Origin of the sequence: Gilliamella sp. B2717, assembly GCF_026536675.1 — a bacterium.
Taxonomy (GTDB): Bacteria; Pseudomonadota; Gammaproteobacteria; order Enterobacterales; family Orbaceae; genus Gilliamella; species Gilliamella apicola_I.
This window is the reverse complement of record NZ_JAFNNQ010000030.1, coordinates 1-48,088: the sequence shown is the minus strand read 5'-3', so window position 1 is coordinate 48,088 and position 48,088 is coordinate 1. Positions and strand designations below refer to the sequence as shown.

39 protein-coding genes and 1 tRNA gene are annotated in these 48,088 nt (G+C 35.2%); 23 read left to right on the top strand and 17 right to left on the bottom strand.

From position 1 onward, the window contains the following. Positions 1–25 precede the first annotated feature (25 nt). On the bottom strand, positions 26–961 hold the full coding sequence (locus J3U35_RS05430) for a tyrosine-type recombinase/integrase (protein ID WP_267360067.1): 936 nt from the start codon (positions 959–961) through the stop codon (positions 26–28). A gap of 241 nt (positions 962–1,202) precedes the next feature. Continuing rightward, positions 1,203–1,279, bottom strand: a tRNA-Val gene (locus tag J3U35_RS05425). A gap of 234 nt (positions 1,280–1,513) precedes the next feature. On the opposite strand from J3U35_RS05425, the gene recQ reads away from it, so the two are divergent. The 7 genes from recQ (at position 1,514) to ruvB (ending at position 10,729) form a co-directional block, all read left to right on the top strand. Further along, positions 1,514–3,343: a DNA helicase RecQ gene (gene recQ, locus J3U35_RS05420; RefSeq protein WP_267360065.1), complete on the top strand. Its 1,830-nt coding sequence runs from the start codon at positions 1,514–1,516 to the stop codon at positions 3,341–3,343. Positions 3,344–3,458: 115 nt separating this feature from the next. Next, positions 3,459–4,685 (top strand): hypothetical protein, encoded by a 1,227-nt coding sequence (locus J3U35_RS05415; RefSeq protein ID WP_416380683.1) that lies wholly within the window; start codon positions 3,459–3,461, stop codon positions 4,683–4,685. Positions 4,686–4,826: 141 nt separating this feature from the next. Continuing rightward, on the top strand, positions 4,827–6,002 hold the full coding sequence (locus J3U35_RS05410) for a M20 family metallopeptidase (RefSeq protein WP_267360061.1): 1,176 nt from the start codon (positions 4,827–4,829) through the stop codon (positions 6,000–6,002). Between the two features lie 334 nt (positions 6,003–6,336). Continuing rightward, positions 6,337–8,469: a DNA polymerase III subunit gamma/tau gene (gene dnaX / locus J3U35_RS05405; protein ID WP_267360059.1), complete on the top strand. Its 2,133-nt coding sequence runs from the start codon at positions 6,337–6,339 to the stop codon at positions 8,467–8,469. 33 nt (positions 8,470–8,502) lie between these two features. Beyond that, positions 8,503–8,841, top strand: a complete 339-nt coding sequence (locus J3U35_RS05400; protein WP_267351877.1) for a YbaB/EbfC family nucleoid-associated protein — start codon at positions 8,503–8,505, stop codon at positions 8,839–8,841. 264 nt (positions 8,842–9,105) lie between these two features. Continuing rightward, entirely contained in the window at positions 9,106–9,714 is a 609-nt protein-coding gene (gene ruvA / locus J3U35_RS05395) for a Holliday junction branch migration protein RuvA (protein ID WP_065558172.1), read from the top strand. 13 nt (positions 9,715–9,727) lie between these two features. Further along, positions 9,728–10,729 (top strand): Holliday junction branch migration DNA helicase RuvB, encoded by a 1,002-nt coding sequence (gene ruvB / locus J3U35_RS05390; protein ID WP_267351879.1) that lies wholly within the window; start codon positions 9,728–9,730, stop codon positions 10,727–10,729. Between the two features lie 84 nt (positions 10,730–10,813). Here the strand turns inward: ruvB and cysK are convergent, their stop codons facing one another. The 3 genes from cysK to yfbV all read right to left on the bottom strand — a co-directional run bounded on the left by cysK (position 10,814) and on the right by yfbV (position 12,994). Further along, complete coding sequence (cysK, locus tag J3U35_RS05385; protein WP_267351881.1) at positions 10,814–11,779, bottom strand: cysteine synthase A; 966 nt, start codon at positions 11,777–11,779, stop codon at positions 10,814–10,816. Positions 11,780–12,014: 235 nt separating this feature from the next. Continuing rightward, on the bottom strand, positions 12,015–12,527 hold the full coding sequence (gene priC / locus J3U35_RS05380; protein WP_267360057.1) for a primosomal replication protein PriC: 513 nt from the start codon (positions 12,525–12,527) through the stop codon (positions 12,015–12,017). 11 nt (positions 12,528–12,538) lie between these two features. After that, positions 12,539–12,994 (bottom strand): terminus macrodomain insulation protein YfbV, encoded by a 456-nt coding sequence (yfbV, locus tag J3U35_RS05375; RefSeq protein WP_267351883.1) that lies wholly within the window; start codon positions 12,992–12,994, stop codon positions 12,539–12,541. A 193-nt stretch (positions 12,995–13,187) separates the two neighbouring features. On the opposite strand from yfbV, the gene J3U35_RS05370 reads away from it, so the two are divergent. The 4 genes from J3U35_RS05370 to J3U35_RS05355 all read left to right on the top strand — a co-directional run bounded on the left by J3U35_RS05370 (position 13,188) and on the right by J3U35_RS05355 (position 20,970). Then, positions 13,188–14,393 carry an acetate kinase gene (locus J3U35_RS05370; RefSeq protein WP_267360055.1) on the top strand — a complete coding sequence of 402 codons (1,206 nt, stop codon included), beginning with the start codon at positions 13,188–13,190 and terminating at the stop codon, positions 14,391–14,393. Between the two features lie 69 nt (positions 14,394–14,462). Beyond that, complete coding sequence (gene pta, locus J3U35_RS05365; RefSeq protein WP_267351884.1) at positions 14,463–16,613, top strand: phosphate acetyltransferase; 2,151 nt, start codon at positions 14,463–14,465, stop codon at positions 16,611–16,613. A 425-nt stretch (positions 16,614–17,038) separates the two neighbouring features. Next, a complete protein-coding gene (locus tag J3U35_RS05360; protein WP_267360053.1) occupies positions 17,039–17,515 on the top strand; it encodes a toxin-activating lysine-acyltransferase in 477 nt (158 codons plus the stop codon). Between the two features lie 128 nt (positions 17,516–17,643). Then, positions 17,644–20,970 (top strand): autotransporter outer membrane beta-barrel domain-containing protein, encoded by a 3,327-nt coding sequence (locus J3U35_RS05355; RefSeq protein WP_267360051.1) that lies wholly within the window; start codon positions 17,644–17,646, stop codon positions 20,968–20,970. A 244-nt stretch (positions 20,971–21,214) separates the two neighbouring features. Here the strand turns inward: J3U35_RS05355 and J3U35_RS05350 are convergent, their stop codons facing one another. Then, positions 21,215–21,679, bottom strand: a complete 465-nt coding sequence (locus tag J3U35_RS05350) for a MarR family winged helix-turn-helix transcriptional regulator (RefSeq protein ID WP_267351887.1) — start codon at positions 21,677–21,679, stop codon at positions 21,215–21,217. 3 nt (positions 21,680–21,682) lie between these two features. After that, positions 21,683–22,114: a hypothetical protein gene (locus tag J3U35_RS05345; protein ID WP_267351888.1), complete on the bottom strand. Its 432-nt coding sequence runs from the start codon at positions 22,112–22,114 to the stop codon at positions 21,683–21,685. A gap of 319 nt (positions 22,115–22,433) precedes the next feature. Here J3U35_RS05345 and guaA point away from each other — a divergent pair, with 319 nt between their 5' ends. Further along, positions 22,434–24,017 (top strand): glutamine-hydrolyzing GMP synthase, encoded by a 1,584-nt coding sequence (guaA, locus tag J3U35_RS05340; RefSeq protein ID WP_267360049.1) that lies wholly within the window; start codon positions 22,434–22,436, stop codon positions 24,015–24,017. A gap of 227 nt (positions 24,018–24,244) precedes the next feature. Here the strand turns inward: guaA and J3U35_RS05335 are convergent, their stop codons facing one another. Beyond that, positions 24,245–24,610, bottom strand: coding sequence for a nuclear transport factor 2 family protein (locus J3U35_RS05335; protein ID WP_267360047.1), 366 nt, complete (start codon positions 24,608–24,610; stop codon positions 24,245–24,247). Positions 24,611–25,020: 410 nt separating this feature from the next. Between J3U35_RS05335 and J3U35_RS05330 the strand changes: the two genes are divergently transcribed. From J3U35_RS05330 to plsY, 3 genes are all read left to right on the top strand, one after another. Then, positions 25,021–25,491, top strand: coding sequence for a YhcH/YjgK/YiaL family protein (locus J3U35_RS05330; protein ID WP_267360045.1), 471 nt, complete (start codon positions 25,021–25,023; stop codon positions 25,489–25,491). A gap of 372 nt (positions 25,492–25,863) precedes the next feature. Continuing rightward, positions 25,864–28,704, top strand: a complete 2,841-nt coding sequence (gene uvrA / locus J3U35_RS05325; RefSeq protein WP_416380682.1) for an excinuclease ABC subunit UvrA — start codon at positions 25,864–25,866, stop codon at positions 28,702–28,704. A gap of 163 nt (positions 28,705–28,867) precedes the next feature. Further along, positions 28,868–29,464, top strand: coding sequence for a glycerol-3-phosphate 1-O-acyltransferase PlsY (gene plsY, locus J3U35_RS05320; protein WP_267351893.1), 597 nt, complete (start codon positions 28,868–28,870; stop codon positions 29,462–29,464). A gap of 258 nt (positions 29,465–29,722) precedes the next feature. Here plsY and J3U35_RS05315 read toward each other — a convergent pair whose 3' ends face one another. Both J3U35_RS05315 and crcB read right to left on the bottom strand, forming a co-directional pair. After that, positions 29,723–30,121 (bottom strand): cell division inhibitor SulA, encoded by a 399-nt coding sequence (locus tag J3U35_RS05315; protein WP_267351895.1) that lies wholly within the window; start codon positions 30,119–30,121, stop codon positions 29,723–29,725. 109 nt (positions 30,122–30,230) lie between these two features. After that, positions 30,231–30,608, bottom strand: a complete 378-nt coding sequence (gene crcB / locus J3U35_RS05310; RefSeq protein ID WP_267351896.1) for a fluoride efflux transporter CrcB — start codon at positions 30,606–30,608, stop codon at positions 30,231–30,233. A gap of 307 nt (positions 30,609–30,915) precedes the next feature. Between crcB and J3U35_RS05305 the strand changes: the two genes are divergently transcribed. Further along, positions 30,916–31,527, top strand: a complete 612-nt coding sequence (locus J3U35_RS05305; RefSeq protein ID WP_267360041.1) for a riboflavin synthase subunit alpha — start codon at positions 30,916–30,918, stop codon at positions 31,525–31,527. Between the two features lie 87 nt (positions 31,528–31,614). After that, complete coding sequence (locus J3U35_RS05300; protein ID WP_267360039.1) at positions 31,615–32,169, top strand: YbhB/YbcL family Raf kinase inhibitor-like protein; 555 nt, start codon at positions 31,615–31,617, stop codon at positions 32,167–32,169. Positions 32,170–32,308: 139 nt separating this feature from the next. Here J3U35_RS05300 and mmuM read toward each other — a convergent pair whose 3' ends face one another. From mmuM to mfd, 5 genes are all read right to left on the bottom strand, one after another. After that, positions 32,309–33,250 (bottom strand): homocysteine S-methyltransferase, encoded by a 942-nt coding sequence (mmuM, locus tag J3U35_RS05295; RefSeq protein WP_267360037.1) that lies wholly within the window; start codon positions 33,248–33,250, stop codon positions 32,309–32,311. After that, positions 33,243–34,640 carry an S-methylmethionine permease gene (mmuP, locus tag J3U35_RS05290; RefSeq protein ID WP_267360035.1) on the bottom strand — a complete coding sequence of 466 codons (1,398 nt, stop codon included), beginning with the start codon at positions 34,638–34,640 and terminating at the stop codon, positions 33,243–33,245. Before mmuP ends, mmuM begins: the two co-directional genes overlap by 8 nt. 53 nt (positions 34,641–34,693) lie before the next feature. Next, on the bottom strand, positions 34,694–36,238 hold the full coding sequence (locus tag J3U35_RS05285) for a DUF945 family protein (protein WP_267360033.1): 1,545 nt from the start codon (positions 36,236–36,238) through the stop codon (positions 34,694–34,696). 101 nt (positions 36,239–36,339) lie between these two features. After that, positions 36,340–37,845: a DUF945 family protein gene (locus tag J3U35_RS05280; protein ID WP_267360032.1), complete on the bottom strand. Its 1,506-nt coding sequence runs from the start codon at positions 37,843–37,845 to the stop codon at positions 36,340–36,342. A 471-nt stretch (positions 37,846–38,316) separates the two neighbouring features. Further along, entirely contained in the window at positions 38,317–41,775 is a 3,459-nt protein-coding gene (gene mfd / locus J3U35_RS05275; RefSeq protein WP_267360030.1) for a transcription-repair coupling factor, read from the bottom strand. A gap of 160 nt (positions 41,776–41,935) precedes the next feature. Here mfd and lolC point away from each other — a divergent pair, with 160 nt between their 5' ends. Genes lolC through lolE form a run of 3 tightly spaced genes read left to right on the top strand, consistent with a single transcriptional unit; the run spans position 41,936 to position 45,086 of the window. Then, on the top strand, positions 41,936–43,138 hold the full coding sequence (gene lolC / locus J3U35_RS05270) for a lipoprotein-releasing ABC transporter permease subunit LolC (RefSeq protein ID WP_411597398.1): 1,203 nt from the start codon (positions 41,936–41,938) through the stop codon (positions 43,136–43,138). Further along, complete coding sequence (gene lolD, locus J3U35_RS05265) at positions 43,131–43,823, top strand: lipoprotein-releasing ABC transporter ATP-binding protein LolD (protein WP_267360026.1); 693 nt, start codon at positions 43,131–43,133, stop codon at positions 43,821–43,823. Before lolC ends, lolD begins: the two co-directional genes overlap by 8 nt. 24 nt (positions 43,824–43,847) lie before the next feature. Continuing rightward, on the top strand, positions 43,848–45,086 hold the full coding sequence (gene lolE / locus J3U35_RS05260) for a lipoprotein-releasing ABC transporter permease subunit LolE (RefSeq protein ID WP_267360024.1): 1,239 nt from the start codon (positions 43,848–43,850) through the stop codon (positions 45,084–45,086). 51 nt (positions 45,087–45,137) lie between these two features. Here lolE and J3U35_RS05255 read toward each other — a convergent pair whose 3' ends face one another. Then, entirely contained in the window at positions 45,138–45,869 is a 732-nt protein-coding gene (locus tag J3U35_RS05255; protein WP_267360022.1) for a rhomboid family intramembrane serine protease, read from the bottom strand. Between the two features lie 54 nt (positions 45,870–45,923). Beyond that, positions 45,924–46,418, bottom strand: coding sequence for a GNAT family N-acetyltransferase (locus tag J3U35_RS05250; protein WP_267360021.1), 495 nt, complete (start codon positions 46,416–46,418; stop codon positions 45,924–45,926). A 38-nt stretch (positions 46,419–46,456) separates the two neighbouring features. Here J3U35_RS05250 and J3U35_RS05245 point away from each other — a divergent pair, with 38 nt between their 5' ends. The 3 genes from J3U35_RS05245 (at position 46,457) to J3U35_RS05235 (ending at position 47,946) form a co-directional block, all read left to right on the top strand. Further along, complete coding sequence (locus tag J3U35_RS05245; protein ID WP_267360019.1) at positions 46,457–46,606, top strand: hypothetical protein; 150 nt, start codon at positions 46,457–46,459, stop codon at positions 46,604–46,606. An 84-nt stretch (positions 46,607–46,690) separates the two neighbouring features. Then, complete coding sequence (locus J3U35_RS05240) at positions 46,691–47,326, top strand: hypothetical protein (protein ID WP_267360017.1); 636 nt, start codon at positions 46,691–46,693, stop codon at positions 47,324–47,326. Positions 47,327–47,718: 392 nt separating this feature from the next. Beyond that, on the top strand, positions 47,719–47,946 hold the full coding sequence (locus tag J3U35_RS05235; RefSeq protein WP_267360015.1) for a hypothetical protein: 228 nt from the start codon (positions 47,719–47,721) through the stop codon (positions 47,944–47,946). Positions 47,947–48,088 lie beyond the last annotated feature (142 nt).

Here is a 48,088-nt window from a genome sequence, read left to right as displayed (position 1 = left end):
TTTAAAATCAACATGTTCACCTACCTCATAAATAGGATGCTTTATTAATCCTTAGTTTTTTATATTCCCTACCTCTATTGTCATTATATCTATCTGTCATTTGTTGGGATTTGTGTCCTAATAAAGTCATTGTATCGAGTCGTTGTTCTCGATATAAACGTTCTGCTAATGATCTTATTTCATGAAATGTGGTAGGTGTACCTGTCCAATAATTTTTTTTAAAAACTTTATCACGTAAACGTGCAAATTGTCTTGTTATTGCTTCTAACTTTATTTGTTTATTATTATTGCTTAGCAAATAATTATTTTTGGTTGAATCAATGATATCTTTTAAACTAATATTCAGTTTTTTACATTTCAATTTAACTGGTAATGCTATTTTCGCTCCAGTTTTATATTGTTCAATTAATAAGTAATTACGTTTAATGTTAGATTTTTTCATAGTTGCGATATCGGAACGACGTTGACCCGTTACTATGGCTAACATCATTGCATCATGTAACGTTTTATTTCCCGTTTTGTCAGCTTCATTTAATATTTTTTTAAACTCATTTAATGTCATTCGAGATCGTTTTACTGTAACTTTTGGGCATTTTATTGGATCAGTTGGATTTTTATCATTCCAGCCTTGAGCATAAGCTTCTCTAAATATATCTTTGAGTAAATGATACATACATTTCGCTGATGGTGCTTTATCTTGATCAGTATAAATCTTAATGAGTTGAGCAATATCTTGAGGTGTGATTTTTGCTAAAGGTCTTTTTCCAATGTTTTGTCTGATAACTTTGATTAAATATTTTTTTATTTCGATAGTTTTAGGTTTTAAATTACGTTTTAATAGAATATCTAGATAGTTATCAAGCCAGTTATTAACTAATTTTGAATTTGAAGATTGAAATAATTTAGATAGAAAAAGCATAGCATACCATTCTTTAAATGGAATATTCTGCGCTAAATACATTGAATTAGCTAGCAAATTGAGATATTAAATTTAGATACTCAATGTGAATTCAATAATTAATTTATACTACAATATTTAACAGTTGATATTTTTTTAATTTTTTGAATTTAAAACTTTATATCTATATTTTATTTTGAATAATTTTAGTTAAATAAAAACTTTGTGATGTGGAAATTCGAAAAAACGATTAGTTAAGGATATTGGAACTTATTGTTTTGATACGCATTCATTAAAATTATGATGGTACGCCCGGGTGGACTCGAACCACTGACCCCCACCATGTCAAGGTGATGCTCTAACCAACTGAGCTACGGGCGTAAATTTGAAACACGCAAATATTAGCTTTCAAATTGATTACAAGCAAGTAAAAAAATTATTTTTTGGTTGTTTTTTCAGCTGTTGAACATTTTTGACTATAAAAAACACAAAATTTGTTAGTTTTAAAACTATAACAAATCTAAATTGAAAACAAATATCAGTTCAAGGTGGTTTGTTGCTTTAAATTTAGCTATACTCGATAAATTAACAGCAGTGATTTATTTTTAGGTTAGCATGTCGATAAAAGATCAGATTGATACAGTTTTGCATAATGTTTTTGGTTATAAATCTTTCCGAAATCAACAAAAAGAAATTATCGAATCGATTATCGATGGGCGTGACACTTTAATTATTATTCCTACTGGTGGCGGAAAGTCGTTATGTTACCAAATCCCCGCTGTAATCCTACCCAAAACGGCAATCGTGATTTCACCCTTAATTTCATTGATGAAAGATCAGGTAGATCAATTAGCCGCAAATGGTATTCCTGCTGCTTATCTAAATGGTTCTCAATCGTCATCCGAACAGCAAAATGTCATTGAAAAATACCTTAATCATTCTATTAAGCTTTTATATATCTCACCAGAAAGATTGGCATTAGCGTATTTTCAAAGTTTAATCGAACAAAATCCACCGTCTTTAATCGCAATTGATGAAGCACATTGTATTTCACAATGGGGGCATGATTTTAGACCTGATTATCGGCAATTGGGACAACTTTCAGCACGTTTTCCTGGTGTGCCGATTGTTGCTTTAACGGCTACTGCCGATAAAATGACTCAAGCGGATATTATTACCCAGTTAAATTTAGTGGATCCCTTAGTTGTCGTTCGTAGCTTTGATCGTCCAAATATCCGTTATACTGTTGTCGAAAAATATAATTTAACCGACCAAATTGTCTCATTTATTGAAACCCAAAAAGGGAATAGCGGCATTATTTATTGCGCTAGTCGTTCAAAAGTAGAAGATATGACTACCAGACTTGCTGCACGGGGATTTTCCGTTGCAGCTTATCATGCTGGACTGACTAATCAACAACGCCAACAAGCACAAGAAGCTTTTTTAAAAGATGATATACAAATCATTGTTGCAACCGTTGCTTTTGGGATGGGCATCAATAAACCAAATGTTCGTTTTGTTGTTCATGCCGATTGTCCACGCAGTATCGAGGCTTACTATCAAGAGACCGGGCGAGCAGGGCGTGACGGTGTGCCGGCTGAAGTTATGCTACTGTTTAATGCCAATGATCTGAGCTGGTACCGACAACAGATTAGTGAAAAAATGGAAGGACAACACAAAGATGTTGAATTCCATAAAATCGATGCAATGCAATCATTTGCCCAAAGTTTAACTTGCCGTCGTATCGTTTTACTCAACTATTTTGGTGAACAACGACACGAACCTTGTAATAACTGCGATATATGCCTTTATCCTCCTGAACATTATGATGGTTTAGTTGATGCGCAAAAAGTATTATCTTGTATATATCGTGTTGAGCAGCGCTATGGTGCGCAATATATTGCAGAGGTTTTACGAGGATCAAACCGATCGAAGATAAAAGAAAACGGACATGATCGTTTATCTGTTTATGGTATTGGAAAAGAACACTCCATTGATTATTGGCTTCATGTGATAAGGCAATTAATTTATCATGGCTATCTAATACAAAATATTGCTGCGTATAATACCCTACAATTAACAGAGCGTGCACGCCAAATATTGAAAGGTGAAATTGCATTATCCTTGGCTAAACCACGACTTGAAATTGTGAAGAAAAGTCGTTTAAATCGTTATGCAAGAGCAATAAATTTAACCACTATCTTATCTTATGAAGAGCGTATTTTATTTGGTTATCTTAAAAAATTACGTAAAGACATTGCCGATAGTGAAGATGTTCCACCCTATATTATTTTTAGTGATGCAACCTTACTCGAAATGGTACAAACGATGCCTGAAAGCAAACAACAATTACTCAATATTACTGGTGTTGGTAAAATTAAATTAGAAAAATATGGCAATCTTTTTCTTGATAAAATTAAAGAATACATGATTAACAATATATAATATTAAAACTATTTAAAAATAAACTTAGCATAATAATTATTTGTATGATCCAACAGGAAAAGTTAAATAATTAACAACCAATAAAATGGAGCTTTTTATGTCAACAATGAATGATATGTCTCAAATGCTTGCATTAGTATTATTGCTACTAATTCTTTTTTTAGGCGATATCGTATCTACACGAACCAAAGCATGGGTGCCGTCAGTTTTTGTTTGTGCCGTGCTTTTCTTAGCAGGTTACTTCACTTTTTTCCCAAAAGATATTGTCGCTCGAGCAGGAATACCTAAAGTTGTTGCTGTCATGTTTATGTATCTGTTAGTCGTTAACATGGGAACTTTGCTTTCAGTTAGAGAGTTACTGCGCCAATGGAAAACTATCGTTATTTCACTGTCAGGCATTATTGGAATCATCATTGTGGTTGTGATCGTTGGATACTTATTTTTTGACTACAATACAGTTATTGTTGCGATTCCACCTTTAGTTGGGGGGATTGTTTCAGCTATTATAATGGCTGGCGGTGCAACGAAAGCCGGTTTACAAGATCTTGCTGTGTTTGCCATTATTATTTATGTCATGCAAGGTTTTATTGGTTATCCTCTCACTTCAATCATGCTTAAACGTGAAGGGCGCAGAGTGCTTAAACAGTATCATGACGGTACATGGAATGCTTTAAATGATCCTAAGTCTACATCGAATAAACAAGAAACCGAATCTAATGATGAACATCCAATGCCAAAAATGTTTGCGATGTTTTCAGCACGGTATAACACAACCTATTTTATTTTTTTACGAATTGCGATTATTGGCTTTTTTGCTTATTACGTGGCGAAAGTCTTGGATCCTATTATTAGTATAAGTCCATTTGTACTTTGTCTATTATTCGGTGTAATTGCCGCATCGTGTGGTTTTCTTGAACGTCATCCTTTAAAAAAGGCGGGTGGTTTTGGTTTAGCTGTCATGGGACTTATGCTGTTTATTTTTGACACATTAAGTCAAGCTACACCTGACATGCTAGTAAGATTAATTACGCCTTTGGTTGTCTTTATATTAGCAGCTGTACTTGGTATGTTTATCTTCTCGCTTATTGCCGGAAAAATGCTAAACGTTAGTCGAGAAATGGCGTTTTCGATAGCACTAACAGCACTCTATGGGTTTCCTGCTGATTATATTATTACCAATGAAGTGATTAATAATTTGACCAAAAATGAAAAAGAAAAAGAGGTACTTACTCGTCATATGTTACCGCCTATGTTGATTGGTGGATTTATTTCAGTCACTATAGTGTCGGTTGTTTTAGCAGGCTTTATGGTCAATATGATAGTCGCCCCTGCAATACAGTAAATGATAAATGTCTACAAGTTTGATGACAACTAATCGGATAACAAGATTTAAGAACAGTTTTTCTAACTATCTTCTTAATATGTTTTCAATATCAAACGCATTAATTTTGATGGACTAAATAACAAGAACAAAGGTAGTAAAATGATAAATCAAGATATTAAAAAGATAGTACAACAAAATATAAAAGAAATGGTCGCTTTTCGCCGTGATTTGCATCGTCACCCAGAATTACCGTGGGAAGAGTTCAGAACGACAGATAAAATTGCAGAGCAGCTTGATAAAATTGGCATCCCTTATCGTCGTACTGAGCCAACCGGTATTATTGCCGATATCCAAGGCGGAAAACCAGGTAAAAGAATTTTATTGAGAGCTGATATCGATGCGTTACCGGTGCAAGAGTTAAACGACAATATTGATTACAAATCAACCATAAACGGTAAGATGCATGCTTGTGGACATGACACGCATGCAGCCATGCTACTGACTGCGGCAAAAGCGCTTTATGCAATACGTGATCAACTAAAAGGTAATGTAAGATTAGTTTTTCAGCCTGCTGAAGAGATCGCACAAGGTGCAAAAGGCATGATAAAACAAGGTGTATTAGATGATGTGGATACAGCCTTTGGTATGCATATCTGGTCACAAACACCTGTCGGAAAAGTATCCTGTGTGGTAGGTTCAAGTTTTGCTTCTGCCGATTTGCTCACTGTCCGATTCAAAGGAAAGGGCGGGCATGGCTCGATGCCTCACGACACGGTTGATGCTGTCATGGTGGCATCTTCATTTGTGATGAACATACAATCGATTGTCTCACGTGAAGTGTCTCCGCTTACCCCGGCGGTGGTCACCATAGGAAAAATGGATGTCGGCACTCGTTTCAATGTTATTGCGGAAAATGCGGTTTTAGAAGGTACAGTTCGCTGTTTTAGTGTTGAAGTGCGAAATAAAATTGAAGATGCTATTCGCCGTTATGCCAATCAAGTTGCTGCAATGTATCGTGCAACGGCTGAAGTAGAATACATTTATGGCACCTTACCCGTCATTAATGATGAACAATCTGCGCTATTAGCACAAAAAGTCATTGTTGAATCGTTTGGTGAACAAGCCCTTTATTTCGAGCCACCAACAACTGGCGGCGAAGACTTTAGTTTTTATACTGAAAACATTCCTGGTGCATTTGCATTAGTGGGTTCGGGTAATCCTGAAAAAGATACACAGTGGCCACATCACCATGGTTGTTTTAATGTTGATGAAGACGGCATGATTATGGGCGCAGAATTTTACGCACAATATGCTTGGTCATATTTGAATCAATAATAAATATGAATAATCCAACCATTATGGAATCGAAATAATGGTTGAGATTTATCTACTCTGGATTCAAATTTTCAACTACAATGAATCTGTATTAGTAAACACGCCCATATTTCTGAATAACTAACTACAACAAACTCAATTTATTCTTATCATTCATTTCTTATTAAGAATCTATCTATTAAAAGCATTCCATTAAAATAAACGTCAATAATAAAAATTGACTGGATTTTCATTCAATAAAGTATTGTAAATTGTTTACTGTCATCTTAAAGACTAATTTTACGCTTTATGATATTATTGATGCCAAATTGATTAGTTATACGCAATGGTGAATATGAGTTATCAAGTTCTGGCACGCAAATGGCGACCAAAATCATTTACTGAAGTCGTAGGGCAACAGCATGTCCTCAAGATTCTATCAAATGCACTTTCGCTAGGTCGAGTTCATCATGCTTATCTATTTTCAGGCACGCGTGGTGTTGGCAAAACCTCCATTGCTCGCTTACTTGCTAAAGGCTTAAACTGCGAAAGTGGGATTACTGCCACGCCTTGTGGGGTATGTGATAATTGTCGTGATATTGAGCAAGGCAGATTTGTCGATCTTTTAGAAATTGATGCCGCTTCACGAACTAAAGTTGAAGATACACGTGAAATATTAGATAACATTCAATACTTGCCAACTAAAGGGCGCTTTAAAGTCTATTTAATTGACGAAGTGCACATGTTATCTCGCAGCAGTTTTAATGCCTTGCTAAAAACATTAGAAGAACCACCAGAACATGTCAAATTTTTGTTGGCAACAACCGATCCGCAAAAGTTACCGATTACCATATTATCACGCTGTCTACATTTACATTTAAATGTGCTAGATACTTCGCTTATATCGGAACAGCTTTCTCACATTTTACAACTTGAAAAAATTGAATCTGAACCGAAGGCGATTCAGTTATTAGCCAAAGCGGCTAATGGTAGTATGCGAGATGCCTTAAGTTTAACCGATCAGGCTATTGCCTTAGGTAATGGCGTTGTTGATGCGCAATCAGTCAGTGTTATGTTAGGGTCACTGGATAAAACAATTCCTTTTTTATTGGTTGAGGCACTTTATCAAAATGATGGCAATGCTTTGATGCAACAGATTGAAGCAGCTGCAACACAAGGCGTGGATTGGGATAACTTATTGGCTGAAACCATTACGCTTTTGCATCAAATCGCTTTATTACAAATTGTACCAACAGCATTGGGTGATTATACCGATAATGAAGAACGAATACGCTTTTTAGCACAATACATTGCGCCAAATGATATTCAGTTATTTTATCAAATATTATTAATGGGGCGAAAAGAATTAGCCTATTCACCCGATAAAAAAATAGGTGTTGAAATGAGCTTTCTAAGAGCATTAGCATTTCAACCCAAAACTAATGATAACAATAAGTTAGTGTCAAATACAAAGCCAACGGTTCAGGCACCGCAGCCATCAAAGCCTTTACCTATTCAAGCATCAGCTAGTAAGAGTGACATATCAAACGCCACATCTGACTCGATGAGTAATGTACCGCCCGTGACTGATATTCATCAAAAATCAGCATCTGGCACACCACAATCAGAGCACAATTTTCAACAAGATGAGTTAGAAAAGACATCACGTATTGAGAGTAACGCACAATCTGATATAAAACACTCTCAAAATAATCAGCAACAACCGGCTAAACACGATATGCCGATCCCAGACGATGTCTCTTCAATGACGAAAAGTATTTTAGAAATGCGGATGCAATTAATACAAGAGGAACAAAATAAAAAAAAGTCTGAACTGGTTGAAAAAAATCAACCAATTCAGGCGAGTATCAATGCATCATTAGCGCATGGCACAGACAAACGTTCACACGTAGAGTCAAATGAAAATAACTTAAATAAGCCCGATAAGGATGAAGAGCAAATTACCGCAGAAAATTATCAATGGCAGGCGTGTGGGCTGATTGAAACCAAAGATGAATTAATCATTGATACGAAAAGTTTTCGCGAATCATTAAATGGTGATAAAACACCCGAAATGATGAAAAAATTAATTGATGAAATGGTGCAAAAAGACGCATGGTGTGCCGAAATTGAGCAACTCGATATTGCGCCTTTAATTAAGCAAATTGCGATAAATTGCTCTATTGAACAAATAGATGATGAAAATATCGTTTTACATTTGCGATCAGCGGTAAAACATCTCATTAATGCATCAGCAAATATTTCAAAATTAGAAAAAGCGATGTCGAATTATCGACAAAAGCCGTTAAAAATTAACGTTATTATTGATGATAATCAAACGATAAAAACACCTTTGGAAATGCGTGAAGATCTTTATCAACAAAAACTTGCGCAAGCTAAAGTGACAATTAATCAAGATCCAAAAGTGGCAATGATCTGCCAATATTTTGAAGCCAAGATTGATGAAACAAGTATTCGTCCTGTATAATTATGGACTAAATATATTTAACGAGGAATAATTATGTTTTCAGGTGGAAAAGGCGGTTTGGGTAATTTAATGAAACAAGCCCAGCAAATGCAAGCAAAAATGCAGCAAGCGCAAGAAGAAATCGCCAAATTAGAAGTAACAGGAGAGTCGGGTGCAGGTATTGTTAAAGTCAGCATTAATGGCGCTCATAACTGTAAACGAGTTGAGTTAGATCCGTCATTATTGAATGAAGATGACAAAGAGATGTTAGAAGATCTTATTGCAGCAGCTTTTAATGATGCAACTCGCCGATTAGATGAAGCTCAAAAAGAGCGTATGGCTCAAGTTACAGGTGGAATGCAATTACCACCAGGTTTCAAAATGCCTTTTTAATTTAAGCAAATTATCAGCTGTTTCTACTCACTATTTTGCCGAATTGGTCGGCAAAATTTTTCCTTTTATTGCCTGTCTATTTATACAGTTTTTCTTTATTATTTCAATTTCATCAGGTAAACTAAACAACAATAGTTTATACACTCGATATCAATGACAACATACACTTTACTCATTAATACTGTATTTGATTGGGTAATTATTCTTTTTTCATTGTTACATGTCATTGATAAATCTGATAACACTCAATATTAAGGATTAATTGTGATAGGTCGTTTACGCGGAATCATTATAGAAAAACAGCCACCCAAAGTGCTTATTGATGTGGGCGGTGTCGGTTACAATGTTTTTATGCCCATGACCTGTTTTTATGAATTACCCAACAATGGTCAAGAAGTTATCGTTTTAACACATCTGATTGTTCGTGAAGATGCCCAATTATTATATGGATTTAATCATGAACAAGAACGCGAATTGTTTCGTGAATTGATCAAAGTGAATGGCGTTGGACCAAAATTAGCATTGGCAATATTATCAGGAATGTCGGCTCAACAATTTATCGTGGCGGTTGAACAAGGTGAAATCAAAACGCTGGTTAAATTACCGGGCGTGGGGACTAAAACGGCAGAACGATTAATTGTGGAAATGAAAGATCGTGTTAAACGCTTTGGTGAAGAATTATCTGACTCAATGACCATTGTTGAAACTGGCAATATCAAAAAATCCTCAAATCAAATTGAAAGTGAAGCTGTTTCCGCCCTTATTGCTTTAGGCTATAAGCCACAAGAGGCCAGCCGTATAATCAGTAAAGTTATCAAGCCTGAAATGGATTGTGAAACGCTTATACGTGAAGCATTAAAATCAGCGTTATAAAAAGGTAAGCATTATGATTGAAGCGGATCGTTTAATAGCTCCACAAGCTCAAAAAGAAGAAGAGTCTCTAGATCGTGCAATTCGTCCAAAGTATCTGGATGAATATATCGGGCAACCTCATGTGCGTGAGCAAATGAAAATTTTTATTCAAGCTGCAAAACAGCGTAGTGATGCTCTCGATCATGTTCTTATCTTTGGCCCTCCCGGGCTGGGTAAAACGACCTTAGCAAATATTGTTGCTAATGAGATGAGTGTTAATTTGCGCACTACCTCTGGCCCAGTTTTAGAAAAAGCGGGTGATCTTGCTGCCATGTTAACTAATTTAGAGCCTAATGATGTCCTTTTTATCGATGAAATTCATCGATTATCGCCAGTCGTTGAAGAAATCTTATATCCGGCAATGGAAGATTATCAACTAGACATTATGATTGGTGAAGGCCCTGCTGCACGTTCAATAAAAATTGATCTTCCGCCTTTTACCCTTATTGGTGCGACAACAAGAGCTGGTTCGTTAACATCGCCATTACGTGATCGCTTTGGAATCGTACAACGCCTTGAATTTTATCGTGTCGAAGATCTGGAATATATCGTTAGTCGAAGTGCCAAATTTTTGGGTATGGATTTATCCTGTGAAGGGGCTCATTTAATTGCTAAACGTTCACGAGGTACCCCTCGAATAGCTAACCGTTTATTACGTCGGGTCAGAGATTATGCTGATGTAAAATCAAAAGGTATCATCGATGAGAAAATAGCAACCCAAGCACTCGATATGCTCGATGTCGATAATGAAGGCTTTGATTATATGGATCGTAAATTACTGCTAGCTATTATTGAAAAATTTATGGGTGGTCCGGTTGGTTTAGATAATATTGCTGCTGCAATTGGCGAAGAGCGAGAAACGATTGAAGATGTGCTTGAGCCTTTTTTAATTCAACAAGGTTATATTCAAAGAACACCAAGGGGCAGAATTGCAACACCGCATGCTTATCGGCATTTTGGCATTATTCACGAATAACGATTTTAATCAGTTTAAATTATTAATAGAACTCTAAATTAAGTGGATTAAATACCGTCAATTGACGGTATCTTTTATTTTAAGTCATCCTAATTCTTTTTCGGTAAAAATCCCGCTAAATAAGTCAGTACTTAAATAACGTTCACCCGATGAAGGTAATATTACCACAATGGTTTTATTGCTATTCTCCGGTAAGTTAGCCAATCTATCAGCGGCAAAAACTGCTGCTCCTGAAGAGATTCCCGCCAAAATTCCTTCCTTTTCCATTAAAATGCGCGCAGTTTCGATCGCTTCTTCATTCGATACTTTTTCCACTAAATCAATTAAACTCAAATCCAGATTAGCCGGAATAAAACCCGCTCCAATACCTTGAATTTTATGTGGCCCTGGTTTAAGCGGTTCGCCAGCAAGAGCTTGAGTGATTACAGGTGACTGGCTTGGTTCGACCGCAACCGCCGTAATATTTCGACCTTGGGTATTTTTAATGTAACGTGTTACGCCTGTGAATGTTCCGCCTGTTCCTACCCCTGCGACAAAAATATCTATCTTTCCATCAGTATCAAGCCAAATTTCAGGCCCGGTTGTTTTTTCATGAATTTCGGGATTGGCTGGATTGCTAAATTGTTGTAGCATAATATTACGTTTGGGATTACTTGCTACCATTTCCTCAGCCTTTTCAATGGCGCCTTTCATTCCTTTTGACGCTTCTGTTAGAACTAAATTTGCACCTAATGCTTTCAACAATTTTCGTCGCTCAATGCTCATGCTTTCAGGCATGGTTAACGTTAATTTATAACCACGCGCTGCGGCAACGGCTGCTAATGCGATACCTGTGTTACCGCTGGTGGGTTCAATCAATTCAACATCCGGCGTTAATAAACCACGCTTCTCCGCATCCCAAATCATATTTGAAGCTATACGACATTTAACACTAAAACTGGGATTGCGTGACTCCACTTTAGCTAAAATATTACCATGACCAAAATGCTTTAAACGAACAAGAGGTGTATAACCAATAGTTTGAGAATTATCATCAAATATCTTACCCATGAATAAATCCTTATTAAAATATTAGAAAGGGATAGCATTGGAACATTATCGCTAATCATAGCTAATATTATAAATAGAACTCAAAAAGATGATACTAATTATTCATTATAACATTATGCATTTTAGCTATATCTTTGATCTAAGGAGTAATGCAATAAATCTAGACGCTGATTTAGCGATTATTTAAATGTTCATCGAAGTCAACAATATTCATTCCGTGTGCATTGGCATTTTTTTAATAAACACCGCTTTCCGTATCTAATTCCTGTTCAATGTTTTTGATCGCTTGTTCACACCGTTGAATACGATTATCCAGTGTTGCAATCTTGATTGGATCGATTGACTCAGCAGAAAGTAATAACTCATATTTCATTTCTTGCAATCGACGCAAATAATCTAAATGGCGACAATGTTTTTCAGAGAGTGTTTCTTGTATTGAAAGTTTAGATTCTTCTTTTTTACGAAGTTGATGCGTCGCTAATTCACGGGTGAGGGCGGTGATTTGATTAACTAACATTTCAGACAAATAGACAATTTGTTCATCTTTTTGATTCATCGCATTATTGACTAAAGCTTGAAAAGTTTGTTTGATTTTTTCTAAATAAAAAGCGTTATCCGTATTGATTTTGGTGGTATTAAATAAGTGTTCATCAAAATAGTGTTCTTGATAATTTTGTTGTTCAGATATATTGACTTGTTGTTCAAGTATATCAATTTGTTTTTTTAGTGATGCCAGCCGTTTCTGCATTTATTTTGATCTTAATAATGAGTTTCTGAACTATCATCTTGAGCAAAGTAATTGCCAAAATGCTTTTTTGATAAAGTTATCAGTTTCATAAATGATTCGAAGGTTAATTTTTCGTTCGTTTCTTTATTTTCTACCAAAATTTTTTTTTCAATTAGTTTTGATTGAATATGATTATAGCAATCGACTAAATTGAGTGGTAACGGAGATTGTGAACGCTTGCCTAACCAATAGATACCCTGAACAGGTAAACTTAACGCAAACAAGATTGCGATAATCGTCACCGCTAATTGTGCTGGCATATAATATTGCCAAACAGCTAACGCAATAATTATTGGGGGTAAATACTTCTTCGCGGTTTTTATGTGGTTTATGATTTTTAATTCGGGAAATGAATACGAAAGTGCTTTATCTTTTGGACAAAGTTCCATATATCGTTGACCAGTCTTAAATGCCTTAACTAAATTCATAAATTTGTGATTCCTCGACATTCACCTATTATTGTCTTAAAATAGTGCCATCCAATTAGGGGCTTTCTTTATTTTATCTTAAAATGCAGAATATCAGAAGTCACCTTGTATATTCACATCGATTATTAAATCATGTGTAGAGTTACCAATTTTGATTGGTATATATCTTTTTATTCAATTTATAGGAATTACTATGTCGTCAAGTAACAATGTTCTTGTTCTAAATTGCGGAAGCTCATCTTTAAAATTTGCTATTATCAATCCTGAAAATGGCGATGAATTTTTATCTGGGTTAGCTGAATGTTTTAATCTTCCTGATGCACGCATTAAGTGGAAACTTGATGGAAGTAAAAACGAAGCATCTTTAGGCGCAGGAGCTGCACATAGCGAAGCAATTAAATTTATTGTTAATAGCATCTTCCCACAAAAACCAGAATTATTAGATAGTATTAAATCTATTGGGCATCGAATCGTTCACGGTGGCGAAAAATACACGCAATCAGTTGTAATTGATGATTCTGTTCTAAAAGGAATTGAAGAAGCATCAGCATTTGCACCATTACATAATCCAGCGCATTTAATCGGTATTCGTGAAGCATTTGCAGCATTTCCTCATTTGAAAAATAAAAATGTGGCTGTGTTTGATACGGCATTCCATACAACCATGCCAAAAGAAGCATATTTATATGCAATTCCTAACGAATTATACACCAAATATGGTGTTCGCCGTTACGGTGCTCATGGTACAAGTCATTACTATGTTAGCCGTGAAGCGGCAAAATTATTAAATAAACCAGTTGATCAAACCAATGTGATCACTTGTCACTTAGGTAACGGTGCGTCAATCACAGCAGTTAAAAATGGTAAATGTGTTGAAACCTCAATGGGTCTAACTCCATTAGAAGGTTTAGTCATGGGAACTCGCAGTGGCGATATCGACCCTGCAATTATGTTCTTCTTACATGACAACTTAAAAATGTCTGTTGCTGATATCAATAACTTGTTAAATAAAAAATCAGGTTTATTAGGTTTAACTGGTGTAAGTAGCGATTGCCGTTATGTGACAGATCACTATGACACTGATGAAAATGCGAAAAATGCCCTAGATGTATTTGTTCATCGTTTAGTCAAATACATTGGTGGATATGCAATGTTATTAGATGGTCGTTTAGATGCGATTATCTTTACGGGTGGTATCGGTGAAAATGCAGAAGAAGTTCGTCGTATGGCGCTTCAAAAATTATCAATTTTAGGATTTGAACTTGACCAAGAACGCAATTTAGCTGCTCGTTTTGGTAAAGGCGGCACAATCACTAAAGATGGTTCAGCAATTGCAATGGTTATTCCTACAAATGAAGAACTCGTCATTGCTCAAGATGCTGCGCGTCTAACTGCTTAAAAGACAAATAAAACCGCCTTTATGGCGGTTTGTTTTTATATTTAATAAAGAATTAAGAGGAAATTGATTATGTCTCGTACTATTATGCTAATCCCAACCGGAACCAACGTCGGGTTAACAGGTGTGAGTCTTGGTGTTATTCGAGCAATGGAGCGTCAAGGAATTAACTTAAATGTATTCAAACCTGTTGCTCAACCAAGAGCAGGTGGGGATGCGCCCGATAACACCACCACTTTAGTAAGCAGCAACACATCTATACCAGCTTTAAAACCACTAAAAATGAGCCATGTTGAAAATCTATTAGGTTTAAATCAACAAGATGTGTTAATGGAAGAAATTGTCGCGCTTTATGCTGAAAATACCAAAGGTGCAGATGTTGTTTTAGTTGAAGGGATTGTGCCTACCAGTGATTATCCTTTTGCTAACGAACTAAATAATAATATTGCTAAAACATTAGGTGCTGAGATTATTTTTGTTGTTAATATGGGTAAAGATACTCCAGAACAATTAAAAGAACGAATCGAAATTGCTCGTTCTAATTTTGGCGGTATTAAAAATGAAAAAATCGTAGGTGTTATTGTCAATAAAGTGAATGCCCCCGTTGAAGAACAAAGCCTTGCACGTCCAGATGTGGCAGAAATTTATCATACACCAAAATTTGATGATAAAAAAATCACAATCGACGATTTAAATGCGCACAGTCCTTTACCGGTACTTGGCTGCATTCCTTGGAATATGGATTTAAGTGCATGTCGTGCAATTGATATTGCCAAACATTTTGATGCAAAAATCATTAATGAAGGTGAGATCAAAAACCGTCGTATAAAACACATCTCATTTTGTTCTCGCAGTGTGCCAAATATTGTTAATCATTTACAACCAAATGCATTACTTGTCACATCAGCTGACCGTGTTGATGTTTTAGTCGCAATCAGTTTAGCCGCAATGAATGGTGTGGCAATTGGAGGGGTATTATTAACAGGTGGTTATGATATAGATGAAAAAATCTATAAATTATGCCAACCTGCATTTGATACAGGTTTACCGGTATTTACGGTAAAAACCAATACATTCCAAACTTCAATCTGTTTACAACAGTTTAATTTAGAAATTCCTGTTGATGATAAAGAGCGCATGGAAAACACGCAAAACTTTGTTGCTGACCACATTGATAGCAATTGGATCAAGTCGCTAAACCAAGTAGTGAATTCTGTTCGTCGCTTATCTCCTCCTGCATTCCGTTATCAATTAACTGAACTTGCACGGAATGCGAAAAAAGTGGTGGTATTACCTGAAGGTGATGAACCAAGAACAGTTAAAGCAGCCGCTATTTGTGCAGAGCGTGGAATTGCAAAATGTGTGTTAATTGGTAATCCAGATGATGTGCGTAAAGTTGCTGCTTCACAGGGAGTGACATTGGGTGAAGGCGTTGAAATCGTCGATCCTGAAAATATTCGTGAAAAATATGTACCGCGTTTAGTTGAGTTACGTAAAAACAAAGGCATGACCGAAGTGATTGCGCGAGAACAATTGGCTGATAACGTTGTGCTTGGAACCATGATGCTTGAAGCAAACGAAGTTGACGGTTTAGTGTCTGGTGCAGTGCATACCACGGCAAATACAATTCGCCCACCATTGCAATTAATTAAAACGGCACCGGGTAGTTCTTTAGTTTCCTCAGTATTCTTTATGTTAATGCCTGACCAAGTATACATTTACGGTGACTGTGCAATTAATCCAGATCCGAATGCGCAAGAACTGGCTGAAATTGCGATTCAATCTGCTGATACTGCTATTGCCTTTGGTATTGAACCAAGAGTTGCAATGATCTCTTATTCAACCGGTAGTTCAGGTCAAGGTGCTGATGTTGAAAAAGTGAAAGAAGCAACCCGAATTGCTCAAGAAAAACGTCCAGATCTCATGATCGACGGACCTTTACAGTATGATGCTGCTGTCATGCCTGATGTGGCTAAATCGAAAGCACCTAATTCTCAAGTTGCAGGTAAAGCAACCGTATTTATCTTCCCAGATCTTAATACGGGTAACACGACTTATAAAGCCGTACAACGTTCTGCTGATCTTGTTTCAATTGGTCCTATGCTTCAAGGTATGCGTAAACCAGTTAATGACTTGTCTCGTGGTGCATTAGTGGATGATATTGTTTATACCATTGCATTAACGGCGATCCAATCAGCGCAAGAACAAAATGCAAATAACTAATTTATATCGGTTATTTCAATATAAAAAAGAGGTGAGTAACATCACCTTTTTTTATATGCATTGATTTTTACCACAAGCTTTTTTATCGATTCCATTAACGCTATTTCATTAATGTTATTTGATTGGTCAAAAAAAGTGTTTTAATTGACTATAATAAGAGTCAATACTCAGTTTTTTTAAATTAAATTTTACAATATAAAGGGGAGTAGAGACACAAGAATAAAATATAAAAACAATTCTAAGATAATTCATACTGTTTTAACAAAAAAATTTCAATTCACTCTTCATCTCATAACTGATTAAAAATTAATTAATGCCTTGAATTGATTATCAATCTTAATTATTTTTTTATAAAAAATAAATTGATGAATTTTTATCTTTTATGTAATACAATTGTATGTAAATGTTAACAAAGGTAAAGCTATATGAAAAGTCTTGAGCAAGACTTGATTAGAATTATTGCACCGAGTTTATATCATGACACCTCATGGAATGAAGCTGAGGTATTAGGGGCTATGATCTGGTTATGGAATCGAAACCCTGAATACAAAAAAGCGGAATTAAACTCCGCTTTAACCGTTTTGTTACCTATCATTCAGTCTAAAAATTTTGCTCTATTTATTCACAACAACCAACCGCTAGGTTATTTAAATTGGGCTTATCTCAACCGAGAACAAGAGCAACTCTATTTAAACAAAAAAAAACCTTATATCAATTTTGTTCAATGCAATCAGCCAATGGAATCTACACGCTTGTGGATATTATCTTTTTTTTGCCCATTTGGACTGCATGAAGTGTTACTAACCAAATCGTTAGGAAAAAAAGTCCTAAAAAATAATCTTTGCTTTTTTGGCTATCACAAGTCAAAAACTGAAACTGTCGTTAAAAAAGTTCAGTGCTAATCATTAATATGCAGTTTAAATCTGTTTTTTCTCTATAGTTTCAGATGGTTCTTAATTAAATCGTTGTCATTCTCGATAGTAATTTGTTGTCGTACTTATTTTTTATCGTTAATTTGAAGGAAATTAATATGAACCAAATTTATCAAACGAAATTTAATGTTATCACGGGTACTACTATAGTGTGTTCTGAATTAGTACGACGAGCAAGTAAAGCAATGATAACATTAAGTGTTTTAGTTACCTCTGCTTCTTCGTTTGCTTTAGACTGTACCGCCAGTGCCGATGGCTCTTACTTGGTCGGTCAAAATAGCCCAAGCTGTAATAATATTAACGCAGCGACCGTTAACCAATCGGGTAATGCCAGTTTTTATATTCTCACTCGAAGCCGATTACATGAACAACTCAATGTCGGTGATACAACGCTTACCGCCAATGTAAACGGTGATTACACTGGTCTGGCTAATCAATATACCTATGGCGTGTCGGGCGGATCAATTAATGCAGGTAATTTAAATTTTACATTGAATAACAACGGTAACATGCTAGGTCTTGCCACTTATCACAATGTTAATCTGACTGCAAAAAATGTGGAATTAAATATCAATGATAACTATACGCGTGGTGGCAATTCAAGTGGTACGGTTGCTTCTTATGGTTTATTAGCTGGTTCGTCAGTTAATGCCGGTGAGAGAGATACGTATAATGGTAAATACAGTACCATCACAGTGGATAGTTTGAAAATTAATCAAACAGCAAAGGGGGGCAAAACCCAGCCAATTTTAAATAACGGTATTCGAGCAATTCAAGGAGCCTATGATAATTCAGGCGATGGTTCTGCAGGACAAGTTATTATCAATGATAATTTAGATATGACATTAACGGGAAATCGCTCAATCGGTATTTATGTTTCGGGCAATCCAACCAATCATGGGGTTGCAGAAAATAAAGGCCGAAACGGTCAGTTAACCCCAAAAGTAATTTTGAAAGGAGAGAAAAACACTATCATCATTAATAAAGGTAATGATAGCTCAAGGTTAAACTGGGATAGTGTGGGGATTAAACTGGGTAAAACCCGTAATACAGGTGAGGGGCCAGGTATTTTAGAATCACATGGGGAGTTGACTATTGATACCACTAACGCTTTAAATGGTAGTGGTATCAAAATGGTTAGGAATTCTTCATTAACAGCAAATTTTGATAATAGTAAAACGATCATTAAAACCAATGGTTATGCATTGGAAATTGGTACCCATGATGATGCGACTTCAAGTGGACAATTTGAACAAGCTGCATCACACAATATGAGTATCAGTTTAAATAATGCAATATTTACCACAACAGGAACAAGTGCTGATCCCGTAATTGAAGGTTCTGTTGCACGCAAAGATTTAATTTTTGTTGATCAAGGTCAACAAAATGTTAATTTTACAATTATGGGTGATGAAACCGATCTCCATGCTAATCAAGACGGCTATATTCTCAACGTCAGCGGTAATTACACTGCACCTAATTATCAATTTTTTTCTAATACGTATGATGCTAACGGTGTTGAACAAGGACATGATGACTATGAAGTTTCCTCTGTCAGCTTTTATGCTTATGGTAAAGGAAGTATGACTGGGTTAATTTCCAAAGGGCAAGTAAAAGAGAAGGAGGGTCAAATTCTTGATATAAATAAAGAACCAGGAGTTTGGTTAGATTTAGCTAATGACTTTCGTTGGAATTTGCAAAAAAAAGGTAATGATAATGTATCAAAATTAAATACGATTCTAATTGAATCTGGTGGAACAATCAATGCAGCTTATAATGATGATGGTGGTAATGATTTTATCGTACAAGCTGATGTTTATAGCAATTCAGGCATTATTAATTTAGATAATTCCTCTCATCAAAAATATAATGATATATTAACTATCGATGGTAACTATACCGGATCTAATGATGCTCAAATAAGATTGAACACATCGTGGAATAATGCCAGCGATACTTATGCGATGAATTCACAATCTGATGTGTTAAAAATCACAGGTACTGCATCTGGTTGGACTAAAGTGATACCGATAGATGCGAATGGCACAGAAAACGTGATTGATGGTAATATAAGCCAAATTGACGCAGTGATAAATACTGTTCCCGTGATTTATGTAGGACAAAGTAAAAATGAACTTAATTTTCATGGTGAAGCGCACACAAACGGCGCGACTGAAATTCAACTAGCAAAACGTCAAACAGCTGATGGTGACGAATATTTCTGGACTATGCAAGCAGGTACGACACCACCGCCGCCGCCACCACCACCGCCGCCACCGCCGCCGCCGCCACCACCGCCGACGCCAGAACCGCCGACGCCAGAACCGCCGACGCCAGAACCGCCGACGCCAGAGCCACCGACGCCAGAGCCACCGACGCCACCGACGCCACCGACGCCGACGCCGACAATTAAACCTAAACCCATTTTTGCCAGTCCGGTAGCAGGATATGTTGCTATGGCGAGAGTCAATCAGGAACAAGGATTTTTAAGTATTGGTTCTTTACATGAACGTCGGGGAGAATACACCAATTTTGATTTAGCAAATTGTAATACTTGTGAAGAGTTTTTAAGTGAAACTTGGGGTAGGATTTTAGGCAAACACATAAAACAAGATGGTAAAGATCGATTAAATTTAGAGAGCGATATATATGGATTCCAATTTGGTCATGATTTGCTGAATAATGTAAGTGATGATGGAAGTCATAATTATACAGGTATCTATTTAACCTATAGCAAAGCGCATACCGACTTTTCCGATAAATATCGAGCTGTACATGGGATAATTGACCATAATAAACGAACAGGAAAAGGCAAATCAGAATCGTTGAGCTTGGGATTAACCAATACTTATTTTTCAGTAGAGAATAACTATTTAGATTTAGTTGGACAGTTTTCCTATTTACGTAATAAATATGAAGCTCGTAATGGTAATAATCCACATACTCAAAATGGGTGGGCATTTGCCATTTCGGCTGAAGCTGGGCACACCTTTAAAATAAATCAGAATGATCTTGATAAAGACTATTGGATAGTTGAGCCTCAAGTTCAATTAGTGTACCAATATGTTGATTTAGATAGTTTTAAAGATAAATATCGTCGTGTTGATCAAAATAATCAGGATCTATTACGGGGTAGAATCGGTATTCGTTTGGGTAATAATAACCAAGCAACAGTTGAGCAGCATACCACATTCTATGCAATTGGTAATATTCTGCATGACTTTATCAAGCCAAGCCAAGTTACCATAGGTAGAGATAAACTGCGTGAAAATTATGCTCGTACATGGGGAGAATTGGGCGTTGGGTTAAAAACGCCTTTATTTGAAAAGACTTATCTTTATGGCGATGCTCGCTACGAACACGATTTTGGAAATACCAAACGGCAAGGTTATCGAGGAAATATCGGTATTGAACATAAATGGTAAGTGTAAATTAATAATGTAAATTATGATTTAGTTTCAAAGTGTTATCTATGTTACACTCATCTTATACGTAATGGCTTGTTTAGCATTACGTATATTTTTTATCTAACATAATAGTAAGTTACATAATAAAAAATATTGATTTTTTTAGACTTATTAATCAACTAAGTTTGCAGCAAGATAACTCAATAATCATAATGAATAGCTAAAAACAGCAAATACTTAAATTTTTAACTCAAGCTATTCTTCAATCAGTTCGGTTTTTTAAGAGTGTTAAAAGCATCGTCATAAAGTGCTTTTTATCCTCTTTTAATAATGAAAAAAATTCTTGATCCATTTGTTCAACTAAAGGAACGGTTTCATTTGCCTTATCAAGCCCTTTTTGCGTTAATACAATTGATTTTGCACGACTATCTTTGATTGAACAAGTGCGTTTAATGTAATCTTTTTTCTCTAAATTCTCTAATATTTGAGAAATAGTCATGACATCAATATTCGTTTTATGGGATAGAATAACTTGTGTTATCTCATCAGGATATTGAGATAAATAAGCTAGGGTCGCTAGCACAATAAATTGGGGATGTGTGATAGACTGTTTTTTTAAACAATTTTTTATATTTGTATGCCAGGACGAATAAGTTTTCATAAAAAGAAAACCAACAGAGTCTGAATCAGATTGGAATTGCGTCAAAAACTTATTGTCCTTTGCCATAACTTACCCTTCAACTAAACTATTTAATTTGTATGTTTTATCAATAATATCATCCGAAATCTGTTTAATAAAATTATAAGATGCATGAGTATCCATTTTCGGATCCGGTTTTAATGAAATTTCTGACTTCAATGCATATTGATTATGCGATAATTCAATAATTTGATGTGAAAAATAGAGTAAACCTATGTCAGGCATATCAAATTGTTCGGTAAATTCTTGTTCATTAATTATTTTAGATAACGTCACGTCCATTTCTGGCATATTTTGTAATTTAAAAATACCTTTAGAACCGGTTTTTAACTCGCCCGTGATACGAAAATCTTCAAGATCGGTTTCCCATAATTTTCTGAAATTAAGATCAGTATAGTATGGCCATATTTTAGATGGTGTAGCCTTTGTTGGTAGTACAAAAGAAATTGAAATAGTATTCATCGTTTTTTCCTCGTTTTGATAAGTCTGCATATTATAAGTATACTTATTAAATAAGTAAAGAAATTTTATTGTATTAAAAAAAATTATATTCATGATTAAAATCGGTTAGTTAATTCAAAAAGAAAATAATTAAGATCTGACTAATTCATATAAGAATTGCCGTTTTATCAACATAATAAAATGCCGTATCAGGATATGTTGAAACTTGCAAAGTTAAAATATTTACAATTGTTTTTTTATTTAACCCGTTCAATTTAGTCGGTAAATGATACAATACCACCTTGATTTTGTAATAGACCATAGTTTAGGAACAAATTTGATGAAAAATGACATCCACCAGCAACGTATTTTAATTCTTGATTTTGGTTCACAAGTTACCCAATTAATTGCACGTCGGATTCGTGAAATTGGTGTTTATTGTGAGCTTTGGCCGTGGGATGTATCGGAAGAAAAAATTAAACAATTCAATCCTAAAGGGATTATTTTATCGGGTGGTCCAGAAAGTACGACAGCACAAAATAGCCCAAGAGCCCCCGAATATGTTTTTAACGCAGGTGTGCCTGTTTTAGGTATCTGTTATGGTATGCAAACTATGGCAATTCAAGTTGGTCAAGGTGGACAAGTCACCGGTTCAAATCAACGTGAGTTTGGTTATGCTAAAGTCGACATTATCGGACGCTCAAAATTAACTGACGGCATTTTAGATAGTACTAACAACGATGGTATAGATCAACTTGATGTCTGGATGAGTCATGGTGATAAAGTCACAACTTTACCGGATAGTTTTACGGTCATTGGTCGAACAGAAACCTGCCCATTTGCCATCATGGCTAATGATGAAAAGCAATTTTATGGCGTTCAGTTTCACCCCGAAGTCACTCATACAATAAAAGGGTTTGAGTTGCTCCAACGGTTTGTAATCGATATTTGTCATTGTGAAAAGCTATGGACACCATCTTCTATTATTACCGATGCAATTACCCGAATAAAAGAAAAAGTCGGCAAAGATAAAGTATTACTAGGGTTATCGGGTGGCGTTGACTCTTCTGTTACGGCATTATTACTCCATCAAGCCATTGGTGATCAGCTGACCTGTGTTTTTGTCGATCATGGTTTATTACGTTTGAACGAAGCGCAACAAGTTATGGACATGTTCGGTAATAAATTTGGGTTAAATATTATAGCCGTGAATGCCGAAGACCGCTTTTTAGCAGCCCTAAAAGGGGAGGCCGATCCCGAAGCTAAACGCAAGATTATAGGGCGTGAATTTGTCGCTGTGTTTGATGAAGAAGCGGCAAAACTCAAAGATGTGAAATGGTTAGCACAAGGTACTATTTATCCTGATGTGATCGAATCTGCGGCAGCTGATACCGGTAAAGCACATGTGATTAAATCGCATCATAATGTCGGTGGCTTGCCAGAAGAGATGAAAATGGGGTTAGTGGAACCACTACGAGAACTTTTTAAAGATGAAGTACGTAAAGTTGGGTTAGAGTTAGGTTTACCATATGACATGTTATATCGTCATCCATTCCCTGGACCGGGTTTAGGCGTTCGAGTACTCGGCGAAGTGAAAAAAGAGTATTGTGACTTACTCCGTCAAGCTGATGCGATCTTTATCGAAGAACTGTATAAAGCCGACCTATACCACAAAGTCAGCCAAGCTTTCACCGTATTTTTACCGGTACGTTCAGTCGGCGTAATGGGGGATGGACGTAAATACGACTGGGTTGTCTCGTTACGTGCAGTTGAGACTATCGACTTTATGACCGCTCACTGGGCACATCTGCCATATGAATTCTTAGGACGGGTATCAAATCGGATCATTAATGAAGTAAACGGAATATCTCGCGTTGTTTATGACATCAGCGGTAAACCGCCAGCGACGATTGAGTGGGAATAAAAAATAACTTAATAATCCAGCATAATCGAAATATCAGCGCTGATAAAGCGCTGTTTTTTGCTGTAGTATTTTCCAATCTGCTGATTAAAAACAGTATAACAGTCATTTGGGTAGAGAAATTGTCTTATTATCGTTGATGATTAAAAATGCGTGCTTAATGTCTAATTACAACCTTATCCTTTAAACCCAACCAAGATAAGGTTGTCATGTTTATCCCATAAAATGAACTAAAATAAACTATTTTTATTAACCGATTTTACTTTTTCTACATGGGACTCAATGACATCCCAGTGTTCAACAATCTTATTGCCTTCGACACGATAAATATCACATACCTTATTCACGGTACCGTCTGGTAGGGAACATTTATAAAATACGTAAACCATATTCGCTTCACAACTGATGTTGACAATATCGAGTTTGGGTTTAGTTTTAATAAACTCTTTGAAAAATTTAATAAATCCTGCTTGACCATCTTCAACCTGAGGATTATGTTGAATATAGTTTTCTGATACATAATGAGGAATTTTATCCACATTACCATTAATAAAAACATCTTTGTAATAATTTTCGATCAATTCTTTATTTTTCATCATAGTTACCTTTTGTTAGAAAGACATACATTCTATTGAAATTAATGATTTATTAAGAAAAGAAGAAGATCTGAATAGCTATTGTGTATTAAAAAATGGATATGATAATGATAAAGACTGTAAATAATAAATGGCTGTTAGTGTTATACCACCTCCTTAATCAAATGTCACGATTTCTGTTTAAACTCGATTAGTCTAAAGTCGACCATATTAGGTCATTTTAATCTTACTGGGATAACTTAACACAATAACTAATTATTTTATCAATATAAAGCATTCGTCATAGGAATCAAAAAAGTCTAAAGGCTATCATAGTCTATCTATTAAAATGTATTGGATAAGTATATACTTAAACAAATACTGTGTATTTGTGATATCAGTAATGTTTCATTTATGAAGGATTATCAAATATGATTTTAGGTAATATTAACCATTTAAATTTAGTCCCTTATTTGCCTGCCAAAATAAAGCAATCGATTGAATATATCAAAGATAATGTCAATCAAAATACGCCTATAGGGCGTTATGACATTGACGGTGATAAGATATTTTTTATGCTATCTGATAGTTCAACTCGTCACATTGACAAGGCTAACCCTGAATATCATCAAAAATATATTGATGTGCAAATTGTATTAGACGGTCAAGAGGGAATGGCGATTAATACTTTACCACCTTACACTAACAGGCTCGATAATCAACTTACTACTAACGATATTGCATTTGTTGAAACCCCTAAGGAAGAAACATTACTGGTTTTGCATTCAAACGATTTCATTGTTTTTTTTCCTAATGAAGTCCATAAACCTTTGTGTGCAATAAACAATAACATTAATACTGTTCGTAAAGTGGTCATTAAAATAGCCTTAGATCATCTTTAATTTAGGAATCATTGCGCTAAATTGAGATGAATTTAGCGCATATACTATGACATACTTGCCAAAATTGCATCCAAGCAAATGAGTTTAATAAATAGTGAACATCTATTTTCAATGCTTACTTCGAAAAGTCGGTTAACTGGCACATTATGCTTAAATGTTCTGGCATTAACGGAGTACGATAAAACTCATTATGATATTTTGCTCATTGAATTTTATTGATAAATTTGTTAGCGTTAATAAAAAAACCGTAAAACCCATAAACTCATCAACGGTGAATTAGTACTATATTTCATCACTCATCACTGGTATAATATACAGTTAAATTTTCATTTGAATTGTACAAAAAACATACTTAAGAAGAGATCTATGTCAATTAAAGATATCGATATTCGAGGTGCGAGAACGCACAACTTAAAAAATATTAATGTCATTATTCCACGCGATAAACTTGTCGTTATTACTGGGCTTTCAGGTTCTGGTAAATCTTCATTAGCATTTGATACGCTTTATGCAGAAGGGCAACGGCGTTATGTCGAGTCATTATCCGCCTATGCACGACAGTTTTTATCATTAATGGAAAAACCCGATGTTGATCACATTGAAGGATTATCACCAGCGATTTCAATTGAACAAAAATCTACATCGCATAATCCACGTTCAACGGTCGGTACGATTACTGAAATTTATGATTACCTCAGGTTGCTTTTTGCCCGAATAGGAGAGCCTCGTTGTCCAAATCATAATTTACCGTTAGCAGCGCAAACCGTGTCGCAAATGGTCGATAGCATTATGGCATTACCGGCTGAAAATCGATATATGCTACTTGCACCAGTGGTGACCGAACGTAAAGGGGAGTTTGTTAAGCTTTTTGAACAGCTTTCTGCAAGCGGTTATATACGGGTAAGGGTAGACGGTGATGTCTATGATTTATCTGATCCACCACAACTTGAATTACAAAAGAAACATACTATTGAAGTTGTTGTCGATCGTTTTCGTATTCGTGATGATTTAAAACTACGTCTGGCAGAATCGATTGAAACAGCACTATCCATTACCAATGGTATAGTTAAAGTAGCTAATTTGGATGATCCAAAAGCTGAAGAAAAAATATTTTCGGCTAATTTTGCCTGCCCAATTTGTGGTTATAGCATTTCTGAGTTGGAACCTCGTTTATTTTCATTTAATAATCCAGCGGGTGCTTGTCCCGAATGTGATGGTTTAGGTGTTCAACAGTACTTTGATCCTAAACGCATTGTACAAATGCCTGAAGTTTCGTTAGCTGCGGGCGCAATAAAAGGCTGGGATCGTCGTAATTTTTACTATTTTCAGATGTTAAAATCTTTGGCGGATCACTATAAATTTGATATTGATAAGCCTTACGAAAAATTACCTGAAAAAATAAAAGATATTTTATTAAATGGTTCGGGTAGTACCGAAATTACCTTTGTTTATACTAATGATCGTGGTGATGTGGTTAAACGAAAACATACTTTTGAAGGTATCATTAATAACTTAACGCGTCGCTATAAAGAAACCGAATCACAAACGATTCGTGAAGAATTAGCTAAATACATCAGTAACCGCCCATGTCCATGTTGTCATGGATCAAGGTTATGTACAACAGCAAGACATGTATTTATTAACGATACAAATTTACCAACGATTAGTGATTTAAGTACTCAACAAGCAAAAGAATTTTTTGACAACTTAGTATTAACCGGCCAACGTGCCCAAATTGCAGAAAAAATTCTGAAAGAAATTAATGACCGATTACAGTTTTTAATTAATGTTGGACTTAATTATTTAACGTTATCACGTTCGGCAGAAACCTTATCCGGCGGTGAAGCGCAACGTATTCGCTTAGCCAGTCAAATCGGTGCCGGTTTAGTTGGCGTAATGTATGTACTTGATGAGCCTTCTATCGGTCTACATCAGCGTGATAATACTCGCTTAATTGATACATTGACTCATTTACGTGATTTAGGTAATACCGTCATTGTGGTTGAACACGATGAAGAAGCGATTATGGCTGCCGATTACGTGATTGATATTGGTCCGGGGGCAGGGGTTCACGGGGGCGAAGTTGTGGCTCAAGGAACACCTAAACAAATCATGGAAAATAATGCATCGCTTACAGGAAAATATTTATCCGGTAAAGAAAAAATCGAAATCCCCGCAACACGTACTAAAGTTGATAAAAAACGGATGTTATCGCTAATCGGGGCAACGGGTAATAATCTTAAAGATGTCACGTTAAATATTCCGGTCGGACTGTTTACCTGTATCACTGGGGTATCGGGATCGGGCAAATCCACTTTAATTAATGATACTTTATACCCACTCGCTCAAAATGAACTCAATGGCGCTGAAAAAAGTGATATTGCACCTTATAAATCCATTAAAGGTCTTAACTTTTTTGATAAAGTTATCGCGATAGATCAAAGTCCGATTGGACGAACACCACGTTCAAATCCTGCTACTTATACAGGATTTTTTACATCGATTCGTGAGCTTTATGCAGGAGTACCTGAAGCACGAGCCAGAGGGTACAATCCGGGGCGATTTAGCTTTAATGTAAAAGGTGGACGTTGTGAGGCTTGTCAAGGCGATGGCTTAATTAAAGTTGAAATGCACTTTTTACCTGATATTTATGTGCCATGTGATCAATGTCATGGTGCACGCTATAATCGTGAAACGCTTGAGATCAAATACAAAGGTAAATCTATTAACGAAATTTTAAATATGACCGTTGAAGAAGGGCGTGAATTTTTTGATGCGGTTCCAATGATCTCTCGAAAAATACAAACCCTGATTGATGTTGGTTTGGCTTACATTACCATTGGTCAATCGGCAACGACATTATCGGGTGGGGAAGCTCAGCGAGTTAAATTAGCCAAAGAACTATCAAAACGTGACACAGGTAGTACGCTCTATATTTTAGATGAGCCGACGACTGGCTTGCACTTTGCCGATGTTAAACAATTACTTGCGCAATTGCATACTTTACGTGATAAAGGTAATACTATTGTCGTCATTGAACATAATTTAGATGTCGTTAAAACCGCTGATTGGATTGTGGATCTTGGGCCAGAAGGGGGAAATGGTGGCGGTGAAATTATTGCCGAAGGTACACCAGAAGAGGTTGCAAAATCGAAAATATCTTACACGGGTCAATATTTAAAACCACTATTAGATAAACAAAAAAGAAAGTAAAATAGAGTCAATTTTGATTAAAGGATTAAAAAGGACGGGAGGCAACTCCCCACTTTTATTTATTTCTCTATTAATAAACATCGATAAAAAGTTCATTAATTGAATTAGTTTAACTTTTTATCGATATAATAATCAGAAAATAGGTACATCTAGGGAGGGGCTTTTGTCATTAGAAATCTTAGCGATGATCATCATCGCCTATCTTTGTGGTTCATTGTCAGGTGCTATGATAGTTAGTCATGCTATGAAATTGCCCAACCCCTTAACGCATGGCTCTCACAATCCTGGGGCAACCAATATTCTACGAATTAATGGTAAACTACCTGCTATTGTTGTCTTAATTTTTGATATGTTTAAAGGTACGCTACCTGTGTATCTGGCGTATCGAATAGGAATATCGCCCTTCTTTTTAGGTATTATTGGCATTTCTGCTTGTCTTGGGCATATTTTCCCCTGTTTTTTTCATTTTAAAGGCGGTAAAGGGGTTGCGACAGCATTAGGGATGATGGCACCGATTGGACTTGATTTTACAGGATGTTTTATACTGACTTGGCTAATAACCTTATTGATAACGGGCTACTCATCAGTTGCTGCTATTATCGGGTTTCTTATGGCACCATTTTATGTTTGGTTGTTTAAACCTGAGTTGACCTTACCGGTAACTATGCTTTCTTGCCTCATTATTGTTCGCCATAGTAGTAATATTATGCGTTTATTAAAAGGTGAAGAACCAAAAAGCTTAAAGCGATTAAAACTGTAATTTAATGGCATCAGTCGGATTCAGATCGGTTAACATAACAGTATTGACATGACGATAGCGATGAAAAATGAGTTGTTAACTTCACAAATTATTACTTGATGATTATCAGTTAGATAATTAGCCTAAAAAAGTATCAATCTCAATAAAATTCTCGAAAAAAGAACACGTACATTGATGATGATTGATTCTTCATCGAATTAATTGGTGTTATCACTTTCTTTTTAACTTAACTTATCCAAAAATAATCATCTTTTCAGTTTAATGGTATTGAGTATATTGCTCTTTGGATTCATCATTGACCAAAAATAACGTTGTATCACTGGCTAACACCGCGTTATGCAAACGTATTTTATCTTGTTCATTAAGCTGCTTAATACAAGCAACGACATAACTACACGTTTTATTTTGTAAGGCTTTTTCAATCGTTGATACCAGATTTTCATTTTTTATATTGGTGATATGGATTACTTTTTGCTTATCTAAACCGGCAAAGTTAACCCAAGATCGCTTTAACATCGGTCTATCGGATAACCAAAGCTGCCATTTTTTTGCTTTATTAAATGAACGTAATAACGGTCGCTGTTGTTGTAATACTTGCTGAAAAGGAGATTCAAACTCAAACGCCATAATTTGTTGTGATGATTGTTCAATAAGCATAATGACCTCTAACTGTATTAATATACAGTGTATATTAATACAGTATTTAAAGGTTGTAAATATTTTTTATGTTATGTTAGGCTAATCAATTATTAGGCTAACAAAGCGATCAAGAACGAAAATATTGATAAGTCCAAATGCCTAAAAAAGTCATCAATACCGAGCCAACAACATGGATACCTATTGTCGCTAATGCCCATGTTACTCTGCCTTCCTGCAATAAATTAACAATTTCAGCCGAAAAAGTAGAAAAAGTTGATAAACCACCACAAAAACCCGTGACGATTAATAAACGCCATTCAGGGGAAAGATTAGAATGATTAAAAAAAGCGATGGCAAAACCAATAATATAGCCAGCAATTAAATTAGATAATAGTGTTCCGATTGGAATAGTAAAGGCAACCACATTGAATTTAAGTGATAAAAACCAGCGAAGTAAACCACCCGCTACAGAACCGAATGAAATGGCTAAAATAAGTTTTAGCATCAACAATCCTTAATAAAATTTGAGAAATGATTTTTACTCAGTGAATGAGAATGTCATTATAAAATGACTTAATGAATATTGACTAGTTTTTGTATAACAAATTCTAATAACGCTGCTTAAACACTGAGTTTCAATAGGGTATCAAAAAAATAGAGTTCTTAAGGTATATCTAATAATACTTAACATAAGTTATTCAAATCAATCTTAACCGATTAAATTGATTTGTTAAGGAATGAATGATAAACATAGAAATTTATTATTAGATTACGATAAAATGGAGATCTCAAAAGATTCAAACGGAAATTATATGTTTACGGGTATTGTACAGGGTGTTGGTCAAATAATTGATATTAACGATCAAGATAAATTACGAACTTATAAAGTTAAACTTCCAAGTCAGCTAACGCAAAATATTGAAATTGGTGCGTCAATTGCGAATGATGGATGTTGTTTAACGGTAACAGGTTTTGCAGATGATTGGGTCTCATTTGATATCATGCAAGAAACGCTAGCTTTAACCACATTAGGTGATAAAAAACTGAATGATTACGTTAATATTGAACGCAGTGCAAAATATGGCGATGAAGTCGGTGGACATATCATGTCTGGACACATCTCTTGTACAGCAACGATTGTTGATATTCAAAAAACGGCAACCAATTGCCAGATGCAACTTACACTACCCAAACAGTTTATAAAGTATGTTTTATATAAAGGTTTTATCGGCATTGATGGCGCTAGTTTAACGGTGGGCGAAGTAGATGAAAATCGTTTTAAAATTCACCTTATTCCCGAAACATTAGCGATAACAACGCTTAAAAATAAAAAAGTTGGTGATAAAGTCAATATAGAAATTGATTCACAAACTCAAGCGATAGTTGATACGGTTGAGCGAGTATTAGCAACTAAATTTAAATGAGGTTGAAATAGAACATTGGGATGTAAACTGCCGATTAGTCAATAAGTTAGTTATTTATTTTATTCATTTAAAATATAAGGAGTAAACATGCGTCATTCTACCAAATTGAAACCCTTGTTTTGCGGAGTATTATTGTTATTCACTAGTTACAGTTATGCATCTGAAATGCAGCTATCCAGTCCTGATTTAAATAAAAATGGTTTTACAGATCAATTTATTTATAATCAATTTGGTTGTCAGGGTAAAAACCTATCGCCTAGCATTGAATGGAATAATGTACCTAAAGAAGCAAAAAGTTTGGCATTAACCATGTATGATCCAGATGCGCCAACCGGATCAGGATGGTGGCATTGGACGGTTGTCAATATTCCGGTCGATACGACAGCGTTAAAGCAATCAGCTGGTAATAATATTGATTTATTGCCTAAAGGAAGTCAGCAAGTTCGTAATGATTTTGGTACGGCAAATTATGGCGGACCTTGCCCACCAGAAAACTCTAATCACCGTTATCAATTTACACTCTATGCACTTGATATAGACAATATCAATGTTGATGATAAAACAACGCCAGCTTTAGTTGGTTTTATCATCAATTCGCATCAAATCGCTAAAGCATCCATTACCTTCAATTACGGTCGTTGATGAGAAAGTTACTCTTCAATATGAAGTCTTTAATTAGTGATTGAATATAAAAGCTTGATAATATCGAAATCAAATAATCAAACCCAAAGTATACAAAATCAACATTATTTGATTTTGTATACTTACTCAACGGAAAGTTTTATTTATCTTGCAGGAATTTAGCGATATTAGCAATATCGTTAGGTGTGGTTTGACAACAACCGCCAATTAATTTAGCACCAGATTCTATCCAGTTTGTTAACTGATTAGCAAATGTACAATTATGTTGCGGGTTAGGGTGCCATTGTTTGATTAAAGGATCATATACTTCGCCAGAATTTGGGTAAACGATTAATGGTTTTGATGTGAGTTTGTTTAATACATTTAGTGACCTTGTCACTTTTTCTAATGCAATGCAATTGATGCCTACACTGGCAATTTGCTCAATATTATTTAAATATTCGACAACTAAAGATAACGGTGTTCCATCACTCAGATGCTGATCATCTTTCAGTGTAAATGAAAACCAGCAACTTATTTTAGGAAATTGTTTAATCACCTTTGTTAATGCTTTTATTTCAGTAAAAGAAGGCAAGGTTTCACAAGCGAGTAAATCCACATTGGCATCGATAAGTGCTTTTATGCGGACATAATGAAAGTCCATAAAGGCTTCTTCAGTCAGTTGATAGGCTCCTGTATATTCGGAACCGTCAGCTAAATAGGCGCCATAAGGCCCAACAGACCCGGCAATAAGTAAAGGTTTAGGTTGGTCTAATTCGCTTAAATACTGTTGTTTAGCTTGTTGTGCAAGTTCAACACTTTTTTGTATTAACGCAATAGAATCGTTGAGATTAATGCCTTTTTTAGCAAATCCTAAAGGTGTTGCTTGATAACTTGCTGTAATGGCACAGTCTGCGCCAGCTTTAAAATAGTCATAATGAACTTGCCGAATTAATTCAGGTTGCTCAAATAATACTTTTGCTGACCATAAACTATCATTTAAATCGCTTCCACGACGTTGTAACTCGCTGGCAAGTGCACCGTCAACAATGATAAAGTTTTTTTGGTTTAATAAATTCTTAATCGGATTATTATTAATCATTTTGAGTAACTCGAGTTTTGTACTTATGCGTCAAATGGTAAACCATAAAACAAACAATGACAAAAGGGATGCCACAATATAGCGCTATTCGTTGTTCTGAATCAAAAGCCAGTCCAATACAGGCAATCACGCACAAAATTGTGCCTAGAATCGGGACTAAAGGGTAGTAGGGCGCTTTATATTTTAAATTAATAATTTGTTCTTGAGAAAGCTTTTGCCTAAAAAAGTAATGTGATACACAAATACTTAACCAAACAGCAACCACGGCAAAACCTGAAATAGCTGTTAACGCAACAAAGACTGTATCGGGTGCAATCACACTAGAAAACAACGCCAGTAATCCCCCTAACATACTCACCGTTATAGCGGTGGTTGGAATCCCTTTAGTGGTTAATCTTGAAAAGCATTTAGGCAAAGTACCTTGATTTGATAACGACCATAACATTCGACCTGATGCATAAAGTCCTGAATTAGCCGCCGATAAAATGGCAGTTAAAATTACAAAATTAAAGATATCGGCAGCATAAGGGATACCAATATTTTCAAAAACCATCACAAAAGGACTTTTAATGACGCCTGCTTGTTCCATGGGCAATAAAGCCGCCAGTACAAAAATAGTGCCAACAAAAAAAATGATTAACCGTAAAATGGTTGTTTTTATGGCTAAAGGAATACTTTTTTCAGGCTGCTTAGTTTCACCCGCAGCAATACCAATTAGTTCTGTACCAGAAAAGGCAAAATTAACCGATACCATTGTCATGATGATAGGTGTCAATCCATGTGGAAACCAACCATTATCTGTAATATTGTGTAGAAATGGGGCTGGCATATCGTTTTTCATCGGTATAAAACCAAAAATAGCTGCGCTGCCCGCAATAATAAAAACTATAATCGTAATGACTTTAATTATTGAAAACCAAAATTCACTTTCCGCAAAAAATTGTGCAGTCACAATATTCAAAACAAATATAACTGCACAAAAAATTAAACACCAAACCCAAACAGAAATATCCGGAAACCAATACTGCATACACATACCCGCAGCGGTTAGACTTGAACCCAATGCAACTGTCCAGGTTAGCCAATATAACCAAGCAACGGTATAGCCAGTAGCAGGGCTAATGAAACGGGAAGCATACGTATGAAAAGCACCGGTTTCGGGCATAGCAACCGCAAGTTCGCCAAGGCACAACATAACTAAAAAAACGACCAAAGCACCAATTAAATAGGCAATAATCGCTCCCACGGCTCCTGCGGTTGCAATAATATAACCGGTATTAAAAAATAATCCTGTGCCAATCACGCCACCTAACGATAACATAATTAAATGCCGAGTTTGCATAGTACGTTTAAATTGATTCTCAGGTGATTTAGATAGATGATTGTTCATAACATGGTATGTCCGCTAGCGTATTAAAAAATTATTTATTGTCTCAATTCACATCAAAAATGAGTGAAAAAATCGTCTTCACTATAAAATTTACCATTCACTTCTGCTTGATGTGTATCACTTGAATAGTTGGCATCTGAATATATCCCTTCCATTCCATTTTTTTCAAAAGTGAAAAGAATTGATTCATCTAACCACGATTTTATATCATTTCCTAATACTATTTTATCAATTTGTTCTTGTGTAACAACATTTTGTTGATAATTTTCAAATTGAGCTGCAATATAATTTATAACGTTAAATGGCATATCAAGTTTAAGTATGAATAGATTGATATTATCGTCCAAAGATAATCCACGAAAATCCTCATGACTAGTATAATCAACTAGCGAATCAACATTAATATCGCCGACATCAGTATGCCAATTAAATTTATAGGACATGCTCCTATTATCTTTATCAGGATTAACATCATAAGGATCGCTAAATTCTATTCCAAATCCAAATTCGCCTAATACAAACGACAGCATACTGATTCCATCCATGTTTATAAATTCATTATTCGAGGAGATAGAACCAAGGTTTTGGTTTCCATACGTTAATGAGCCTATTTTAAAGTCTATTGAATCATAATAATTCTCATCAGTTTGATTTACTGATTGATTAATTAATATTTGGTTTAATATGGCGGTTGCGTTGTCATTGAAAAAATTCTGGGATATAACTTTATTTATGGTTAAATTGTTATGTAATATTCCTTTTTTAAAATCACCATTTCTAACAGCTTTCACATCCTGAAAATTTAGCTCTTTTTTATATGTCGTAACATATTGATAATTTCTGTCAATAAGATCATAATTTTCTTCTGAATAATAAAGATTTTTCAACTCCAATACATAATTTAAAGAGCTATGACTGCTTTCGGGCTCGGTTTTGATAGAAACTTGATCAAGTTTCAAGGATAGGTTTCTGAATTCCGATGTTAATTCTAATTTGTCCCAGTGTGAATTTACGCTGACAGTTGAAAAATCTTTAGAAACATTGAAAAAGCACTCACCTTCAGTTAAGTACAAATTGTTTTCGCCAAACACATGATTGACTAGATTTATCTTAATAGGGTTATTTTTCAAATAAATACTGAACTCTTTTTGAAAACTTAAATTGGCATGACCAGTGATGAATGATTGGTTATTTGACCATTTCCAAAGCTCTGGAAATGCTTTTTCAGTCATTTGATAATCTATCATTGCGACTTGAGGTGTAAAATCACCTTTAGCGATATTGACGATAGGAAAAGGACCGTGATAAATTGTAATATCATCACTAAAGAGGATATTTTTATCATTCTCAAGATCCGTTTGATTATCTACTGATTCGGTGATAGTCAGGTGTAATTTCGTTGAGAATAGACCTTTATCATAATGGCTTTTGGTTATATTGATCTTACTCATATCCTTGCTGCCATTAATTTTTTCACTGATTAATGACAGGGTATTATCAATTTCATTTTCAATTTTATTGCCAATGTACCAAGTTGAACCTAAATATCCTATGCTTAAGACTGCAACTATTCCTATTGTAAATTTAATTTTTTTCATTGTTTTCCCGTTATTTTTTATAATTATTAATTTGATTTTGATAAACCTAAAGCAACGCCTAGTTAGCCTATCAAGCTAATTAGGCGTAACTAAAAAGAGTCTTAAAGAGAAAGAATTAGACGATTAAAATCATTTTTATTCATTTTTTGTCCATTGATTATCACGTCAGAATCACTCTGTTTTGTTTTCAAATCCAGATAGATACCTTGCTTATCTTCATCAATAGAAATAAGAGGATGATCTTTAATCTTAGATTTCGCGATTAAATTAATCATATATAATTTTCCAGCAATCATATCATCAGTCACATCCGTTTCATTGTAATTTTCCGTTTGTGCCCACATACGTGCTAATACTTTAAATGGAATCTGAATGTTATAACTTAACATGCGATCGGGGGTAATATCATTATTATTGTCATCCGTTGATAAGTTGTTATCGACTATCGCTGATGTGTTGGCAATAATATCGCCTGAAGCATTATGCCAATTTAACAAACCATCCCATTGAATTTTTGAAAAGTCAGATGCATTTTTTTCAATGAATAAACTTTCAAACGGATTCTTTGTGTTAAATCCTTCAAAATTAAACTTAAATTCACCATGACCTAAATTTTGTTTGCCAAAATTGAACGATTCAATACTAGCCTCATAACTGCCCTCTGAGCTATTATTTGGATTAGATCGAACATCTTGCTTAAAGAATATATTATTAAAAACAAATGGCGCTTGTGGATTGAAACTTAAGACAGTTGTTTTCAATTTTTCTATGTTCATCTTGGATTGATAATTAGGTATATTAGCTCCATTGATCGGATCAAATGTTATTGTGTACTGAGCTGAACTACTTATATTATCAATATCTATTTGGACTGGAAGACTTGATCGAGCGTTTATCGTTAAAGTATCAACGTTTGAGTTTAGATCAACGATATCATCTCCTTTATTTTCTAAGTTAACCTTAAGATTGCTCAATGAGATTGAACTAACCTGATCAATTTTATATCTTAATTTATCAAGCTTTATAGACATCGATGAGGTCAATTCATTTAAATCACTGGTGATGGTGATGTTGCCTTCTGAAATATCTATTCCTTCTTTAAACTGAGGCATGTCAATAGTATTCAAGGCTTTTGTGGTAATTTTTGTGACGACATAATCACTAAATTTAATCCCCATAGTGGCGGTAATAAAAGGTTTATCTCCTGCAAGTTTCCAAAGAGTTGGATTGTCTTTTTCAGTCATTTCATATTCAATCCATGCCAATTGGGGGACAAAGTTACCTTTAATTAATGCGGCCATAGGGAATGGACCATGATGGATAGTTATATCGTCATCAAAAACGGTTTTTGGTTCATTGACATCATATTCAATGCGGGGTTTTTCGGTTATAGTAAGGTGAAATTTGGATGTAAAAATATTTTTTTGATAATTGCTTGTTTTGATTGATATATCATATTGATTTTGGTAGCCATTAATCGTTTCATTAATGTTGATTAATTGACTATCTAATTCTTTCTCAATTTTATTGCCAATATACCATGAACTACCTACATATCCGATTGCTAATAGCGCTACAAAGCCGATAGCTAATTTACTTTTTTTCATTGGTTTTCTCTTTTAATTCATTGTTATTACATAAATTATGTGCTCATAATTCAGAGACGAGTAAAACTAAATTATTATCAATAAACTATCTTATTATGAATAAATAGTTTTATGCGATTCTGACCTTTCAATTCTAATGGATTTCAGAACGATAAGCGAGTTTTTAAGTGATTTTATAACATCACAATTTATTAGAGAAAATATTGATTCTAATTTCATCGCACACTTAGCGATACAGATAAAAAAGCATAGCTAATGGTCAAAATGAGTATGACCTTACTCATTAAGAAGGATAAAGAAAATGTTTGGTAGATAGGAATCAAAACATGATAGTTATTCAACTAACAAATAATGTTTTATATTAACTTCAAATTAACCGGCAATATTAATTTAGCTCTGCTCATTGCTATGTGGGTGGCATCTATAAAGAGCAATGAGCTATTTATTAAAGAATTTTCAAGATGTTGTGTGTTATGCTTGATGTGTGGAAAATTCAGTTAACAAGTTTTTGATATATTCAATACGCTCTACACGTTGTAAATCAGTTTTTTGTAATCTTAATCTATTATTGCCTTCTAAACGATAATTTTTAGGTTCTTTTTGAATGATTTCAATTAAATAATCAACTGAAATTTTATTATTACTACCAAATTCGATAAATCCACCTTTTTCACCAAATTCAATTTTAGTAATGCCTAATTGATTAGCATGAAAACGAATTTTAGTTGTTTCTAACAAAAAGAGAACTGCATCAGGTAATTGCCCAAAACGATCACGCATTTCAACTTGTATATCGGTCAATTCATCTAAATTATTGATACTCGCAATACGTTTATACAAAGATAAACGAGTATTAACATCCGGAATAAAATCGTCTGGAATCAATGTAGGTAAACGTAACTCAATTTCCGTTTGTTGACTGGTCAATAGTGATTCAAGCGTAGGTTCTTTTCCTTCTTTTAAGGATTTTACGGCATCTTCTAGTAGTTCAATATATAAATTAAACCCAATAGTTTCAATTTGACCACTTTGATCGCTTCCTAACAACTCGCCTGCACCTCGAATTTCCAGATCATGCGTTGCTAAAGCAAAACCTGCACCCAAATCTTCTAAGGTTGCGATAGCATCAAGACGTTTTTTTGCATCTTTACTCAATAATTTAGGATGTGGTGTTAATAAATAAGCATAAGCTTGATGATACGAACGACCAACCCGACCACGCAACTGATGCAATTGCGCTAAACCAAATTTATCGGCACGCTCAATAATAATTGTATTAGCATTAGGAATATCGATACCGGTTTCAACAATGGTGGTACAAACTAAAATATTAAAACGTTGATGATGAAAATCATTCATCACTCGCTCTAAATCTCGTTCATGCATTTGACCATGACCAACGCCAATACGTGCTTCTGGCACTAATTTGGCTAGCTTTTCACTCACATTATTAATATCCGAGACATCATTATGTAAATAATAGATTTGACCACCACGCAAAATTTCACGCAGAATAGCTTCTCGAATCACTAAATCATCGTATTCTCTGACAAAGGTTTTCACTGCTAATCGGCGAGCAGGAGGCGTGGCAATGATAGAAAGATCACGCATGCCACTCATCGCCATATTCAATGTTCGAGGAATAGGGGTAGCAGTTAGGGTCAATATATCGATATTGGCTCGCATAGCTTTGATACGTTCTTTTTGACGAACACCAAAGCGATGCTCTTCATCAACAATCAATAGACCAAGATCCTTCCATTTTACATCTTCCTGCAATAATTTATGCGTGCCAATGACAATATCGACTTTACCTTCTGCAAGTGCATCAATGACGGCTCGTTGCTGTTTTGCGGTTTTAAAACGAGACAAACTTTCAATACGTATTGGCCAATTAGCAAAACGATTACAAAAACTTTCATAATGTTGTTGAGCAAGTAAGGTGGTTGGCACCAAAACTGCGGCTTGCTTTTGATTGACGACAGCTAAAAAAGCAGCGCGAATTGCAACTTCAGTTTTGCCAAAGCCGACATCCCCACAAACCAATCGATCCATAGCATAAGGTGAACACATATCCCCGATAACGGCGCCAATGGCATTTTGTTGATCTTCCGTTTCTTGATAAGGAAAGGCTTGGCAAAACAGTTCGTATTGTTCACGATCTTGCTTAAATTCAAATCCTGGTTTACTTTCACGCTCCGCATAAATATCTAACAATTCGGCGGCAACATCACGGACTTTTTCTGCTGCTTTTTGTCTGGCTTTGCTCCAAGCATCTGTTCCTAATTTATTTAAAGGCGCATTTTCTTCATCACCGCCAGAATAACGGCTGATCAGGTTAAGCGATGAAACAGGTACATAAAGTTTGGTATCATTTGCATAAAGCAAAATAAGATATTCAGCCGTAATACCGCCTGTTTCTAACGTCGTTAACCCAGCATAACGTCCTACACCGTGCTCTAAATGCACGACTGGTTTACCAGGGGTTAATTCGGCTAAACTACGAACTAAACTATCGGTATTAATAGCTTGTCTGTTCTCATTTTTACGACGAATAACACGTCGTCCTAACAGTTCATTTTCAGTAATAAAAGCAAAATGCTGTTGCTCATCAATGAAACCTTGTTCACCCGCACCGACCATGACACAAAAGCGGTTATCAACCGTTGCTTGCTGATCAAGCTGATTAATGCTGGTTGGATAAATACGAATTCGACCTAAAATCTCTTGTAATGCTTCTTTACGACCTTCTGATTCAACCGAAAAAATAATCTTGCCATTAAAGTTTTCAGTGAATTGATTAAATTGATGATAAGGGTCTTTCAATTGAATCTGAAAACCAATATCAGGCAAACTCATAAAAGGTAAATTGATATTTTTAGATGACTCATCCACCGTGTTATTCGATACAATCATCCTTGGATAATGTTTAAAATTAGCAAAGATTTCATCCGTTTTAGACCAAATAACTGCGGGTTCAAGTAAAGGACGCATAGGATCAACTTTGCGACTTTCATAACGTTGATTAATATCTTGCCAATATTTATTGGCAAACTGCTCGATATTGACCGTATTAATAATTAGCGTATTATCTAAAAAATAAGAAAAAAGTGTCGTTAACGGCTCACTAAAAAACAAGGCTTGCCAGTATTCAATCCCTGTTGGTAAGATATTTTTACTGACTTGCTGATAAATACTTTCAGGCTCTAATCTGACTTCAAATTTTGCACGCCATTGGCTACGAAACAATTCAATAGCCGCTTTATCAAAAGGAAACTCATGAGCTGGTAATAACTCAATTTCTACAATTTCTTCAAGCGTTCGTTGTGTTTCAGCATCAAACGTTCGGATACTATCAATTTCATCATCAAAAAAATCAATACGATAAGGTTTATCGCTACCCATAGGAAAAATATCAAAAAGTGCTCCTCGTGTAGCATACTCGCCATGTTCCATGACTTGGCTAACAGCGCGATAACCGGCATTTTCTAATTGCATTCGCAAATGTTCACGGCTAATTTGTAAGCCTTTCTTCATAATGAACACATGCCCACCTAAATAACTTTTTGGGCAAACTTTTTGCATTAACGTATTGATCGGTAAAATTAACGCGCCTTTGGTTAAATGTGCAAGATGATAAAGGCAAGATAAGCGTTCAGATACAATATCTTGATGAGGTGAAAAACTATCATAAGGCAAGGTTTCCCAATCAGGAAACGAAATAGCCGGAAAATGGCTAAATTGCTTCAGCTCTTCATAAATGCGGGTTGTTTGCTGCATATCATCGGTGACAATCACCACTAAACCGTTATGCGCAGCAATTGCATCGGCACACAGTTTCGATAATGAGGATCCCACCAGTTGTCCAAACTGTTTTACTTCACCGGGTTTTTGTGGAATAAGTGTTGAAATATTGAGTTTTTTAGACATGATAAATTTAATTGATATTGGTGCAAAAAGTATTAATACATTATAACGTAATTACTTGGATGTTTTCTATAACTGTTTAATCCTGTATGATAAACGTCTTCTATTTAACTTGCAAAACTTTGTCAAAAAGTTTCGGAAATGATAAACATTTATGTCAAAAATATTTCGTCCATTAGTGCTTTATATTGGGTTACGTTATGTATACGGTCAAAAGACTGATGGCTTTGGTCGCTTTGTTTCATGGTTATCGATGATAGGGATCATGCTTGGATCATTGGGATTAATTCTGGTGTTATCGGTCATGAATGGACTAGAAGATCAGATGCAAAATAGTGTGTTAAAGTTCTTACCGCAAGCACAAATCACCACACCACAAGGCAAAATCGTCATAGATAACACGGCATATGAACAATTTGGACAGATTAATGGCGTAAGTCGCATTACGCCGTTAGTCACTAGCGACGTGGTATTGCAAAGTGAACAAAGTATCAATGTAAGTACCTTGATGGGCATCAATCCAGAAGATGATGATCCCATTCAAGATTATATTTATACCGGATCGATATCCGATCTACAGGCTGGGCAATATAATGTAATCTTAGGACAAACATTAGCCAATCAACTCGGCGTGACAGTAGGTAATAAAATACGTTTAATGGTTACCGATGCCAGTCAGGTCACACCAGTGGGGCGTATACCATCACAACGTTTATTTACTGTTGTTGGACTATTTTCGGTTAACCATGACATTAACCAAACCTTAATTTACGTCAACCAAACCGATGCTCAAAAATTACTCCGTTACCCAGCTAATACAATTACCGGTTGGCGATTATTTTTGAAACACCCTCTACAAATTGCTGAAATTACGAATACTCCACTACCGGAAGGACTTGAATTTAAAGATTGGCGAGCAAAACGGGGCGAATTATTTCAAGCAATAAAAATGGAAAAAAACGTCATGGGCTTACTGATTAGCCTTATCGTGATCGTTGCAGCATTTAATATTATTACGTCTTTAAGTTTATTGGTGATGGAAAAACAAGGTGAGGTTGCCATTTTAAAAACTCAAGGATTATCACGTTTTAAAATAATGCTAATTTTTATCATACAAGGCGCAAGTTCAGGGGTAATAGGTACACTACTAGGAAGCACTTTAGGACTTGTACTTGCTTGTAACTTAAATAACATCATGGAAACCTTAGATTTATCGCTTGCAGGTATAGAATTACCGACATTAATCGAACCTTCACAAATTGTTTTTATTATTATCGGATTACTCATGTTATCGCTAATATCAACCTTATATCCTGCTTATCGTGCTGCAACCATTCAACCTGCCGAGGCGCTACGTTATGAATAATACTCAGCCATTACTGACTGCTAACAATCTCTATAAAACCTATAAAGAAGGGAAAATGGTGACTGAAGTCTTAAAAAATGTTTCATTTGATCTTCATCCTCAATCATTACTCGCTATTATAGGAAGTTCAGGTTCGGGTAAAAGTACACTATTACATCTACTGGGTGGATTGGACAAACCGACATCAGGTGAAATCATATTCAAATCACAACAGCTTAATCAATTATCAGAACAAGCAAAAGCAAAATTACGCAATCAAGACATCGGTTTTGTCTACCAGTTTCATCACCTTTTACCCGATTTTACCGCACTTGAAAATATCGCTATGCCACTCTTAATTGGTGGTGTATCGCCCAACGAAGCCAAAAAACGGGCAAAAGACATGTTAGCATCGGTTAATTTATCAAACCGAGCCGAACATCGTCCATCCGAACTATCGGGCGGTGAACGTCAACGTGTGGCAATAGGACGGGCATTAATTAATAACCCGTCTTTAGTCATGGCGGATGAACCCACCGGAAACTTGGATAAAACAACAGCGGATGCTATATTTGATTTGCTTATCAAACTCAATAAAGAACAAGGAACAGCTTTTTTGGTTGTTACTCATGATCTTGAATTGGCTAAAAAATTGGATAAACAATTGGTTATGAGTGACGGGCAGCTTTCTGAAAGCGGACATTAAAAAAACGATTTAGTGGAAAACAAAATGAATCTATCCTTAATGACGGCAATAAAATTTCGTCAAGGTCGCCGTAAAAGTGGCATGGTATCGCTTATCTCGATTATCTCAACTTTAAGCATTGCAATTGGAATTGCCGCACTCATTATTGGCTTAAGTGCCATGAATGGCTTTGAATATGAATTAAAAAACCGAGTGTTATCGGTTGTTCCGCATGGACAGATATATTCTCAATATGGCAATCTAAATGACTGGCAGCATATCCAACAAGAGTTAGAAGAAGATAAAAATATTGTTTCAGCAGCACCATTTATCAGCTTTACAGGGCTTATCGAAAATGGAAGCAAACTTGGTGCCGTTGAGGTACAAGGGGTTGATCCACAGCGCGAAAAAGCCATAAGTGCGTTGCCAAAATATGTGTTGGATGATCGTTGGCAATATTTTAAAAACGATAGTCAGCAAATTATTATCGGATCGGGACTGGCAAAAAAACTGTCGGTAAAACAGGGTGCATGGATAACATTGTTAATTCCGGTATCAAGTGATAATAACCAACTCAAACCACCTAAACGTGTGCGTTTACAAGTGGTGGGTATTTTAGATTTAAGTGGTAGCTTAAGTAACAATGTTGCGTTAATCCCCTTATCAGACGCTCAAAAACTTTTAAATATTGGTGACAGTGTCACAGGTATAATGGTCAATGTTAATCAAGTTTATTTGGCTAAAAGCCTATTAGGCAGGGCGATATTAAATCTTGACGAAAACGTCGCATATACCAGTTGGGAAAACTCGTACGGTTTTATGTATCGAGACATTCAAATGATACGACAAATCATGTATTTAGCAATGATTGTGGTGATTGGTGTTGCCTGTTTCAATATTGTCTCGACATTAGTGATCGCTGTAAAAGATAAACAACGAGATATTGCAATTCTCAAAACACTGGGCGCAAATAATCGCCTAATTAAACATATCTTTATTTGGTATGGGGTTATTTCAGGCTTAATAGGCAGCTTACTTGGCGTTGTTTTAGGCGTTCTATCTGCTTGGCAACTGTCGAATATCATGAAAGTAATTGAATCGCTGATCGGGCATAAAGTATTAAATGGAAATGTCTATTTTATTGACTTTTTACCTTCAAAAATTCATGCAACTGATGTGCTAATTGTATTTATTACTGCCATGCTATTAAGTTTAATTGCCAGTTATTATCCGGCTAAACGGGCATGTAAAATTGATCCGGCGAAAATATTAAACAGTTTTTAATATGATAAAGCAGGCGCTGATAGCATTAGTTATCAGCGCAATATAATGTGATTAATAATGATATTTTAAATTATCCGGTAATTCATAATGCACATACCCCATATAAATACACCAGATAGTCACGATAAATAATAAACAAATAAACAGTATTGTAAATTTACTTGAATACCCAAACCATTTTATCAATAGCGACACAACCAAACCCAAACCAAAACCGGCAACAGCCCCCCCCAAATGCGCCATATTATTAATACCAGGAAGCAAGCCCAAACCAGCGGTAAGCACTAAGCTAATGATAATAGCATTGATGGGCATTTCTTTAAGATTGGCCCGATTAACCAAACTATAAGCTAATAATGCGGTAATAATCCCTAAAATTGCACCGGATGCCCCACAACTAATCACGGTACGATCAAGATTAGCAATATCACTGACTAAATTACTGATTAATCCAGAAAGAAAATAAATACCAATAAAGGCAAATTTTGGAAGGCGTTTTTCTAAAATGATGCCCACACTCCATAAGGCGATCATATTCATTAACAAGTGTGACAGGCTGACATGCATAAATAAGCTAGTGAACATGCGCCAATATTGGCCCGAAAAAGTCAATTGCGATACATCGGCGCCCCAATCAACCAAAAACAAGTTTTTTAAAGAATCAACAAAACTACGGCTATCACAAAGACGGGATATAACAAACCAAGCAATATTAATCACAATCAGTGAACTGGTTATTTTGGCTTGGCGTCCTAGATAAATTAAATTTTGTGAAATGGTCATGTAAACTTGTATCCTTATAAATAAATTACATAAGTTATTTGATATTGACAACGTTTAAATAAGTGATTTTCCAAAAATAATTAAATCACGCTTTACACCGTCCAGTTCGGCAATCTTTGGACATAATCCCCATTGCTGATACTGCATTTTACTAAAAAGACTGATACTGGGAATATTATGACCAAATACATAACTTAATATGCTATCGATACCGACTTTATGGGCATATTCTTCAATTTGAGCAAGCATATATTGCCCAATTTTTTTACCTCGAAACTGTTCATGAAGATATAAACTCACTTCGACCGTTTTAGAATAAGCCGGTCGCCCATAAAACGAAGATAAACTAATCCAACCACAAGGTTGATTTTGATGCTGAATTAACCAAAGAGGGCGATTATCCTCATTATGTTGTTCAAACCAATCACGCTTACTGTCGATTGAAACAGGTGATGTATCGGCTGTGACCATACGGCTGGCAATGGTCGAATTATAAACCTCAACAATAAAAGGCAAATCATTGAGTGTGGCATGACGAAACGTAATCATAAAATAGAGTCTGTCAATGGATAAGGGAAGGTATTGTAATGAGATTATTTAAATCAGACAACCAATTAATTACCGAAACCGAGTTAACCATTATCAACAAACACAGGACGAAAAATAGTCAACAAACACAGTTACTATCATGCTTAAAGCACGCTCATTATCGCCAAGGCTATAAATTAACTCTATGATAAACAAATAATTATTTTGCAATGTGTGTTAGGCTCTTTTATAATGGCAAAGTGATTATCACTACAATGAATAGGAATAGCAGAATGAATGGAGCCGTTAACCAACCTTATATCGCCTTTGATCCTGAAGAGGCAGAATTTTTGTGTGATTACGATGTCAAATTAGAGTCTAAAAAAATTATTCTTTCCAATATCCACAACATAGTTCTTCGATTTCACATTCCTAAAAAAAGAATACTAACCTTTATCGCATTAATTGCGTCTTGGGTACTGCTTACTGTGCTATACCTAAATTATAATCCGACAGATAAACTATTTTTTAATCTTCTATTAGTCATGTTGCTAGGTGCTATCATGATAGTATTTTCGATCCTTCAACATTATATTGCGGTTTCATTTGAAATCAGGCGACTAAAAAAACTTTACAACAGCTTAAAATGGCCTGTCACCAGTTATTATGCCTTTTTTGAAGAAGGAATTTTAGTCAAATCTTATGATATAGAAGGGATATTTTATTGGGATGACTTTAAAAACATCATAGCCAGTTCTAACGTTATTACTTTTCAATTTTATCCTAAAGGTACTCCAAAAGGTGACTTACTAAAAAATCACTATCCAAAATTACGCCCATTTTATTTAATTATTGATGATGACAAAAAAATCCAGTCAATTTTGGCAAAGGTCAATCATCAACATGATGATTTGGTTGAATTTAAGTGATGAATTTAAGCAAGTCAAAATTTTATTATAATGAAGATCACCGTAGGATTATTGAGTTGATATTAGGGTATAAGTAAGATAATTAATTCCACGATTTTCATCATAATCTCCATACAGTCAACACCGTTTTATAATCAACTATCACTTTTGAAAAATTATCTTTATTCAATATTTTTAGAATAATTAAAATACAACGTTAATAAAAAGCTTACTTCGATATTTGAATTTACACGTTTTTTAATTTATTGTTAATTTTACATAACTTATCAAAAATTATATTGCAAATTTTTGATAAGTAATATAATTTTTTATAAATAAGATTATCGTAATTGATAATACAAAATAAATAAAAGTTAATTAATAGGGATAAGTATGGATATTAAGGAGTAGTTGTGGTTCGTTGTTTAGTGCTATCAGATAACCGATTACCCATTTATGGTAATTTCTGGCATTATCGTGATGATTGGTATCTTAATTTACAATCATTATCACATCAATTTCTTGATTCTTTTCTGATTATCGATGCCCCCAATTATTCCAACTTAAGCAACCAAAATCATTATTACCTAAATAACGTTGGAAAGCTGATTAATCAGTTTGATACATCAGGAAAGGAGTAACCCATGGCGAACAAAATAACTACCCTTATCAATCAAGTCGGTGAAGGTTTACTGAATGAATTAACGGGCGAGGTAAGCCATAATCGCTACACCTTAACGGTTGATAATCTGATTTCGCCGGTTTCTGTTTTACACGTACAAG

Bases quoted from the DNA above. Each gene is read 5' to 3' on its own strand.
- J3U35_RS05430 (WP_267360067.1), bottom strand. From the start codon at position 961: ATGTATTTAGCGCAGAATATTCCATTTAAAGAATGGTATGCTATGCTT.
- recQ (WP_267360065.1), top strand. From the start codon at position 1,514: ATGTCGATAAAAGATCAGATTGATACAGTTTTGCATAATGTTTTTGGT.
- J3U35_RS05415 (WP_416380683.1), top strand. From the start codon at position 3,459: ATGTCTCAAATGCTTGCATTAGTATTATTGCTACTAATTCTTTTTTTA.
- J3U35_RS05410 (WP_267360061.1), top strand. From the start codon at position 4,827: ATGATAAATCAAGATATTAAAAAGATAGTACAACAAAATATAAAAGAA.
- dnaX (WP_267360059.1), top strand. From the start codon at position 6,337: ATGAGTTATCAAGTTCTGGCACGCAAATGGCGACCAAAATCATTTACT.
- J3U35_RS05400 (WP_267351877.1), top strand. From the start codon at position 8,503: ATGTTTTCAGGTGGAAAAGGCGGTTTGGGTAATTTAATGAAACAAGCC.
- ruvB (WP_267351879.1), top strand. From the start codon at position 9,728: ATGATTGAAGCGGATCGTTTAATAGCTCCACAAGCTCAAAAAGAAGAA.
- cysK (WP_267351881.1), bottom strand. From the start codon at position 11,779: ATGGGTAAGATATTTGATGATAATTCTCAAACTATTGGTTATACACCT.
- priC (WP_267360057.1), bottom strand. From the start codon at position 12,527: ATGCAGAAACGGCTGGCATCACTAAAAAAACAAATTGATATACTTGAA.
- yfbV (WP_267351883.1), bottom strand. From the start codon at position 12,994: ATGAATTTAGTTAAGGCATTTAAGACTGGTCAACGATATATGGAACTT.
- J3U35_RS05370 (WP_267360055.1), top strand. From the start codon at position 13,188: ATGTCGTCAAGTAACAATGTTCTTGTTCTAAATTGCGGAAGCTCATCT.
- pta (WP_267351884.1), top strand. From the start codon at position 14,463: ATGTCTCGTACTATTATGCTAATCCCAACCGGAACCAACGTCGGGTTA.
- J3U35_RS05360 (WP_267360053.1), top strand. From the start codon at position 17,039: ATGAAAAGTCTTGAGCAAGACTTGATTAGAATTATTGCACCGAGTTTA.
- J3U35_RS05355 (WP_267360051.1), top strand. From the start codon at position 17,644: ATGAACCAAATTTATCAAACGAAATTTAATGTTATCACGGGTACTACT.
- J3U35_RS05350 (WP_267351887.1), bottom strand. From the start codon at position 21,679: ATGGCAAAGGACAATAAGTTTTTGACGCAATTCCAATCTGATTCAGAC.
- J3U35_RS05345 (WP_267351888.1), bottom strand. From the start codon at position 22,114: ATGAATACTATTTCAATTTCTTTTGTACTACCAACAAAGGCTACACCA.
- guaA (WP_267360049.1), top strand. From the start codon at position 22,434: ATGAAAAATGACATCCACCAGCAACGTATTTTAATTCTTGATTTTGGT.
- J3U35_RS05335 (WP_267360047.1), bottom strand. From the start codon at position 24,610: ATGAAAAATAAAGAATTGATCGAAAATTATTACAAAGATGTTTTTATT.
- J3U35_RS05330 (WP_267360045.1), top strand. From the start codon at position 25,021: ATGATTTTAGGTAATATTAACCATTTAAATTTAGTCCCTTATTTGCCT.
- J3U35_RS05315 (WP_267351895.1), bottom strand. From the start codon at position 30,121: ATGCTTATTGAACAATCATCACAACAAATTATGGCGTTTGAGTTTGAA.
- crcB (WP_267351896.1), bottom strand. From the start codon at position 30,608: ATGCTAAAACTTATTTTAGCCATTTCATTCGGTTCTGTAGCGGGTGGT.
- J3U35_RS05305 (WP_267360041.1), top strand. From the start codon at position 30,916: ATGTTTACGGGTATTGTACAGGGTGTTGGTCAAATAATTGATATTAAC.
- J3U35_RS05300 (WP_267360039.1), top strand. From the start codon at position 31,615: ATGCGTCATTCTACCAAATTGAAACCCTTGTTTTGCGGAGTATTATTG.
- mmuM (WP_267360037.1), bottom strand. From the start codon at position 33,250: ATGATTAATAATAATCCGATTAAGAATTTATTAAACCAAAAAAACTTT.
- mmuP (WP_267360035.1), bottom strand. From the start codon at position 34,640: ATGAACAATCATCTATCTAAATCACCTGAGAATCAATTTAAACGTACT.
- J3U35_RS05285 (WP_267360033.1), bottom strand. From the start codon at position 36,238: ATGAAAAAAATTAAATTTACAATAGGAATAGTTGCAGTCTTAAGCATA.
- J3U35_RS05280 (WP_267360032.1), bottom strand. From the start codon at position 37,845: ATGAAAAAAAGTAAATTAGCTATCGGCTTTGTAGCGCTATTAGCAATC.
- mfd (WP_267360030.1), bottom strand. From the start codon at position 41,775: ATGTCTAAAAAACTCAATATTTCAACACTTATTCCACAAAAACCCGGT.
- lolD (WP_267360026.1), top strand. From the start codon at position 43,131: ATGAATAATACTCAGCCATTACTGACTGCTAACAATCTCTATAAAACC.
- lolE (WP_267360024.1), top strand. From the start codon at position 43,848: ATGAATCTATCCTTAATGACGGCAATAAAATTTCGTCAAGGTCGCCGT.
- J3U35_RS05255 (WP_267360022.1), bottom strand. From the start codon at position 45,869: ATGACCATTTCACAAAATTTAATTTATCTAGGACGCCAAGCCAAAATA.
- J3U35_RS05250 (WP_267360021.1), bottom strand. From the start codon at position 46,418: ATGATTACGTTTCGTCATGCCACACTCAATGATTTGCCTTTTATTGTT.
- J3U35_RS05245 (WP_267360019.1), top strand. From the start codon at position 46,457: ATGAGATTATTTAAATCAGACAACCAATTAATTACCGAAACCGAGTTA.
- J3U35_RS05240 (WP_267360017.1), top strand. From the start codon at position 46,691: ATGAATGGAGCCGTTAACCAACCTTATATCGCCTTTGATCCTGAAGAG.